At 59.4% G+C, this 57,671-nt stretch carries 50 protein-coding genes and 2 tRNA genes (1 of these 52 running past the window's edge); 33 read left to right on the top strand and 19 right to left on the bottom strand.

The window, feature by feature from the left end:
• The 3 genes in view from carB to HX855_RS23230 are tightly spaced (at most 28 nt apart) and all read left to right on the top strand, a layout consistent with a single transcriptional unit that may run on beyond the window.
• A protein-coding gene (carB, locus tag HX855_RS23240; RefSeq protein WP_177089471.1) for a carbamoyl-phosphate synthase large subunit crosses the window boundary here: on the top strand, positions 1 to 2,173 show its 3' portion. It extends 1,049 nt beyond the left edge of the window; the window shows 2,173 of its 3,222 coding nt (coding positions 1,050-3,222); its start codon lies off the left edge, out of view; the stop codon is at positions 2,171 to 2,173.
• Positions 2,170 to 2,646 (top strand): transcription elongation factor GreA, encoded by a 477-nt coding sequence (greA, locus tag HX855_RS23235; protein WP_010174313.1) that lies wholly within the window; start codon positions 2,170 to 2,172, stop codon positions 2,644 to 2,646. Before carB ends, greA begins: the two co-directional genes overlap by 4 nt.
• A 28-nt stretch (positions 2,647 to 2,674) precedes the next feature.
• Positions 2,675 to 3,079 carry an MFS transporter gene (locus tag HX855_RS23230; protein WP_177089470.1) on the top strand — a complete coding sequence of 135 codons (405 nt, stop codon included), beginning with the start codon at positions 2,675 to 2,677 and terminating at the stop codon, positions 3,077 to 3,079.
• Positions 3,080 to 3,087: 8 nt separating this feature from the next.
• Here HX855_RS23230 and yhbY read toward each other — a convergent pair whose 3' ends face one another.
• The gene (yhbY, locus tag HX855_RS23225; protein WP_177089469.1) at positions 3,088 to 3,396 is read right to left on the bottom strand and encodes a ribosome assembly RNA-binding protein YhbY; all 309 of its coding nucleotides are present in this window, start codon (positions 3,394 to 3,396) and stop codon (positions 3,088 to 3,090) included.
• 105 nt (positions 3,397 to 3,501) lie between these two features.
• Between yhbY and rlmE the strand changes: the two genes are divergently transcribed.
• The 16 genes from rlmE (at position 3,502) to HX855_RS23145 (ending at position 19,599) form a co-directional block, all read left to right on the top strand.
• A complete protein-coding gene (rlmE, locus tag HX855_RS23220) occupies positions 3,502 to 4,152 on the top strand; it encodes a 23S rRNA (uridine(2552)-2'-O)-methyltransferase RlmE (protein WP_003212203.1) in 651 nt (216 codons plus the stop codon).
• A 200-nt stretch (positions 4,153 to 4,352) separates the two neighbouring features.
• Positions 4,353 to 6,263 carry an ATP-dependent zinc metalloprotease FtsH gene (ftsH, locus tag HX855_RS23215; protein ID WP_008436840.1) on the top strand — a complete coding sequence of 637 codons (1,911 nt, stop codon included), beginning with the start codon at positions 4,353 to 4,355 and terminating at the stop codon, positions 6,261 to 6,263.
• 8 nt (positions 6,264 to 6,271) lie between these two features.
• The gene (folP, locus tag HX855_RS23210; protein ID WP_177089468.1) at positions 6,272 to 7,123 is read left to right on the top strand and encodes a dihydropteroate synthase; all 852 of its coding nucleotides are present in this window, start codon (positions 6,272 to 6,274) and stop codon (positions 7,121 to 7,123) included.
• Positions 7,124 to 7,139: 16 nt separating this feature from the next.
• Positions 7,140 to 8,477 carry a phosphoglucosamine mutase gene (gene glmM / locus HX855_RS23205; protein ID WP_177089467.1) on the top strand — a complete coding sequence of 446 codons (1,338 nt, stop codon included), beginning with the start codon at positions 7,140 to 7,142 and terminating at the stop codon, positions 8,475 to 8,477.
• Between the two features lie 66 nt (positions 8,478 to 8,543).
• On the top strand, positions 8,544 to 9,299 hold the full coding sequence (gene tpiA / locus HX855_RS23200) for a triose-phosphate isomerase (RefSeq protein WP_063033212.1): 756 nt from the start codon (positions 8,544 to 8,546) through the stop codon (positions 9,297 to 9,299).
• A gap of 4 nt (positions 9,300 to 9,303) precedes the next feature.
• Complete coding sequence (gene secG, locus HX855_RS23195) at positions 9,304 to 9,687, top strand: preprotein translocase subunit SecG (protein WP_177089532.1); 384 nt, start codon at positions 9,304 to 9,306, stop codon at positions 9,685 to 9,687.
• A 21-nt stretch (positions 9,688 to 9,708) separates the two neighbouring features.
• Positions 9,709 to 9,794 (top strand) — tRNA-Leu (locus tag HX855_RS23190).
• A 96-nt stretch (positions 9,795 to 9,890) separates the two neighbouring features.
• Positions 9,891 to 9,967 (top strand) — tRNA-Met (locus HX855_RS23185).
• 140 nt (positions 9,968 to 10,107) lie between these two features.
• Complete coding sequence (rimP, locus tag HX855_RS23180; protein ID WP_032865935.1) at positions 10,108 to 10,566, top strand: ribosome maturation factor RimP; 459 nt, start codon at positions 10,108 to 10,110, stop codon at positions 10,564 to 10,566.
• A gap of 47 nt (positions 10,567 to 10,613) precedes the next feature.
• Positions 10,614 to 12,095, top strand: a complete 1,482-nt coding sequence (gene nusA, locus HX855_RS23175) for a transcription termination factor NusA (protein WP_003212187.1) — start codon at positions 10,614 to 10,616, stop codon at positions 12,093 to 12,095.
• Positions 12,096 to 12,122: 27 nt separating this feature from the next.
• Complete coding sequence (gene infB, locus HX855_RS23170) at positions 12,123 to 14,645, top strand: translation initiation factor IF-2 (protein ID WP_003212186.1); 2,523 nt, start codon at positions 12,123 to 12,125, stop codon at positions 14,643 to 14,645.
• Between the two features lie 159 nt (positions 14,646 to 14,804).
• The gene (rbfA, locus tag HX855_RS23165; protein ID WP_088423539.1) at positions 14,805 to 15,206 is read left to right on the top strand and encodes a 30S ribosome-binding factor RbfA; all 402 of its coding nucleotides are present in this window, start codon (positions 14,805 to 14,807) and stop codon (positions 15,204 to 15,206) included.
• A gap of 3 nt (positions 15,207 to 15,209) precedes the next feature.
• A complete protein-coding gene (gene truB / locus HX855_RS23160; RefSeq protein ID WP_177089466.1) occupies positions 15,210 to 16,127 on the top strand; it encodes a tRNA pseudouridine(55) synthase TruB in 918 nt (305 codons plus the stop codon).
• Positions 16,128 to 16,387: 260 nt separating this feature from the next.
• Complete coding sequence (rpsO, locus tag HX855_RS23155; protein WP_003177875.1) at positions 16,388 to 16,657, top strand: 30S ribosomal protein S15; 270 nt, start codon at positions 16,388 to 16,390, stop codon at positions 16,655 to 16,657.
• 194 nt (positions 16,658 to 16,851) lie between these two features.
• Entirely contained in the window at positions 16,852 to 18,957 is a 2,106-nt protein-coding gene (gene pnp / locus HX855_RS23150) for a polyribonucleotide nucleotidyltransferase (RefSeq protein ID WP_177089465.1), read from the top strand.
• 294 nt (positions 18,958 to 19,251) lie between these two features.
• Entirely contained in the window at positions 19,252 to 19,599 is a 348-nt protein-coding gene (locus HX855_RS23145) for a BON domain-containing protein (protein ID WP_177089464.1), read from the top strand.
• A gap of 271 nt (positions 19,600 to 19,870) precedes the next feature.
• On the opposite strand, the gene HX855_RS23140 is transcribed toward HX855_RS23145, so the two are convergent.
• From HX855_RS23140 to dksA, 14 genes are all read right to left on the bottom strand, one after another.
• Positions 19,871 to 22,801 carry a DUF748 domain-containing protein gene (locus HX855_RS23140; RefSeq protein ID WP_177089463.1) on the bottom strand — a complete coding sequence of 977 codons (2,931 nt, stop codon included), beginning with the start codon at positions 22,799 to 22,801 and terminating at the stop codon, positions 19,871 to 19,873.
• 108 nt (positions 22,802 to 22,909) lie between these two features.
• Positions 22,910 to 23,926 (bottom strand): class I SAM-dependent rRNA methyltransferase, encoded by a 1,017-nt coding sequence (locus tag HX855_RS23135; RefSeq protein ID WP_177089462.1) that lies wholly within the window; start codon positions 23,924 to 23,926, stop codon positions 22,910 to 22,912.
• 43 nt (positions 23,927 to 23,969) lie between these two features.
• The gene (locus HX855_RS23130; RefSeq protein ID WP_177089461.1) at positions 23,970 to 24,845 is read right to left on the bottom strand and encodes an oxygenase MpaB family protein; all 876 of its coding nucleotides are present in this window, start codon (positions 24,843 to 24,845) and stop codon (positions 23,970 to 23,972) included.
• A 6-nt stretch (positions 24,846 to 24,851) separates the two neighbouring features.
• Positions 24,852 to 26,789, bottom strand: a complete 1,938-nt coding sequence (gene acs, locus HX855_RS23125) for an acetate--CoA ligase (RefSeq protein WP_177089460.1) — start codon at positions 26,787 to 26,789, stop codon at positions 24,852 to 24,854.
• A gap of 105 nt (positions 26,790 to 26,894) precedes the next feature.
• Positions 26,895 to 28,559 carry a glucose-6-phosphate isomerase gene (gene pgi / locus HX855_RS23120; protein ID WP_177089459.1) on the bottom strand — a complete coding sequence of 555 codons (1,665 nt, stop codon included), beginning with the start codon at positions 28,557 to 28,559 and terminating at the stop codon, positions 26,895 to 26,897.
• A gap of 228 nt (positions 28,560 to 28,787) precedes the next feature.
• The gene (gene panC, locus HX855_RS23115; RefSeq protein ID WP_177089458.1) at positions 28,788 to 29,639 is read right to left on the bottom strand and encodes a pantoate--beta-alanine ligase; all 852 of its coding nucleotides are present in this window, start codon (positions 29,637 to 29,639) and stop codon (positions 28,788 to 28,790) included.
• A complete protein-coding gene (gene panB / locus HX855_RS23110) occupies positions 29,636 to 30,436 on the bottom strand; it encodes a 3-methyl-2-oxobutanoate hydroxymethyltransferase (protein ID WP_177089457.1) in 801 nt (266 codons plus the stop codon). Before panB ends, panC begins: the two co-directional genes overlap by 4 nt.
• 349 nt (positions 30,437 to 30,785) lie before the next feature.
• Positions 30,786 to 31,274 (bottom strand): 2-amino-4-hydroxy-6-hydroxymethyldihydropteridine diphosphokinase, encoded by a 489-nt coding sequence (gene folK / locus HX855_RS23105; RefSeq protein ID WP_177089456.1) that lies wholly within the window; start codon positions 31,272 to 31,274, stop codon positions 30,786 to 30,788.
• A 4-nt stretch (positions 31,275 to 31,278) separates the two neighbouring features.
• Positions 31,279 to 32,685, bottom strand: a complete 1,407-nt coding sequence (locus HX855_RS23100; protein WP_010174368.1) for a polynucleotide adenylyltransferase PcnB — start codon at positions 32,683 to 32,685, stop codon at positions 31,279 to 31,281.
• A gap of 711 nt (positions 32,686 to 33,396) precedes the next feature.
• Positions 33,397 to 34,836 (bottom strand): sigma-54 dependent transcriptional regulator, encoded by a 1,440-nt coding sequence (locus HX855_RS23095; protein WP_177089455.1) that lies wholly within the window; start codon positions 34,834 to 34,836, stop codon positions 33,397 to 33,399.
• A 22-nt stretch (positions 34,837 to 34,858) separates the two neighbouring features.
• Complete coding sequence (locus HX855_RS23090; protein ID WP_177089454.1) at positions 34,859 to 37,813, bottom strand: sensor histidine kinase; 2,955 nt, start codon at positions 37,811 to 37,813, stop codon at positions 34,859 to 34,861.
• Complete coding sequence (locus HX855_RS23085; RefSeq protein ID WP_003176118.1) at positions 37,797 to 37,973, bottom strand: hypothetical protein; 177 nt, start codon at positions 37,971 to 37,973, stop codon at positions 37,797 to 37,799. The genes HX855_RS23090 and HX855_RS23085 overlap by 17 nt, the downstream gene beginning before the upstream one ends.
• Before the next feature lie 190 nt (positions 37,974 to 38,163).
• A complete protein-coding gene (gluQRS, locus tag HX855_RS23080) occupies positions 38,164 to 39,051 on the bottom strand; it encodes a tRNA glutamyl-Q(34) synthetase GluQRS (RefSeq protein WP_177089453.1) in 888 nt (295 codons plus the stop codon).
• Between the two features lie 84 nt (positions 39,052 to 39,135).
• The gene (gene dksA, locus HX855_RS23075) at positions 39,136 to 39,570 is read right to left on the bottom strand and encodes an RNA polymerase-binding protein DksA (RefSeq protein ID WP_088423525.1); all 435 of its coding nucleotides are present in this window, start codon (positions 39,568 to 39,570) and stop codon (positions 39,136 to 39,138) included.
• 321 nt (positions 39,571 to 39,891) lie between these two features.
• On the opposite strand from dksA, the gene HX855_RS23070 reads away from it, so the two are divergent.
• Both HX855_RS23070 and sfsA read left to right on the top strand, forming a co-directional pair.
• Positions 39,892 to 41,064, top strand: coding sequence for a pyridoxal phosphate-dependent aminotransferase (locus tag HX855_RS23070; protein WP_177089452.1), 1,173 nt, complete (start codon positions 39,892 to 39,894; stop codon positions 41,062 to 41,064).
• Positions 41,064 to 41,777: a DNA/RNA nuclease SfsA gene (sfsA, locus tag HX855_RS23065; protein WP_177089451.1), complete on the top strand. Its 714-nt coding sequence runs from the start codon at positions 41,064 to 41,066 to the stop codon at positions 41,775 to 41,777. The genes HX855_RS23070 and sfsA overlap by 1 nt, the downstream gene beginning before the upstream one ends.
• Here the strand turns inward: sfsA and HX855_RS23060 are convergent.
• Positions 41,774 to 42,091, bottom strand: coding sequence for a Rieske (2Fe-2S) protein (locus HX855_RS23060; RefSeq protein WP_177089450.1), 318 nt, complete (start codon positions 42,089 to 42,091; stop codon positions 41,774 to 41,776). The two genes, sfsA and HX855_RS23060, sit on opposite strands and share 4 nt — an antisense overlap.
• 206 nt (positions 42,092 to 42,297) lie before the next feature.
• On the opposite strand from HX855_RS23060, the gene HX855_RS23055 reads away from it, so the two are divergent.
• Genes HX855_RS23055 through HX855_RS23045 form a run of 3 tightly spaced genes read left to right on the top strand, consistent with a single transcriptional unit; the run spans position 42,298 to position 44,977 of the window.
• The gene (locus HX855_RS23055) at positions 42,298 to 43,176 is read left to right on the top strand and encodes a hemin ABC transporter substrate-binding protein (RefSeq protein WP_177089449.1); all 879 of its coding nucleotides are present in this window, start codon (positions 42,298 to 42,300) and stop codon (positions 43,174 to 43,176) included.
• Between the two features lie 50 nt (positions 43,177 to 43,226).
• Positions 43,227 to 44,210, top strand: coding sequence for an iron ABC transporter permease (locus HX855_RS23050; RefSeq protein WP_177089531.1), 984 nt, complete (start codon positions 43,227 to 43,229; stop codon positions 44,208 to 44,210).
• Complete coding sequence (locus tag HX855_RS23045; protein ID WP_177089448.1) at positions 44,210 to 44,977, top strand: heme ABC transporter ATP-binding protein; 768 nt, start codon at positions 44,210 to 44,212, stop codon at positions 44,975 to 44,977. The genes HX855_RS23050 and HX855_RS23045 overlap by 1 nt, the downstream gene beginning before the upstream one ends.
• Before the next feature lie 259 nt (positions 44,978 to 45,236).
• Here HX855_RS23045 and HX855_RS23040 read toward each other — a convergent pair whose 3' ends face one another.
• The 3 genes from HX855_RS23040 to HX855_RS23030 form a co-directional block, all read right to left on the bottom strand.
• Positions 45,237 to 45,509, bottom strand: coding sequence for a TfoX/Sxy family protein (locus tag HX855_RS23040; protein ID WP_010206563.1), 273 nt, complete (start codon positions 45,507 to 45,509; stop codon positions 45,237 to 45,239).
• Positions 45,510 to 45,709: 200 nt separating this feature from the next.
• Positions 45,710 to 46,054, bottom strand: a complete 345-nt coding sequence (locus HX855_RS23035; RefSeq protein WP_177089447.1) for a pentapeptide repeat-containing protein — start codon at positions 46,052 to 46,054, stop codon at positions 45,710 to 45,712.
• 94 nt (positions 46,055 to 46,148) lie between these two features.
• Positions 46,149 to 47,705, bottom strand: coding sequence for a bifunctional aminoglycoside phosphotransferase/ATP-binding protein (locus HX855_RS23030; protein ID WP_177089446.1), 1,557 nt, complete (start codon positions 47,703 to 47,705; stop codon positions 46,149 to 46,151).
• A gap of 118 nt (positions 47,706 to 47,823) precedes the next feature.
• Between HX855_RS23030 and mrcB the strand changes: the two genes are divergently transcribed.
• The 9 genes from mrcB (at position 47,824) to msrQ (ending at position 57,643) form a co-directional block, all read left to right on the top strand.
• Positions 47,824 to 50,148 (top strand): penicillin-binding protein 1B, encoded by a 2,325-nt coding sequence (mrcB, locus tag HX855_RS23025; RefSeq protein WP_177089445.1) that lies wholly within the window; start codon positions 47,824 to 47,826, stop codon positions 50,146 to 50,148.
• 16 nt (positions 50,149 to 50,164) lie between these two features.
• The gene (locus HX855_RS23020; protein ID WP_177089444.1) at positions 50,165 to 50,899 is read left to right on the top strand and encodes a M48 family metallopeptidase; all 735 of its coding nucleotides are present in this window, start codon (positions 50,165 to 50,167) and stop codon (positions 50,897 to 50,899) included.
• Positions 50,899 to 51,228, top strand: coding sequence for a YqcC family protein (locus tag HX855_RS23015; protein ID WP_177089443.1), 330 nt, complete (start codon positions 50,899 to 50,901; stop codon positions 51,226 to 51,228). Before HX855_RS23020 ends, HX855_RS23015 begins: the two co-directional genes overlap by 1 nt.
• 431 nt (positions 51,229 to 51,659) lie before the next feature.
• The gene (locus HX855_RS23010; protein WP_177089442.1) at positions 51,660 to 53,384 is read left to right on the top strand and encodes an acetolactate synthase 3 large subunit; all 1,725 of its coding nucleotides are present in this window, start codon (positions 51,660 to 51,662) and stop codon (positions 53,382 to 53,384) included.
• 2 nt (positions 53,385 to 53,386) lie between these two features.
• A complete protein-coding gene (gene ilvN / locus HX855_RS23005) occupies positions 53,387 to 53,878 on the top strand; it encodes an acetolactate synthase small subunit (protein ID WP_003176102.1) in 492 nt (163 codons plus the stop codon).
• Between the two features lie 47 nt (positions 53,879 to 53,925).
• Positions 53,926 to 54,942, top strand: coding sequence for a ketol-acid reductoisomerase (ilvC, locus tag HX855_RS23000; RefSeq protein WP_177089441.1), 1,017 nt, complete (start codon positions 53,926 to 53,928; stop codon positions 54,940 to 54,942).
• 145 nt (positions 54,943 to 55,087) lie between these two features.
• Positions 55,088 to 55,945: a CDP-diacylglycerol--serine O-phosphatidyltransferase gene (gene pssA / locus HX855_RS22995; protein WP_177042258.1), complete on the top strand. Its 858-nt coding sequence runs from the start codon at positions 55,088 to 55,090 to the stop codon at positions 55,943 to 55,945.
• Positions 55,946 to 56,009: 64 nt separating this feature from the next.
• Entirely contained in the window at positions 56,010 to 57,023 is a 1,014-nt protein-coding gene (gene msrP / locus HX855_RS22990; protein WP_177089440.1) for a protein-methionine-sulfoxide reductase catalytic subunit MsrP, read from the top strand.
• Positions 57,023 to 57,643 (top strand): protein-methionine-sulfoxide reductase heme-binding subunit MsrQ, encoded by a 621-nt coding sequence (gene msrQ / locus HX855_RS22985; protein ID WP_177089439.1) that lies wholly within the window; start codon positions 57,023 to 57,025, stop codon positions 57,641 to 57,643. The genes msrP and msrQ overlap by 1 nt, the downstream gene beginning before the upstream one ends.
• Positions 57,644 to 57,671: the final 28 nt, after the last annotated feature.

Genomic DNA, 57,671 nt, shown 5'->3' with positions numbered 1-57,671 from the left:
GTCGATCGACTACGTCGTCACCAAGCTGCCACGCTTCGCTTTCGAGAAATTCCCGAAAGCCGACGCCCGCCTGACCACGCAGATGAAGTCGGTCGGTGAAGTCATGGCCATCGGCCGGACCTTCCAGGAGTCCTTGCAGAAAGCCCTGCGCGGCCTGGAAGTGGGCGTTTGCGGTCTGGACGAGAAGCTCGACCTGAGCAACCCGGAAAGCATGAGCGTGCTCAAGCGCGAACTGACCGTGCCAGGTGCCGAGCGTATCTGGTACGTGGCTGACGCCTTCCGTGCCGGCATGACCGTCGAAGACATCTTCGGCATGAACATGATCGACCCGTGGTTCCTGGTACAGATCGAAGATCTGATCAAGGAAGAAGAGAAGGTCAAGACCCTCGGCCTGTCTTCTATCGACCGCGACCTGATGTTCCGCCTCAAGCGCAAAGGCTTCTCCGACATGCGCCTGGCCAAGCTGCTGGGTGTGACCGAGAAGAACCTGCGCACGCATCGCCACAAGCTGGATATCTTTCCGGTCTACAAGCGCGTTGATACTTGCGCGGCCGAGTTCGCCACTGACACCGCGTACATGTACTCCACCTACGAGGAAGAGTGCGAAGCCGCGCCGTCGGGCCGCGACAAAATCATGATCCTGGGTGGCGGTCCAAACCGTATCGGCCAAGGCATCGAATTCGATTATTGCTGCGTACACGCCGCCCTCGCCCTGCGCGAAGACGGGTACGAGACCATTATGGTCAACTGCAACCCGGAAACGGTTTCCACCGACTACGACACGTCCGACCGTCTGTACTTCGAGCCGGTAACGCTGGAAGACGTACTGGAAATCTGTCGCGTCGAGAAGCCAAAAGGCGTGATCGTCCAGTACGGCGGCCAAACCCCGTTGAAACTGGCTCGCGCACTCGAAGCTGCTGGCGTGCCGATCATCGGTACCAGCCCTGACGCGATCGACCGTGCCGAAGACCGTGAGCGCTTCCAGCAGATGGTTGAGCGCCTGAACCTGCGTCAGCCGCCAAACGCCACCGTGCGCAGCGAAGACGAAGCGATCCGCGCAGCCAGCAAGATCGGTTACCCGCTGGTGGTGCGTCCGTCCTACGTATTGGGCGGCCGGGCGATGGAAATCGTCTACGAGGAAGAAGAACTCAAGCGTTACCTGCGTGATGCGGTGAAAGTGTCCAACGACAGCCCGGTGCTGCTGGACCACTTCCTCAACTGCGCCATCGAAATGGACGTGGATGCGGTCTGCGACGGCACCGACGTCGTGATCGGCGCGATCATGCAGCACATCGAACAGGCTGGCGTTCACTCCGGTGACTCCGCGTGCTCGCTGCCGCCGTACTCGCTGCCTGCGCACATCCAGGACGAGATGCGTGAACAGGTCAAGAAAATGGCCCTGGAACTCGGCGTGGTTGGCCTGATGAACGTACAGTTGGCGCTGCAAGGCGAAGACATCTACGTCATCGAAGTCAACCCGCGCGCTTCGCGTACCGTGCCATTTGTTTCCAAGTGCATCGGTGTATCCCTGGCGATGATTGCCGCCCGCGTGATGGCCGGTAAGACCTTGAAGGAAATCGGCTTCACCAAGGAAATCATTCCGAACTTCTACAGCGTGAAAGAGGCGGTGTTCCCATTTGCCAAATTCCCTGGCGTGGACCCGATCCTGGGCCCAGAGATGAAGTCCACCGGTGAAGTGATGGGCGTGGGCGATACCTTCGGTGAAGCGTTCGCCAAGGCCCAGATGGGCGCCAGCGAAGTGCTGCCGACCGGCGGTACTGCCTTCATCAGCGTGCGCGATGACGACAAGCCACTGGTTGCGGGCGTGGCCCGTGATCTGATCAACTTGGGCTTCGAAGTCGTGGCTACCGCCGGGACCGCCAAGCTGATCGAGGCTGCCGGCCTGAAAGTGCGTCGCGTGAACAAGGTGACGGAAGGCCGTCCACACGTGGTCGACATGATCAAGAATGACGAAGTCACCCTGATCATCAACACCACCGAAGGTCGCCAGTCGATCGCGGACTCCTACTCCATTCGTCGTAACGCCTTGCAGCACAAGATCTACTGCACCACCACCATTGCTGCTGGCGAAGCTATCTGCGAAGCGCTCAAGTTCGGTCCTGAAAAAACCGTACGTCGCTTGCAGGATCTACACGCAGGATTGAAGGCATGATCAAATACCCAATGACCGTCCAGGGCGCAAAAGCCCTGGAAGAAGAGCACGCCCACCTGACCAAGGTCGTCCGTCCCAAGCTGAGCCAGGACATCGGTACGGCCCGGGAATTGGGTGACCTGAAGGAAAACGCTGAATACCATGCTGCCCGCGAGCAGCAAGGTATGGTCGAGGCGCGGATCCGTGACATCGAAGGCCGCCTGCAGAACTCGGTGGTGATCGACGTTACGACCATTCCGAAGACCGGCAAGGTGATTTTTGGCACCACCGTGGAAATCGCCAACGTCGAGACTGACGAAAGTGTGGTTTACCACATCGTGGGTGAAGACGAGGCCGACTTCAAACTCGGCAAGATCTCCGTCGGTTCGCCGCTGGCCCGCGCCTTGATTGCCAAGGAAGAGGGGGATGTGGTGGCCGTCAAGACGCCTGGTGGCGTGATCGAGTACGAGATTGTCGAAGTTCGTCACATCTGAAAGACGGCGCCCGCTTCATGCGGGCGCCATGCTTTGGCAGTTTGCCCAGATGCTTTGGGTTGGCGGCCTATGGCTGTTACATATTGGTGTACTGCCGGCGCTGGGCCTGATTGGCCTGGCACCGTTGCTGATCGATGAGGTCGGCGGATTATTAAGTGCGTTGCTGGTGGGTTTTGCAGCGGCGTGCGTGACGCTTCAGGCGCTGGTGCTGATCAAGGCCGAAGGCTTGGGGAGTTTGTGGAGGGATATTCGCGGGCAACTGCTGTTGATGGCGCTGTATGCGTGCGCAATGTTTTGCGTGGTGCGCATCTTTCTGCCGGAAGCGTTGCGCTGGCAGCTGGTCAGCTATCTTGTGCTAGGGTTTTCCGGGCTGGTGCTGGTTGTACAGCCGGCGCCAGGATGGAGTGGCAGGGCGCGCGAAGCACGCCCGTGACCCTTGTTTCACTTGAAGCGGTGTACGTTCGACAGTTGCTTGTTGGCGCTGAAGTTCTTGCGATACAGCAGCGCCATCTTGCCGATGACCTGAACCAGGTCCGCTTTGCCGGCTTTGCACAGTTCTGCAATGGCCGCCAAGCGCGCCTCGCGATCAAGGATGCTGACCTTGATCTTGATCAGCTCGTGATCGCCCAATGCGCGTTCAAGTTCGGCTAACACACCTTCAGTCAAACCGTTGTCAGCCACAGTCAAAACTGGTTTCAGATGGTGGCCAATGGATTTGTACTGTTTCTTCTGCTCTTGAGTGAGCGGCATAATCTGACCCCTGCGTCTGATCTTGTAAAAAGCGGCGGCCAGTTTACCCGAGCGAGTCCGGGACCGCCCAGTTAATCACGACCCGTTTTATTTTCGAGGTGGCCCGTGGCCCGTTCCAAAACTAGCCTTAAGTGGCTGCAAGAGCATTTCAACGATCCTTACGTCAAAATGGCGCAAAAGGATGGCTACCGCTCCCGGGCCAGCTACAAGCTGCTGGAGATCCAGGAAAAGGACAAGTTGATCCGTCCGGGCATGAGCGTTATCGACCTTGGTGCCGCCCCGGGTGGCTGGTCCCAGGTGACCAGTCGTCTGATTGGTGGGCAAGGTCGTTTGATCGCTTCCGATATCCTGGAAATGGACAGCATCCCGGACGTGACCTTTGTTCACGGCGATTTTACCCAGGATGAAGTGCTGGCACAGATCCTCGAGGCGGTCGGAAATTCGCAGGTAGACCTTGTGATTTCCGATATGGCCCCCAATATGAGTGGATTACCCGCTGTTGATATGCCGCGAGCCATGTTCCTTTGCGAATTGGCACTGGATCTGGCGGGACGGGTACTACGTCCGGGTGGTGATTTTCTGGTCAAGGTCTTCCAGGGTGAAGGCTTCGACGAGTATCACAAGAACATCCGCAAGCTGTTCGACAAGGTGCAGACACGCAAGCCTGACTCTTCCCGGGACAGGTCCCGTGAGCAGTATTTGCTGGGTCGTGGTTTCCGTGGCATTGAAGGCGCTGCCAGTGAAGAGCGTTTTTGAGGAATTTGACGGAGGCGATAGGTTTTTTTATATCGCTTTCGTCACGAAGCTTTACGAATATTGTGTGGTCAAAGTTTCACAAAGGGTTACAGACGGCGCCTGCCAGAGTTGTAGGTAATGTAGTAAGTTAGGCCGGTGAATATCATGCGAAGCACGCGCCAGTAGCGGAGCTTGCTTCAGAGGGTAGTTAATTGAACGATATGGCAAAGAATCTGATCCTGTGGTTGATCATCGCGGCTGTCCTCGTGACGGTGATGAACAACTTCTCCAGCCCTAACGAGCCGCAGACCCTCAACTATTCCGACTTCATCCAGCAAGTTAAGGATGGCAAGGTCGAGCGCGTAGCAGTTGACGGCTACGTGATTACCGGCAAGCGCAACGATGGCGACAGCTTCAAGACCATTCGTCCGGCAATCCAGGACAATGGCCTGATCGGCGACCTGGTGGATAACCATGTGGTCGTTGAAGGCAAACAGCCTGAGCAGCAGAGCATCTGGACCCAGCTCCTGGTAGCCAGCTTCCCGATATTGGTGATTATCGCCGTGTTCATGTTCTTCATGCGCCAGATGCAAGGTGGTGCGGGAGGCAAGGGCGGGCCGATGAGCTTCGGCAAGAGCAAGGCGCGCCTGCTCTCCGAAGATCAGGTGAAAACGACCTTGGCTGACGTTGCCGGTTGCGACGAAGCCAAGGAAGAAGTGGGCGAACTGGTGGAGTTCCTGCGTGATCCGGGCAAGTTCCAGCGCCTGGGTGGTCGTATTCCTCGTGGCGTGCTGATGGTTGGTCCGCCAGGTACCGGTAAAACCCTGTTGGCCAAGGCCATCGCTGGCGAGGCCAAAGTACCCTTCTTCACCATTTCCGGTTCCGACTTCGTTGAAATGTTCGTGGGTGTAGGTGCCAGCCGTGTTCGCGATATGTTCGAGCAGGCCAAGAAGCACGCGCCATGCATCATCTTTATCGATGAAATCGACGCCGTTGGTCGCCATCGTGGCGCCGGCATGGGCGGCGGTCATGATGAGCGTGAGCAGACCCTTAACCAGTTGCTGGTTGAGATGGACGGCTTCGAAATGAACGACGGCATCATCGTGATCGCTGCAACCAACCGTCCCGACGTACTCGACCCTGCGCTGCTGCGTCCGGGCCGTTTTGACCGTCAGGTTGTGGTGGGTCTTCCGGACATTCGCGGTCGTGAACAGATTCTGAAAGTGCACATGCGCAAAGTGCCAATGGGCGACGACGTGGCTCCGGCCGTGATTGCCCGTGGTACTCCAGGCTTCTCCGGTGCTGACCTTGCGAACCTAGTGAACGAAGCTTCGCTGTTCGCTGCCCGTACCGGCAAGCGCATCGTTGAAATGAAAGAGTTCGAGCTGGCGAAAGACAAGATCATGATGGGCGCCGAGCGCAAATCCATGGTCATGTCCGAGAAAGAGAAGCAGAACACCGCTTATCACGAAGCCGGTCACGCTATCGTTGGTCGTGTTGTGCCTGAGCATGACCCGGTCTACAAAGTGTCGATCATTCCCCGTGGTCGGGCGCTGGGTGTCACCATGTTCCTGCCGGAAGAGGATCGCTACAGCCTCTCCAAGCGCGCCTTGATCAGCCAGATCTGCTCGCTGTATGGCGGCCGTATCGCTGAAGAGATGACCCTGGGCTTCGACGGTGTGACTACCGGTGCCTCCAACGACATCATGCGTGCCAGCCAGATCGCACGGAACATGGTGACCAAATGGGGCCTGTCGGAAAAACTCGGTCCTTTGATGTACGCCGAGGAAGAGGGCGAGGTGTTCCTGGGTCGCGGCGGTGGCGGTCAAGCTGCCAGTTTCTCCGGTGAGACAGCCAAGCTGATTGACTCGGAAGTGCGCAGCATCATTGATCAGTGCTACGGCACGGCCAAGCAGATCCTGACCGACAACCGTGACAAGCTCGACGCCATGGCGGATGCCTTGATGAAGTACGAAACCATTGATGCCGAGCAGATCGACGACATCATGGCCGGTCGTACGCCGCGCGAGCCTCGCGATTGGGAAGGTGGTTCAGGCACTTCGGGCACGCCGCCGGTGGTGCAGAACGAACGCCCTGAAGCCCCGATCGGCGGCCCGGCTGCTGACCATTAAGGTTTGAAATGACTTCTGCGTTGTCCTCTACCCGGTTGCCTTGCGGCAGCCGGGTTCTTGATTTGGCCCGTACGCACGTTATGGGCATTCTTAACGTAACCCCTGATTCCTTTTCCGATGGTGGCCGCTTCAGCCAGCTTGATGCTGCGTTGCGCCATGCGGAAGCGATGGTGGCTGCCGGGGCGACCCTGATTGACGTCGGTGGTGAGTCGACCCGTCCGGGTGCGCGTGCAGTTTCTCCCCTGGAGGAGCTGGAGCGGGTTGCGCCGATTGTCGAGCGCATCCACCGAGAGCTGGATGTGATCATCTCTGTCGATACCTCTACTCCCGCCGTGATGCGCGAAACTGCGCGGCTGGGTGCAGGACTGATCAACGATGTGCGTTCCCTGCAGCGGGATGGCGCGCTGGATGCTGCGGCTGCCACGGGCCTGCCGGTCTGCCTGATGCATATGCTCGGGGAGCCGGGCACGATGCAGGATGATCCGCATTACGACAACCTGGTCGGTGAAGTGAAAGACTTTCTTGCCGGGCGCATGGCCCAGTGCGCCGCAGCGGGGATTGCTCCCGAGAGGATCATCCTCGATCCGGGTTTTGGCTTTGCCAAGACCCTGCAGCACAATTTAAGCCTGTTCAAGCATATGGAATCCCTGCATGCCCTTGGTCGCCCTCTGTTGGTTGGGGTTTCGCGCAAGAGCATGATAGGTCTGGCGTTGAATCGTCCGGTGGGTGAACGGCTGCATGGCGGCCTGGCGCTCGCGGCACTTGCCGTGGTCAAAGGCGCGCGTATCTTGCGTGTGCACGACGTGGCCGAGACGGTCGATGTCGCGCGAATGATCGCAGCGGTTGAATCAGCCGAATAAGAATGATGGAGCACTTATGACTAAAAAATATTTTGGCACCGATGGCATCCGCGGTCGGGTCGGCGAATTTCCGATTACTCCAGATTTCATGCTCAAGCTGGGCTGGGCTGCCGGTATGGCGTTCCGCAGCATGGGCGCCTGCCGCATCCTGGTGGGCAAGGACACGCGTATTTCGGGTTACATGTTTGAGTCTGCACTGGAGGCGGGTCTGTCTGCTGCCGGTGCTGATGTGATGCTGCTGGGGCCGATGCCTACGCCGGCGATCGCTTACCTGACGCGTACCTTTCACGCTGAGGCCGGTATTGTGATCAGCGCTTCGCACAATCCTCATGATGACAACGGCATCAAGTTTTTCTCGGGCCAGGGCACCAAGCTGCCGGACGAGATCGAGCACATGATCGAAGAGTTGCTGGATGCGCCGATGACCGTCGTCGAATCGAGCAAGCTGGGTAAGGTTTCGCGGATCAACGACGCTTCTGGTCGTTACATCGAGTTCTGCAAAAGCAGCGTGCCGAGCAGCACCAATTTTGCCGGGCTGAAAGTCGTCATCGACTGCGCCCACGGTGCGACCTATAAGGTGGCGCCGAGTGTGTTCAAGGAGCTTGGCGCAGACGTCACCGTCCTGTCTGCCCAGCCCAACGGCTTGAACATCAACGATAACTGCGGCTCGACCCATATGGGGCAGTTGCAGGCGGCTGTCCTGGCTGAACATGCTGATCTGGGGATCGCGTTTGATGGTGATGGTGATCGGGTATTGATGGTCGACCACACCGGCGCAATTGTTGATGGCGACGATCTGCTGTTCATCATTGCCCGCGACTTGCACGAGCGCAACAAGCTGCAGGGCGGCGTCGTCGGCACCTTGATGAGCAATCTCGGCTTGGAGCTCGCCCTGGCAGATTTGGGTATTCCGTTTGTGCGTGCCAATGTCGGTGACCGCTACGTGATCGCTGAACTGCTGGAGCGTAACTGGCAGGTGGGTGGCGAAAACTCCGGGCATGTCGTCTGCTTCCAGCATACGACTACCGGCGACGCGATCATTGCGGCGCTGCAGGTGCTGTTGGCGCTGCGTCGTCGCGAAGAAAGCCTGGCCCAGGCGCGTCAGGCACTGCGCAAGTGCCCGCAAGTACTGCTTAACGTGCGCTTTGCGGGCGGTGACAACCCTATCGAGCACCCTGCCGTCAAAGAGGCCAGCGAGCGCGTCACTGCGGCCATGGCGGGCCGTGGCCGGGTCTTGCTGCGCAAGTCAGGCACCGAGCCTTTGGTGCGCGTAATGGTCGAAGGCGAGGACGAAAAACAGGTTCGCGGCTATGCCGAAGAGCTGGCAAAACTGGTAACTGAAGTTTGCGCCTGAATTCGGCTTGCCAGTGATGATGTGGTTGGGTAACATCTGCGCCCACTTTGACCGACGAGGTACAGCATGCGTCGCACTATGGTAGCTGGTAACTGGAAGATGCACGGTACCCGCGCCAGTGTCGCTGAGCTGATCAACGGCCTTCGTCATTTGGCCTTGCCTAGCGGTGTTGATGTCGCGGTATTCCCGCCTTGCTTGTATATCAATCAAGTGATTGATGGCTTGAAAGGCAAGTCGATTCAGGTCGGCGCGCAGAACTCTGCGGTGGAATCGATGCAAGGTGCGTTGACCGGTGAGATTGCACCGAGTCAGCTGGTTGATGCGGGTTGTTCCCTGGTGCTTGTTGGGCACTCCGAGCGTCGCCAGATCATGGGCGAGCGTGATGGGACACTCAATCGCAAATTCGCGGCGGCACAGGCTTGTGGCTTGATTCCGGTGTTGTGCATAGGGGAGACCCTTGAGCAGCGTGAGTCCGGAAAAACTCTTGAAGTTGTCGGGCGTCAGCTGGGCAGCATCATCGAGGAGCTGGGAGTCGGTGCCTTTGCAAATGCAGTAATTGCTTACGAGCCGGTCTGGGCCATTGGTACCGGGCTGACTGCTTCGCCGCAACAAGCGCAGGATGTGCATGCAGCCATTCGCGCGCAGTTGGCGGCAGAGAATTCTGAGGTCGCACGAGGTGTGCGGCTTCTATACGGCGGCAGCGTGAAGGCGGCCAATGCGGTCGAACTGTTCGGCATGCCGGATATCGATGGGGGGCTCATTGGTGGAGCTTCCCTGAATGCAGATGAGTTCGGTGCGATTTGTCGCGCCGCGGGAAACTGAAAAAATGCTGGAAACAGTCATCGTTGTTTTTCATCTGCTGGGTGCACTGGGCGTAGTTGCTCTGGTTTTGCTGCAGCAGGGTAAAGGTGCGGACGCTGGTGCGTCTTTCGGGGCAGGTGCTTCAAATACTGTGTTCGGAAGCCAAGGTTCCTCTACCTTTCTTAGTAAGTTTACTGCTATACTTGCCGCCGGTTTCTTCATAACCAGCTTGGGGTTAGGTTACTTTGCTAAAGAGAAAGCTCATGCGCTGACTCAAGTAGGTCTCCCAAATCCAGCAGTGTTGGAAGTACCAAAAGCAAAACCGGCTTCTGATGATGTCCCGGTGCTTCAAGAGCAAAAGTCGGCTACTCCAGCGACTGACGTGCCTCCAGCTCAAGAGCAGAAGTAAGAAGGTTGTAAACGCTGTATTGCCGAGGTGGTGGAATTGGTAGACACGCAACCTTGAGGTGGTTGTGCCCATAGGGTGTAGGGGTTCGAGTCCCCTTCTCGGTACCAATTATCAGGAGAGCCCGCTGTTGCGGGCTTTCTTGTAGGTGGAAGGTTACATTGACCCTGTAAGGGATCGGTCGTATACTTCCGCCCCAGCTTTGTCGCGGGGTGGAGCAGTCTGGTAGCTCGTCGGGCTCATAACCCGAAGGTCGTCGGTTCAAATCCGGCCCCCGCAACCAGTTTTAGCGGAGCCCCTTTTAAGGGGCTTTTTGTTAGCTGGACACTTTCAACGCCGCTGTTCGACGGCGTTTCAAGGATGGGCGTTTCGCCCATTTTTTTATTTTGCACAGCATGCACATACATGCACGAGGGGGTTCAGGTGTCGAGCAAGCTAGAAGAGTTGCAGGCCTTGTTGGCCCCGGTGGTCGTGGCCCTAGGCTATGAATGCTGGGGTATTGAGTTTTCGGCTCAAGGTCGCCACTCAATGTTGCGCGTTTATATCGATAAAGAGGGCGGCGTGCTGGTGGACGATTGTGCCATTGTCAGCCGTCAGATCAGCGGTGTCCTGGATGTTGAAGATCCGATCGCTGTTGAATATACCCTCGAAGTTTCCTCGCCTGGCATGGAACGCCCACTGTTCACTATTGATCAGTTTGCAAAATTTGCCGGTGAACAAGTGAAGATCAAGCTGCGTTCTCCCTTTGAAGGGCGACGCAACTTTCAGGGCCTTCTGCGCGGTGTAGAAGAGCAGGACGTCGTGGTGCAGGTAGAAGACCATGAGTTCCTGTTGCCGATCGATATGATCGACAAGGCCAACATTATTCCCAGTTTTGACTGAGACGCGGATCCCGCGGATCCAATGGCTTGCGAAAGGCGAGGCGTACGATGAGCAAAGAAGTACTGCTGGTTGTTGAGTCGGTATCCAATGAAAAGGGCGTACCGGCAAACGTGATTTTTGAAGCGCTGGAGCTGGCTTTGGCCACTGCTACCAAGAAGCGTTTTGAAGACGAAGTTGATCTGCGTGTGGAAATCAACCGCCACACCGGTGCCTACGAGACTTTCCGTCGCTGGACGGTCGTCGAAGAAGCCGATCTTGATGATCCGGCCATCGAAACCTGGCCAAGCAAGGTTGCTGAAACGCACCCGGGCGCCCAGGTCGGTGATGTCGTAGAAGAAAAGATCGAATCCATCGAGTTCGGCCGCATCGCTGCACAGACTGCCAAGCAAGTCATCGTGCAGAAGGTCCGCGAAGCCGAGCGCGCTCAAGTCGTTGACGCCTATCGCGAGCGCCTGGGGGAAATCATCTCCGGCACCGTGAAAAAAGTCACCCGCGACAACGTGATCGTCGACCTGGGTAACAACGCTGAGGCGTTGCTGGCCCGTGAAGACATCATTTCCCGCGAAACTTTCCGGGTCGGCGTGCGTTTGCGTGCGCTGCTCAAGGAAATCCGCACCGAGAACCGCGGCCCTCAGTTGATCCTGTCGCGTACCGCGCCGGAAATGCTGATCGAGCTGTTCCGTATTGAGGTGCCGGAAATTGCCGAAGGCCTGATCGAAGTCATGGCTGCGTCCCGCGACCCGGGTTCGCGCGCCAAGATCGCGGTCCGCTCCAAGGACAAACGTATTGACCCGCAAGGTGCTTGCATTGGTATGCGCGGTTCGCGTGTCCAGGCCGTATCGGGCGAATTGGGCGGTGAGCGTGTGGACATCGTCCTGTGGGACGATAACCCTGCGCAGTTTGTGATCAACGCCATGTCGCCTGCTGAAGTGGCGGCAATTATCGTTGACGAGGATGCCCATGCAATGGACATCGCCGTTGGCGCAGACAATCTGGCTCAGGCCATCGGTCGCGGTGGTCAGAACGTACGTTTGGCCAGCCAGTTGACCGGCTGGACCCTGAACGTGATGACCGAATCGGACATCCAGGCTAAGCAGCAAGCAGAAACCGGTGACATCCTGCGCAACTTCATCGACGAGCTGGAAGTCGACGAAGACCTGGCGCAGGTGCTGGTAGATGAAGGCTTCACCAGCCTGGAAGAGATTGCCTACGTACCGTTGGAAGAAATGCTCAACATCGACGGCTTTGACGAAGACACCGTCAACGAGCTTCGCGCTCGGGCCAAGGATCGTTTGTTGACTAAAGCCATCGCTACTGAGGAAAAGCTGGCAGACGCCCATCCGGCCGAAGACCTGCTCTCGCTTGAGGGTATGGACAAGGATTTGGCGATGGAACTGGCGGTGCGCGGCGTAATTACCCGCGAAGACCTGGCCGAGCAGTCTATTGACGACCTGCTCGACATCGACGGCATTGACGATGATCGTGCCGGCAAGTTGATCATGGCCGCCCGAGCCCATTGGTTCGAGTAATTAGGCGCGGCCTGAGGAGAGAAGTGCATGACGCAAGTCACGGTGAAACAACTGGCCGATGAGGTCAAAACACCGGTAGAGCGCCTGTTGCAGCAGATGCGTGAGGCAGGTCTGCCGCACACCGCCGCCGATGAAGGTGTGAGCGATAGTGAGAAGCAGTCTTTGCTGACTCACTTGAAGAGCAGCCACAAGGCGAAAGTGGAAGAACCGCGCAAGATTACATTGCAGCGCAAAACCACCAGCACCCTGCGTGTTGCTGGTAGCAAGAGCATCAGCGTTGAAGTACGCAAGAAGAAAGTCTTCGTACAGCGCAGCCCGGAAGAAATCGAAGCCGAGCGCAAACGCGAACTGGAAGAACGTCGCGCAGTAGAAAATGCTGCTCGTCAGAAGGCTGAAGAAGAAGCCAAGCGTCGCGCCGAAGAAGAAGCGCGTCGCCAGCCTGCTGCTGCGCAACCTGCTAACACTGAGGCAGTTGCTGCGCCTAGCGCGCCTGTAGAAGCTGTTCGTGAGGCCGCTCCGGTTGCCGCCGCGCCTGCTCCTGCAGCCGACGCTCGCAAACGCGAAGAGCCTCGTCGCCCGGACAAACCGCGTGCCGACGATAACAATCGTCGTGGCAGTGGCGATGGCGAGCGCAAAAACGCTCCACATCGTGCGTCGGTCAAAGAGAAGGCGCCAGCGCCACGCGTTGCTCCACGTACTACCGACGAAGAAAGCGACAGCTTCCGTCGCGGTGGTCGCGGCAAGGCCAAGCTGAAGAAGCGCAACGCTCACGGTTTCCAGAGCCCAACCGGCCCTGTCGTGCGTGATGTGCAGATTGGCGAGACCATCACTGTTGGCGATCTCGCCAATCAGATGTCGGTCAAGGCTGCTGAAATCATCAAGTTCATGTTCAAACTGGGTACTCCAGCCACCATCAACCAGGTACTGGATCAGGAAACTGCCCAACTGGTTGCTGAAGAGCTGGGCCACAAAGTGACCCTGGTCAGCGACACCGCCCTGGAAGATTCCCTGGCCGAGTCCCTGAAGTTTGAAGGCGAGACCTTCTCCCGTGCGCCAGTCGTGACCGTAATGGGCCACGTTGACCATGGTAAGACCTCGCTGCTCGACTATATCCGTCGTGCCAAGGTAGCTGCAGGCGAAGCCGGCGGCATCACCCAGCACATCGGTGCATACCACGTTGAAACCGAACGCGGCATGGTCACCTTCCTCGATACCCCTGGTCACGCCGCGTTTACCGCGATGCGTGCCCGTGGTGCCAAGGCGACCGACATCGTGATCCTGGTAGTTGCAGCGGACGACGGCGTCATGCCGCAGACCATTGAAGCTGTCCAGCACGCTAAAGCCGCTGGTGTTCCACTGGTAGTAGCCGTGAACAAAATCGACAAGCCGGGCGCCGATCTCGATCGCATCCGTAGCGAACTGTCGGTTCACGGCGTGACTTCCGAAGAGTGGGGCGGTGATACGCCGTTCGTTTCGGTCTCGGCGAAAGTCGGTACCGGCGTAGACGAACTGCTCGAAGCCGTTCTGCTGCAAGCCGAAGTTCTGGAACTGAAAGCAACCCCATCGGCCCCGGGTCGTGGTGTTGTGGTTGAATCGCGTCTCGACAAAGGTCGTGGCCCGGTTGCAACCGTTCTGGTTCAAGACGGTACCCTGCGCCAAGGCGACATGGTGCTGGTCGGTTCGAACTACGGCCGTGTACGTGCCATGCTCGACGAGAACGGCAAGCCAATCAAGGAAGCCGGTCCTTCCATCCCTGTCGAGATCCTCGGCCTGGACGGTACCCCGGACGCTGGCGACGAGATGAGCGTGCTGTCGGACGAGAAGAAAGCCCGTGAAGTGGCTCTGTTCCGTCAAGGCAAGTTCCGTGAAGTCAAGCTGGCCCGTGCTCACGCCGGCAAGCTGGAAAACATCTTCGAGAACATGGGCCAGGCAGAGAAGAAGACGCTCAACATCGTCCTCAAATCTGACGTTCGTGGTTCCCTCGAAGCGTTGAACGGCGCCTTGAACGGCCTGGGTAACGACGAAGTGCAAGTGCGTGTTGTCGGTGGCGGTGTGGGTGGTATCACCGAATCCGACGCCAACCTGGCACTGGCTTCCAACGCTGTACTGTTCGGCTTCAACGTGCGTGCCGATGCTGGCGCACGGAAGATCGTCGAGCAGGAAGGCCTGGACATGCGTTACTACAACGTCATCTACGACATCATCGAAGACGTCAAGAAAGCCCTCACCGGCATGCTTGGCAGCGACGTCCGGGAGAACATCCTGGGTGTGGCCGAGGTGCGTGACGTGTTCCGCTCGCCGAAATTCGGCGCGATCGCCGGTTGCATGGTTATCGAAGGTGTTGTGCACCGTAACCGTCCAATCCGTGTACTGCGTGAAGACATCGTTATCTTCGAAGGCGAGCTGGAATCCCTGCGCCGCTTCAAGGATGACGCTTCCGAAGTACGTGCCGGCATGGAATGCGGTATTGGCGTCAAGAGCTACAACGACGTCAAGGCTGGCGACAAGATCGAAGTCTACGAGAAGGTCCAGGTTGCTCGCAGCCTCTAACTCGCGCACTTCAAGGGCCACGCGGCGCCCAGGCATGCAAATGCCGGGCGCAGCGTCCGGACTCTAAACGCAACGCCCGGTCTGGCTTTTGTCAGGCCGGGCGTTTGCCGCTTTCAGACCCCACGGGTTTCACCGTGTGGCAGTAACAGGTAACAAGACATGGCAAAAGAATACAGCCGTACCCAACGTATCGGCGATCAGATGCAGCGTGAGCTGGCACAGCTGATCCGTCGTGAAGTAAAAGATCCACGTGTTGGCCTGGTCACCATCACCGCCGTTGAAGTCAGCCGTGACGTTGGTCACGCCAAGATCTTCATCACCGTGATGGGGCAGGACAGCAGCGAAGAAATCGCGCAAAGCATCAAGGTGCTCAACTCGGCTGCAGGCTTCCTGCGCATGCAGTTGGCCCGTGAAATGAAGCTGCGCAGCGTTCCTCAGTTGCACTTCCACTACGACGAAAGCGTCGTGCGTGGCGCGCATCTGTCGGCACTGATCGAGCGGGCCGTGGCTGAAGACAATCAGCACCCGGAATCCGCCACGCCTGAAGACGCCAAGGAGTAATCGGTGGCTCAGGTCAAACGTATCCGTCGTAACGTCAGCGGCATCATTCTGCTCGACAAACCCATTGGCTTTACCTCCAATGCGGCGTTGCAGAAGGTCCGCTGGCTGCTCAATGCCGAGAAGGCAGGGCACACCGGCAGCCTTGATCCCTTGGCCACCGGCGTGTTGCCGCTGTGCTTCGGTGAGGCCACCAAGTTTTCGCAATACCTGCTCGATTCCGACAAGGGTTACGAAACCCTGATGCAACTGGGCAAGACCACCACCACGGCCGACGCCGAAGGTGATGTGTTGCAGGTTCGCGATGTGACCGTTGGTCGTGCTGATATCGAAGCTGCTTTACCTGCTTTTCGTGGGCAAATCAGTCAGATACCGCCGATGTACTCGGCTCTCAAGCGTGATGGCCAGCCTCTTTACAAGCTGGCACGTGCAGGTGAAGTGGTGGAGCGCGAACCGCGTTCTGTTACTATTGCCCGCCTGGAATTGCTCGCCGCCGAAGGCGACACTGCCCGGTTGGCGGTGGACTGCAGCAAAGGCACTTATATCCGTACCCTCGTGGAAGATATCGGTGAGCAACTAGGCTGTGGCGCATACGTTGCAGAACTGCGACGCACCCAGGCCGGCCCTTTCACCCTGGCCCAGACGGTCACGCTGGAAGAGCTGGAAGCGGTACATGCCGAAGGCGGCAACGAAGCGGTTGATCGCTTCCTGATGCCATCGGACAGCGGTTTGCTGGATTGGCCATTGCTGCACTTCTCGGAGCACAGCGCGTTCTACTGGCTTAACGGCCAGCCGGTACGTGCACCGGATGCCCCGAAGTTCGGCATGGTGCGGGTACAAGATCACAACGGTCGCTTTATCGGTATCGGTGAAGTGAGCGAAGACGGGCGCATCGCGCCGCGTCGACTGATTCGGTCAGAATGACCGGAACCAGTTTGTGGTAAAAGCGTAGCGAGCGAAGGTAAGACAAGGAAAAAACAGGCGAGGAAGCGGAGTTAACTGCTGTTAATGAGCATTCCGAGCCTGTTTTTGACGCAGGATTACCGAGCGCAGTCGCTTTTACGCAAACTGGAACGAGGGTGGCTGTTAGCAGGCATGGTCACTACTCATTTTTAGATACAGGGATTTGTCCCTGGCCTGTTGAAACCGTCCTTTGGATGGTTTCCTGAAAAAAGGATTGCCTCATGGCTCTCGACGTTCAAGAAAAAGCTCAAATCGTAGCTGACTACCAGCAAGCTGTTGGTGACACTGGTTCGCCAGAAGTGCAAGTTGCACTGCTGACCCACAACATCAACAAGCTGCAAGGTCACTTCAAGGCCAACGGTAAAGATCACCACTCCCGTCGTGGTCTGATCCGCATGGTAAACCAGCGTCGTAAGCTGCTGGACTACCTGAAAGGCAAGGATCTGGGTCGTTATCAGACTCTGATCGGTCGCCTGGGTCTGCGTCGCTAATAAGCGATTGCGCTAGAGGTTGGTTGGCTGTCGTGTGTCAGTGGGTTTCCCGCTGGCCCATGGCAGGCTTCCAGCCTCAAGTTTTATCTGGATACACGTTTTACCCTGGACAGGCGTTGGGCCGATTCCCGACATTGCCCAAGAATTTCGCAAGAAGACAAGTTCCCCAAGAGCCACAAAGAAGGTAGGACACCGTGAACCCGGTTATCAAAAAATTTCAGTTCGGTCAGTCGACCGTTACCCTCGAGACAGGCCGTATCGCCCGTCAAGCCTCCGGCGCAGTGCTGGTCACCGTTGACGACGACGTCACCGTACTGGTGACCGTTGTTGGCGCCAAGACCGCTGACCCAAGCAAAGGCTTCTTCCCTCTTTCCGTTCACTACCAGGAAAAGACTTACGCTGCCGGTAAGATCCCTGGCGGTTTCTTCAAGCGCGAAGGCCGTCCTTCCGAGAAAGAAACCCTGACTTCCCGACTGATCGACCGTCCGATCCGTCCGCTGTTCCCAGAAGGCTTCATGAACGAAGTGCAGGTTGTCTGCACCGTCGTTTCCACCAGCAAGAAGACCGATCCGGACATCGCTGCGATGATCGGCACCTCGGCTGCCCTGGCCATCTCCGGTATTCCTTTCGATGGCCCGATCGGCGCTGCCCGTGTTGCGTTCCACGAAAGCACCGGCTACCTGCTGAACCCGACTTACGAACAACAGAAAGCATCGAGCCTGGACATGGTCGTTGCCGGTACTTCGGAAGCCGTGTTGATGGTTGAATCGGAAGCCAAAGAGCTGACCGAAGACCAGATGCTGGGCGCTGTACTGTTTGCTCACGACGAGTTCCAGGTTGTGATCAACGCGGTTAAAGAACTGGCCGCTGAAGCTGCCAAGCCAACCTGGACCTGGGCTCCTGCGCCTGAAGCGACCGCACTGCTGGGCGCTATCCGCTCCGAGTTCGGTGCAGCTATCTCCGACGCCTACACCATCACCATCAAGGCCGACCGTTACGCTCGCCTGGGTGAGTTGAAGGACCAGGTTGTTGCCAAGCTGTCCGGTGAAGAAGGCCAGCCTTCTTCCAGTGAAGTCAAAGCAGCCTTCGGCGAAATCGAATACCGCACCGTTCGCGAAAACATCGTTAACGGCAAGCCGCGTATCGACGGTCGCGACACTCGCACCGTACGTCCGCTGAACATCGAAGTTGGCGTTCTGCCGAAGACCCACGGTTCGGCCCTGTTCACCCGTGGTGAAACCCAGGCCCTGGTGGTTGCAACACTGGGCACCGCCCGTGACGCGCAGCTGCTGGACACCCTGGAAGGCGAGAAAAAAGACCCGTTCATGCTGCACTACAACTTCCCTCCGTTCTCGGTAGGTGAGTGTGGTCGCATGGGTGGCGCTGGTCGTCGCGAAATCGGTCACGGCCGTCTGGCCCGTCGTTCGATTGCAGCCATGCTGCCTGCCGCCGACGTGTTCCCGTACACCATTCGTGTTGTGTCGGAAATCACCGAGTCCAACGGTTCCAGCTCCATGGCTTCGGTCTGTGGTGCTTCCCTGGCTCTGATGGACGCCGGTGTTCCGATGAAGGCACCGGTTGCCGGTATCGCCATGGGTCTGGTTAAAGAAGGCGAGAAGTTCGCCATCCTGACCGACATCCTGGGTGACGAAGACCACCTGGGCGACATGGACTTCAAAGTAGCCGGTACCGCCAAAGGTGTTACCGCGCTGCAGATGGACATCAAGATCAAGGGCATCACCGAAGAAATCATGGAAATCGCTCTGGGCCAAGCCCTGGAAGCGCGCCTGAACATCCTCGGTCAGATGAACCAGATCATTGGTCAGTCCCGCACCGAACTGTCGGAAAATGCTCCGACCATGATCGCGATGAAAATCGACACCGACAAAATCCGTGATGTTATCGGTAAAGGCGGCGCGACCATTCGTGCGATCTGTGAAGAGACCAAGGCTTCGATCGATATCGAAGACGACGGCTCGATCAAGATCTTCGGCGAAACCAAGGAAGCGGCTGAGGCTGCACGTCAGCGCGTTCTGGGCATCACCGCTGAAGCCGAGATCGGCAAGATCTACGTCGGTAAGGTTGAGCGCATCGTCGACTTCGGCGCATTCGTCAACATCCTGCCAGGCAAGGACGGTCTGGTTCACATCTCTATGCTGAGCGACGCTCGCGTTGAGAAAGTGACCGACATCCTGAAAGAAGGCCAGGAAGTGGAAGTGCTGGTACTGGACGTGGACAACCGCGGCCGTATCAAGCTGTCCATCAAGGACGTAGCAGCAGCCAAGGCTTCGGGCGTTTAATCACCCCGTCGCTGTAAGCTGAAAAAGGACTCTTCGGAGTCCTTTTTTTATGCCTGCAGGAAAGTGTCGCGAAATCAGGCGTTTAGCCATACCTAAAAACCGCAACTTGCATGCAGGCACGATCGCCTTCATGCAAGTTGCACGATTTCGAAAATTGGGTATTTTTGTAAGTTTCTGTTTTATAAGGTTTTTATCTGATGTAAAAACTTGGCACAGCGCCTGCAATAGTACTGGTAGCCCTGCAGCTTTAACGTTTACACGCTGCAGACTTTTGATAAAACAGGAGTTACTCGTATGAAAAAGTTCGCTATCGCTGCTGCAACTGCCACCGCTCTGACCCTGACCATGGCCAACGTGGCCTTCGCTCAAACTTCCCAGGCGCCTATGGTTGTAGCGGCCGGTGAAGTGACTAAAGCCAAGGAAGCGACCTCCGATACCTGGATCACCACCAAAGTGAAAAGTGACCTGGTGACCGAGAAAGGCATTCCTGGCACCGACATCAAAGTCGAAACCAACAAAGGTGTAGTGTCCCTGTCGTCGACCGTAGCTGTGACTGACGCTCAGAAAGCGACTGCTGTTGCCATCACCAAGAAAATCAAAGGCGTTAAAGCTGTATCGGCCGACGGCCTGAAAGCAGAGTAACGCTTAACGAATCGCCTGAACTAGGCGGAGGCGGCCACGAGCGAGTTAGATATCCGCTCATTGCACCTCACAGGTTCATGCGACCGGCCACACGGATGTGGTCATTACAGGCCCCGGCACTTGTGCCGGGGCCTGTTCTATTGCGCAAGGGAACTGTAGGAGCGAGCTTGCTCGCGAAAAACCTCAGAACACCGCGTCAATTCAGAAAGTCCGCGTTATCGTTGACGTTCTTCGCGAGCAAGCTCGCTCCTACAGGGGGCCAGCGTTTGGGTTACTCGGCATCCAGATGCATCGGCGTTACCACTCGACCATCTTTCTCGGCTTCACCCAGGTTTGCATCGATAAAGTAAACCCGGTCGTCTTCCAGCTGCCCCTTGTCCACCAGGTAGTCCTTGATCGCGCTGGCGCGGTCCTGGCCCAGTTGGCGTAGCAACACGTCGCTACCGCTCCAGAACTTGATCACCCCGTCCCGCAGCTTGGCAGTGCGCTCATCGCTGCTCAGGTCTTTCCATTCGGGCGGCGGCTGCAGTTTCAGACGAGTACGGTAGATACCTTCCAGCAGCGGTGCCTTTTCCTTTTCCGGAACTTGAAGCAGTGATGCCTGAGCCGGGACTTTGTCGCCTCGGCGTTGGAGGATCTTGTAGTAGTTGTACTGGTATTCCCGTTCCAGCCGCTGTGCGGCCAACAGCGGACCGTCGCTGCTGGCGGCAGCGGTCCCTTCGATTTCCAGGCGCAGGGCAGGGCGTTCCTTGAGCGCCTTTGCCAGGCTGTCCAGCGCCGATTCAGCCTCTTTGCTCAGGTCGCTGGAGCCTGCGGCAAAAGACACATTGCCGAGGTCTTGCGCACCGCCACCGCTAATCAGCCCGCCAATAAACTTGAACGGCGCCGTGGCTGCGCGCACCACCAGGTTGCGCAGGGTCTGCCAGACAATCGGCATCACGCTGAACTGGGGGTTGTTCAAGTCGCCGGTGACCGGCAATTCGATGGAGATCTTGCCGTCGGAGTCTTTCAGCAGGGCAATCGCGAGACGAATCGGCAGGTCCACGGCATCGGCACTGTCGACTTTCTCACCCAGTTGCAGTTGCTCGACCACCACCTTGTTCTCGGCCTTCAACTGGCCCTTGGTGATGACGTAATGCAGGTCCAGGTTTAGCCGGCCCTTGCGGATGCGGAACCCGGCGAATTTGCCTGAGTAGGGCGTCAGGGTGGTCAGTTCGACACGTTTGAAGCTGGTGGCGATATCCAGCGCAGCCATCGGGTCAAACGGGTTCACGCTGCCCTTGATGGTGACCGGTGCATAACGGTCAACCTTGCCCTTGACGTCAACGCTCGCCGGTTTGGCCTGGCGACTGTCGATGGTGCCGATCTGCCCGTTGAGCTGTTGAATCGCTGTAGCGAAGTTCGGGGTCAGGCTGAAGTCGGCGAAGTTGGCCGAGCCGTCGTTGATCGCAATTTGACCAATACGAATGCCCAGAGGCTTCTCTTTGCTGGCCGATTTCGCTGCGGACTGACGGGCGCTGGTGGCTGGCTGGGGAATCAGCAGGTCATCGATGTTGGTGGTGCGGTCATCGTTGATCATGAAGCGCGCATAGGGTTGCAGCAGGTCGACTTTGTCGATCGACAAGCTGTCGCCATGTTGATAATTCACGCCTTCGAGTACCAGGCGCTGCCACTTGAGGAAGTCGCGATTCTTCATGGTATCGAGGGTATGCAACTGGTCGACCTGCGCCCGGCCAGTCACCTGGAATGCCAGCGGTTCGGTACTTTTCAGGTTCACGTCGAGGTTGCTGCCGAGCATGCCGCTACGCAGTTCCAGGCGGATAAACGGGCTGATGTAGGACTGGGCGACACGCAGGTCGATGTCCTTGGTATCCACTTTCAGCTTGGCGCTGACCGGGCTCAGGTTGACCTGGCCGGTGGCCTGGAGCTTGCCTTGTTTACCTACGCCGGTATCGAGCTTGAGGGTAAACGGGCTCTGGTTGAGGCTGTCGAAATCCTGCAGGTCCAGGTTCAGCGGGCCGACTTCCAGGGCGACTGTGGGTTTAGCCGAGCGGTCAGCCAGGTGCACTTGATAGTCGCGCAGTTGCACGTCTTTGAGCAGCACTTGCCAAGGCTTGCTCGGCGCTGCCGGCGCAGGTTTTGGTGAGTCGGCAGTGGCAGGGGCGGCAGCCGGTTCGGGCGCCGGTGCAGGCTTGCTCGGCTGGCTGGCGAACAGCTTCTGCCAATCCAGCTGGCCGTCGGCTTCAAGGGCTGCCCAGGTTTCGAGCTTGTTGCTGCGGATTTTTCCGACAATTACCTGCTGCTTGGCCAGGTCGACCGAAGTGTCGCTGACGTCCAGGCGCTCCAGGCGGGCCAAGGGCCGGCCATCCGGCGCTTTGATCGCAAACGGCGCGACACTCAGGGCGACGTTGGTCAGGTTCAGCTCGGTCTCTTTGGCCAGGCTCAGCTTGTAGTCGGTGCTGAAGTTGAGGACGCCGTCTTCCAGCACCAGCGGTAACGCGTCACGCACATACGGCCACCAGACTTTCATCTTGCCGTCGGTAACCTTGAGTTTGCCCTCGGAGGCGATCGGGATGAGGCTGAAGTTGCCGGTCCAGTCGATCTGCCCGCCTTCCGGGCCAGCCGCTACCAGCGTCATATCAGCATTGTCATCGGGCAATGTGCTGAGGTTTTTCAGCTCGAAATCCAGTTTGTCGTAGAGAAACTCGATCGGTTCGCTTGGGCGCAAATCCTGGAAGTGCACATAGCCGCCCGCCAGCTTGATGCTATCGATGCGCAGCGGGAAGGGTTTGGCGTTCGGATCGGTTGGCGTCGGTTCGCTGGCCGGCACTTTGAACAATTGCGCCAGGTTGAGCTGGCCGGACTTGTCGAACAGCAGTTCGGTTTTCGGCTTGTCGAGTTGGACGTCAGCCAGGTGCAGGGCACGTGTCCACAGGCTGTCGATTTGCAGGTTGGCATAGAGGCGTTCAAAGCCCACTTGCTCCTTGCCGGGCTCTCCGATATTCAGGCCCCACACTGTCAGTTCGAGGCTGAACGGGTTGAGCTCGATACGCTCGATGCGTGCCGGCACGGTGGCGTAATTGGCCAACTGTTGGTTGGCCACGCGAAGGGCAATGCCGGGGAGAATAAGGAAACCCAGCAAGCTATACAGGGCAAGGGCGGTCAGCAAGGCGCCAGCGGCGCGAATCAATCCTTTGGGCATATGTGACGCCATCTATGTCAATCAAGAGTGCCTTGGAGTATGGCACGGGTTTGCGGTTCCGAAGCAACGGGCCTTTATTACTGCGTTCCGGCCTCTTTGAGACAAGTCTTACAGCTGCAGGATCAGGGTCTTCAGCGGTGGTTGCTGGTCTTGCGACGGGAAGTCTGCGCCGGGTGTCATGATTTGCCAGTCGCGCACCGGCCGCCCGGCCTTTTCGGCGCAGCGCAGGACCTGGTCGCGCCAGTCGTCCATGCTGACTTTTGCGAGGTTGTTGCAGCAGATCAGCACGCCGTTATCGGCAGTGGCCAGCAGTGCCGGTTTGAGCAGGCTTTGATAGTCGCGCAGCAGGTCGACCGTGCCGAAGGCGCTCTTGGCCCAGGCGGGCGGGTCGAGCAACACCAGGTCGTATTGGCGTTGGTCCAGGCGTGGATAACTCGGCAGCTTGTGACCGCGCCGCTGGCTGATGGGCAGTCCGGCCAGTTGGCGGATGGCCGGGAAATAGTCGGACTGCACGAATTCCATCGTCGGCAATTGCGGGTTGAGCTGACCGTTTTCGCGACCGACCGCCAGGTTGCCCTCGGCAAAGTCCAGGTTGCACACCTCGCGGGCGCCACCGGCCGCGGCGCTCAGGCCTACGCCGCAGGTGTAGGCAAACAGGTTGAGCACGCTTTTGCCGGCACTGTGGGCCTTGACCCAGCCGCGGGTGTTGCGCAGGTCCAGGAACAGCAGCGGGTCCTGGCCGGCGTGGCGGCCGCGTACGCGGTAGTTGAGGCCCCATTCATGGCCGATCAAGTCGCCCAGAGCCGCCGGTTCGGCGCGGTACACCGTGTCTTCACGGTCGATGCGCGAGTTGCCCCGGGAGCGGTCGTTGTAGACCAGCAGCAGCTCAAGCCCCAGGTGCTGGTTGATCGCCTGATGCAGTTGCAGCAGGTCGTCACTGGCCAGCGATTGGTGAAAGCTTTGCACCAGCAGTTGCGGGCCGTAGCGGTCGATAGTCAGGCCGCCGGCGCCTTCCTGGCTGCCGTGGAACAGGCGATAGCAGTCGGTGCCTTGGGCATGCAGCTCGGCAAGCAAATCCTGGCGATGATCGAGGGCGGCGCGCAGCGCCTGATTCAAGGGGGACATAGTGCGCGCCTTGCAGGGTCATTGGGGCGCGGGAGTTTAACAGTTATGGCTCCAGCAGGCCCATCCGCCTGTGGGCCCGCTGCACCGAGCCATTGCGCATGGCCCAGCGCAGCAAGGGCGCGCTGCGCTTGACCCCGGCGCGGATCAGTTGGCGCTGGATCGGGCTTTGTTGCTGCCCGAGCATATCGCTGGCCCAGTCCGGCAGCAGGTCGATACCGGCCTGCATCATCAGCGCGCCAAACGGCTTGGCCAAGGTGCTGGGGGACGGCGCATTGAGCAGCAGGCGCAGTACTTCATGGCTGCGTTGGTCACACAGCAGTTGTGGGCGAATACGCTCAAGGTAATCGGAAATTTCCTGGCGTGAACGCGGCACATGGCGCGCGCCCAACTGCTCGGCCACCAGGGCTATTTCGCTGTAGTAACGGTCCTGATCCCTGGGTGATAAATCCGGGTTGCGATAACGCAGGTGGGCGGCGAGAAAGTTGCTGACCTCCGCCACATGCACCCAGGTCAGCAGTTCCGGGTCACTGGCTGCATACGGTCGACCATCCGGCGCATGCCCCACCACTTGCAGGTGGATGGTGCGCACTTTTTCGATCAGCCATTCGGCGTCCCGCCGCGAACCAAAGGTGGTCCCGGAAATAAACTGCGAGGTGCGCCGTAAACGCCCCAGCATGTCCTGCCGAAAATTCGAGTGGTCCCACACGCCGGCCAGCGCCAGCGGGTGCAACGCCTGCAACATCAGCGCGCTGATGCCGCCAATCAACATGCTGCTGAAGTCGCCATGGACCTTCCAGCTCATCGAGTTCGGCCCAAAGAGACCTGGATCGCCCTTGGGGTTTTCCAGGTCGAGTTGACCCAGCGACAAACCGGTCAGGCTCATCAGCTGGTGTTCGATGCGGCTGCGAATGAATTCCATGGGTTCCTATCGGTTGAGGCGCTTGTCGATCAGGCCATCCACCACGCTCGGGTCGGCGAGGGTGGACGTGTCCCCCAGGCTGTCCAGCTCGTTGCAGGCAATCTTGCGCAAAATCCGCCGCATGATCTTGCCTGAGCGGGTTTTCGGCAAGGCCGGCGCCCATTGAATCAGTTCCGGCTTGGCGAAGCTGCCTATTTCCTTGCTTACCAGGTCCAGCAGGTGCTTTTTCAGCACATCGTCGGGCTCTACGCCGTTCATGGGCGTGACGAAGGCATAGATGCCCTGGCCTTTGACGTCATGGGGGTAGCCCACCACCGCGGCCTCGGCGACCTGATCATGCAGCACCAGGGCGCTTTCCACCTCGGCGGTGCCGATGCGGTGCCCGGACACGTTGATCACATCGTCGATGCGCCCGGTGATCCAGTAATCACCGTCCTCATCCCGCCGTGCGCCATCGCCGGTGAAGTAGTAGCCGGGATAAGGTTTGAAGTACGTGTCGATCATCCGCTGCGGGTCGCCGTATACACTGCGGATCTGCCCCGGCCAGCTGGATTTGATCGCCAGCACGCCGCTGCCGGCGCCGCTGATTTCCTTGCCTTGCTCATCAAGCAGCACCGGCACCACGCCAAACATCGGTTGGGTGGCGCAGCCGGGTTTGATGCGCTGGGCGCTGACCAGCGGGCTGAGCATGATGCCGCCGGTTTCGGTCTGCCACCAGGTGTCGACAATCGGGCAGCGTTGTTCGCCGACCGCGTTGAAGTACCAATCCCAGGCTTCCGGGTTGATCGGCTCGCCGACGCTGCCCAGCAGCCGCAGGCTGGCGCGTGAGGTGTTTTCCAGGGGGCCATGGCCTTCACGCATCAGGGCGCGCAAGGCCGTGGGCGCGGTGTAGAAGATGTTGACCTGGTGTTTGTCGATCACCTGCCAGAACCGCGAGCTATCCGGGTAACTCGGCACGCCTTCGAACATCAGCGAGGTGGCGCCATTGGCCAGCGGGCCGTAGACGATATAGCTGTGGCCGGTCACCCAGCCCACATCGGCGGTGCACCAAAACACTTCGCCGTCGCGGTAGTCGAGCACGTACTTGAACGTCATCGCGGCTTGCAGCAGGTAGCCGCCGGTGGTGTGCAACACGCCTTTGGGTTTGCCGGTGCTGCCGGAGGTGTAGAGGATAAACAGCGGGTCTTCCGCGTCCATCGGCTCGGGCGGGCAGTCGTCGCTGACGGCCTCCAGGGCCTGTTGATACTTGAGGTCGCGCCCTTCAGTCCAATTGACTGCCGCGCCAGTGCGCTGCACCACCAGTACCGTGCTGACACCCGGGCAACTGGCCAGGGCCTTGTCGACATTCTGTTTCAGCGCCACCGGCTTGCCGCCGCGCACGCCTTCATCGGCGGTGATCACCGTGCGGCAGTCGGCGTCGAGAATCCGGTCGCGAAGAGCATCCGGAGAGAAACCACCAAACACCACCGAATGCACCGCGCCGATCCGCGTGCAGGCCAGCATCGCGTAGGCCGCTTCGGGGATCATCGGCATGTAGATGCACACCCGGTCGCCTTTCTTCACGCCACGGCTTTTCAGCACGTTGGCCAGGCGGCTGACGTTTTGGTGGAGTTGGCGGTAGGTGATTTTGGAAGACGTTGCAGGATCGTCGCCTTCCCAGATGAAGGCCGGCTGATCGGCGCGTTGCGCCAGGTGACGGTCGATGCAGTTGTAGCTGACGTTCAGTTGGCCGCCGGCAAACCATTGGGCGGCGCCGGTAGTCATGTCGGATTTCTGGACGGTCTGCCAGGGCGTGCTCCAGTCGAGAAAGCGTTTGGCTTGCTCGGCCCAGAACGTATCAGGTTGTTCGACGGATTGGCGGTAGAGGCGCTGGTAGTCCTCTTGGCTGAGTTGCGCAGCCCGGCGGACGGCATCGGCGGTGGGGAACGTGCTGATATCGAACATGAGGGATCCTTATTCTTGTTTTTGCGACAAGCAATAAAGATGCACCCTGTGGCAGGTGGGTTCAAGGCCAACGTCCAAACAGACGTTGGCCTTGCGGGCATTACATCAACCGCGGTGACGGCCGCGGAAGTAGTTGATCAACCCTTGGGTGGACGCGTCGTCTGCAGGCTGCTCTTCAGTGCCGGTCAGGCGGTTGTAGACGCCTTTACCCAGCTCTTTACCCAGCTCGACGCCCCATTGGTCGAAGGCGTTGATACCCCAGATGACGCTCTGCACGAACACTTTGTGCTCATACATGGCCACCAGTGCGCCAAGGCGGCGAGGGCTGATGCGCTCAACCACAAGGGTGTTGCTCGGACGGTTGCCCGGGATCACCTTGTGCGGTGCCAGCTTCTGCACTTCGGCTTCGTCCATGCCTTTGTCGCGCAGCTCGGCTTCGGCTTCGCTGCGGGTCTTGCCGAGCATCAGTGCCTGGCTCTGGGACAGGCAGTTGGCGTACAGCCACTGATGGTGGTCGGAGACCGGGTTGAAGCTGACGATCGGCACGATAAAGTCGGCCGGGATCAGTTGGGTACCCTGGTGCAGCAACTGGTGGTAAGCGTGTTGACCGTTGCAGCCTACGCCGCCCCAGATAACCGGGCCGGTGTCGGTGGACACCGGCGTACCGTCCTGGCGTACGCTCTTGCCGTTGGATTCCATGTCCAACTGCTGCAAGTGCTTGGTGATGTTACGCAGGTAGTGGTCGTACGGCAGGATCGCGTGGCTCTGTGCGCCCCAGAAGTTGCCGTACCACACGCCGAGCAGGCCCAGCAGCACCGGCATGTTCGCCTCGAAGGGCGCGGTCTGGAAGTGCTGGTCCATGGTGTAGGCACCGGACAGCAGTTCCTTGAAGTTGGACATGCCGATAGCCAGCGCGATCGGCAGACCGATGGCCGACCACAGCGAGTAACGACCGCCTACCCAGTCCCACATCGGGAAGATGTTCTCTTCGCGGATGCCGAAGGCCACGGCTGCCGCGTTGTTGCTCGATACGGCGATGAAGTGGCGATACAGTTCGGCTTCCGAGCCACCCTGGGCCAGGTACCAGGCACGGGCGGCCTGGGCGTTTTTCAGGGTTTCGAGGGTGTTGAAGGATTTTGACGAGACGATGAACAGCGTGGTCTCGGCGCGCAACTTCATGGTCAGCTCGTGGAACTCGCTGCCGTCGATGTTCGCCAGGTAATGGCAGCGCACGCCTTTGTGGGCGTAGGACAACAGTGCTTCAGACACCAGCTCCGGGCCGAGGAACGAGCCACCGATACCGATGTTCACCACGTCGGTGATCGGCTTCTCGGTGTAGCCACGCCACAGGCCGTCGTGGATGCGGCCGACCAGGTCAGTGATCTGGTTCAGCACTTTGTGCACGTCCGGCATGATGTTCACGCCGTTGACCGACAGCTTGTCGCCAACCGGGCGGCGCAGCGCAGTGTGCAGCGCCGGGCGGCCTTCGGAAGAGTTGACCGGCTCGCCGTTGAACAGCGACTTGATCGCGCCCTGAAGGTCGACTTCCTTGGCCAGGCCTACCAGCAGGTCGCGGGTTTCGCTGGTGATCAGGTTTTTTGAGTAATCGAGGAAAAGTCCGCAGCTGCTCAAGGTGAACTGGGTAAAGCGCTGGGGATCGGCATTAAAGGCTTCGCGCATGCTGAAATCCTGCATGGCTTGGCGATGTTGATTGAGCGCTTGCCAGGCGGGCAGAGCGGTAACGTCATGAGGAGTGCGGTAGTACGCCATCGCTGCGGGTTTCCTTTTTATTGCTGGGACTGCTCTTAGGACACTTTAAAGCCGGGAATGTCCTGTCGTTATGAAGAAGATGACAGGCTCCGGTCGACGCCAACGAATAGCGTAGGGCGAATACATTAAACCTAGCGTGTCGATCTGTCTTGGCTTTGTCTGCGCTGTGGCCGGTACTTTTTTATACCGGCCGATCAGGCAGTGCAACAGGCGGGGGGTGTTGCGGGGTCAGTTCAGGTGCAAATGCAGGTTGTCGATCAACCGTGTGGCGCCCAGGTAGGCGGCGACCAGAATCACCACGTCCTTGTCGTCCGCGGTGGCCGGGCGCAGGTGCACACCCTGGCGGACCTCCAGGTAATCCATGCGAAAGCCCGCCGCTTCAATCTGCTGGACCTGTGCCGCACGCAGTTTGGCGAAATCGCGCTCGCCCCCTTCAATCGCGGTGGCAATCTGGCTGAGGCTGCGGTACAGCACCGGGGCGATGGCGCGCTGCTCCTCGGTGAGGTAACCGTTGCGCGACGACAGCGCCAGGCCATCGTCGGCCCGTACGGTCGGCTCGCCGATAATCTGGATGGGCATGTTCAGGTCGTGGACCATGGCGCGAATGACCGCCAGTTGCTGGTAGTCCTTCTGGCCAAAGATCGCCAGGTCCGGCTGGACCATGTTGAACAGCTTGCTGACCACCGTGGCCACACCTTCAAAGTGCCCCGGACGGCTGGCGCCGCAGAGCCCTTCGGACAGTTGCGGTACGCTCACGCGAGTCTGGCCGGCCATGCCGTCGGGGTACATCTCGTCGACGGTGGGGGCGAACAGCAGGTTGCAGCCGGCTTGCAGCAATTTCTCCTGGTCAGCCGCGAGGGTGCGCGGGTATTTGTCCAGGTCTTCGCCGGCGCCGAATTGCAGCGGGTTGACGAAAATGCTCGCCACCACGAAGTCCGCTTGTTGCGCCGCTTTGGTGACGAGAGTGGAATGGCCGCTGTGCAGGTTGCCCATGGTGGGCACAAAGCCGATGCGCTTACCCGCATTGCGGGCATGGGCGACGGCGGCGCGCAGTTCGCGCACGGTCTTGACGGTGTTCATGCAGAGAACCCGTGTTCGGCGCCTGGGAAGGTGACGGCTTTGACTTCGCTGACATAGGCGGCGATTGCGGATTGAATGCTGTCCTGGCCGGTCATGAAGTTTTTCACGAACTTGGGGACGCGCCCGGAGAGGGACAGGCCCAGCATGTCATGCACGACCAATACCTGGCCGTCGGTGGCGGAACCTGCGCCAATGCCGATCACTGGTACTTTAACGGCCTGGGTGATTTCTGCTGCCAGTTCGCTTGGCACGCACTCCAGCAAAATCATGCATGCACCGGCCTGTTCGAGGGCGATGGCATCGGCCCGCATCTGGCGTGCCTGGGCTTCGCCGCGGCCTTGTACCTTGTAGCCACCGAGGATATTCACCGACTGCGGTGTCAGGCCCATGTGCGCGCAAACCGGCACGCCGCGTTCGGCCAACAAGCGGATCGACTCGGCAAGCCACGCGGCACCTTCAACCTTGACCATGTGCGCACCGGCCCGCATCAGCTTGGCGCTGTTGGTCAGGGTCTGTTCAACGGTGGCATCGGCCATGAACGGCAGGTCGGCGATGATGAACGCGCCTTCGTTACCGCGTTTGACGCAAGCAGTGTGGTAAGCGATGTCATCGGTGGTGACCGGCAGGGTGCTGTCATTCCCTTGCAGGACCATGCCCAGGGAGTCCCCCACCAGCAGCACTTCAACGCCGGCCTGGCAACTGGCCTGGGCAAAAGTGGCGTCGTAGCTGGTCAGCATGGTGATTTTTTCACCTTTGAGCTTGAGGCTCTGCAAGGTGCTCAGGGTAACGTTTGGCATGAAAAGGGTCCTCATTCAGGCGCTTGGAAACAGCGAGTAACGCGCGTGAGTCTTCGTTTATACAGGCGCACTTTCTTAAGGATCAGTGCTTATAAGGCCTGGATTGCGCCCTTTAGCGCCGGGTAGGCGGCAGCGGGACGCCTATAGTCGTGAGGAGGACTCTGGAAGTCAATTGGATGTGTTACCGCATTGTTACGGCGGGGGTGTTACCGCTGTTACTGATGCGTTTCAGCAGTAAAGGCTGACGTGGTACCTGTAGGCGCGAGCTTGCTCGCGAAGGTCGTTAACGATGACGCGGGAAGCCTGGCACCCAGCGGTGCTCTCAGGTTTTTCGCGAGCAAGCTCGCTCCTACAGGTCTGGAGGCAGGCGTTCCAGGCCGACAAACGGGCAGGCGTCCAGCAGGTCACTAAGCAAGCGGCCGTCTGCCAGTTGCAGGCCGGCGGGGGCCAGTTCAGCCAGTGGGTAAAGCGCAAACGCCCGCAGGTGCATTTGATAGTGCGGCACCTTCAGGCGGGGCTCATCGATCAGCCGTTCGCCAAATGCCAGGATGTCCAGGTCCAGGGTGCGCGGGCCCCAGCGCTCCAGGCGTTCGCGACCCTGATCGTTCTCGATGGCTTGCAGCGCATCGAGCAGTTCCAGCGGCGCAAGGGTGCTGTCCAGGGCGGCGACCGCATTGGTGTAGCGCGGTTGCCCCGGGAGCAGGGAATCACTTTGATAGAAGCCGGAGACGCCCGCCAGCGTGGTGTTCGGCAACTGCGCCAAGGCCTCGACGGCATGGCGCAACTGTTGTTCAGGGGCGGCCAGATTGCTGCCCATGCCGATGTAGATACGTTCCACGTGCTTACTCGCCCGATGCGCTCGAGGCGTCGCCAGCGCTGCGTTTGCGCTTGCTGCCACTGCTGCGGCGGCGCTTTTTCGGGCCATCGCCGGTGGCTTCGCCTTTGCTGCTGAGCTCTTTGATCATCTCGCGGCGCTGGCTGTCATTGGCGTCCTGGTAGTCGGTCCACCATTCGCCCAGGCCGTCGGTCTGTTCGCCGGCGCTTTCGCGCAGCAGCAGGAAGTCGTAGCCCGCACGGAAGCGCGGGTTGTCCAGCAGCAGGTCGGCGCGTTTGCCGCTGCGACGTGGCAGGCGCTCTTGCATGTCCCAGATCTCGCGGATCGGCATGGTGAAGCGTTTCGGGATGGCGATGCGCTGGCATTGCTCGGCGATCAACTCGTGAGCGGCTTCTTGCATGGCCGGGATCGCCGGCATGCCACGGTCCTGCAGGCGCATGACGCGTTTTGGAAGCGCTGGCCACAATAGGGCGGCAAACAGGAACGCCGGCGTGACCGGTTTGTTCTGCTTGATGCGCAGGTCGGTGTTGATCAAGGCTTCGCTGATCAGTGTGTGGGTGTAGGTCGGGTTGTACTCCAGTGCTTCGGCGCTGGCCGGGAACAAAGGGTCGAACAACTGCAGGTCTACCAGCATTTCGAAGGTGTCGGCGGCATAGCCGGAGAGGAACAGCTTGAGCACTTCTTCGAACAGCCGTGCCGACGGAATTTCCCGCAGCATCGGTGCCAGATCGCGAATCGGCGCCGCCGTGTGCTTCTCGATACCGAAGTTCAGCTTGGCGGCGAATCGCACGGCCCGCAGCATGCGCACCGGGTCTTCCTGGTAGCGTTGCGTCGGGTCGCCGATCAGGCGCAGCAGGTTGTTGCGGATGTCGTGTACGCCATTGGCGTAATCGAGGATGCGTTCGCTGACCGGATCGTAATACAGGGCATTGATGGTGAAATCGCGGCGTTGCGCGTCTTCTTCCAGGGTGCCGTAAACGTTGTCCCGCAGGATGCGTCCGCTTTCATTGCGGGAAGACTGGTTAGTGTCTTCTTCTTCATCGTTTTGCGGGTGGTTGGCGCGGAAGGTCGCGACCTCGATGATCTCGCGACCAAAGTGGATATGCACCAATTTGAAACGCCGGCCGATGATCCGCGCATTGCGGAATTCGGCACGCACTTGTTCCGGCGTGGCGCTGGTGGCGACGTCGAAATCCTTGGGAGTGATATTGAGCAACATGTCGCGCACGCAACCGCCAACCAGGTAAGCCTGGTAGCCGGCGTTCTGCAAACGTTCGACGATGTTCACCGCATAACGGCTGAACTGGGCGCGCTGCAGCGAATGCTGGCTGCTGTTAAGCACTTCAGGCGTGCTGCGTTTGTGTTGCGTACGACGCAAGGGAGAACGGAATGACTGGAACAACTTCTTCAGCATGGGATGCACTGTTTGAAGGAATGTTCGGCCATAACGAAGAATGACCGCATGATGGGCGGGGATTCTAGCATTTAGTCAGGTGATGGTGTAGGAACTAGCTGCAAGGCTTGAGCCAGAAGCTTAAAAGAGGTGTGGCAAGTGCCAAATCGCGGAAACTACAAGGGGAGCCGAAGCTCCCCCAGAAGTAGTTGCGTGCTCTATTTTTATTATTGGTTTCGGGCTTCTTGTTTTTGTTGATCGCCCTCGCCATGAAGCTTCACCTTCATGACACTCCCAATCGGGAGCCAAGAGCAAACGGATTGCTTTGGTCGCTGTGTTGCTGATCTACGATCCAACCAGTTCAGGCTCTGCCTTAGGGCAGTTTTTGTTGTTCTCGGCCTGGTTGCGGGGCAAGCCCCAAATGCAACGCCTCTCCAAAAGAATCAGTTAGCTGCGCCTCCGCCGTGTTGTTTTTGTTATGCGTGAGTCGATTCGTCTTATTTTTATTGTCTTGTACATTTGCTTGTTATTGTTTTTGTACTAAGCATATAGCAGGGTGCGTGCCAACTTTTGCGAGGCCCAGCAAAACAAGGGGTTTGAGGCGGTTTCTGGTTTTTTGAGGGCCAAAAAAAGCCGGGGCTTCGTTACCGTAAGCCCCGGCTTTTGTTACGCGAAAAATCAGCGGTAACAGTTTTTTCACATCTGAGGGTGTTACCTGTGGGGGCGACCCACTCAGCTTTCGCTGGCAACCCCGGTCTTGCGCCGCGGGATACCCAGGCGCTGGCGCCGTTCCCACAGGCATTTACGGCTGACGCCCAGCTTGCGCGCCAGTTCGGTCTCGGTCATATGGTCCTGGTGCTCAAGGACGAAATGCTGGAAGTAATCTTCCAGTGACAAATCTTCCGTCGGCTCGTGGCTGTTGTTACTGCCGCCGCCCTGCTGAGGGGGCAGGCCGATGAAGTCGTCATCGTCCAGGTCGCTGAGCTCGATATCGATCCCCAGCAGCTCGGCGGAAATTTCCGGGCTCTCCGACAGAATCACCGCACGTTCTACCGCGTTCTCCAGTTCCCGCACGTTACCCGGCCAAGAGTAGTGGCGGATGGCCTGTTCGGCATCGGCGGCAAACTTGAGGTCGGTACGGTTGATGCGCGCACTCTGGCGCGCCAGGAAGGCTGTGGCGATCTCGTTGACGTCGGCACCGCGCTCGCGCAGGGCTGGCAGTTTGAGCGCGATCACGTGCAGGCGGTAATAAAGGTCTTCACGGAACTGGCCGATCTTCGCCAGGCTTTTAAGGTCACGGTGAGTGGCCGCAATCAGCCGTACGTCAACCTTCTGCGACTGCACCGAGCCGACGCGGCGGATTTCGCCTTCTTGCAGAACCCGCAGCAGGCGGGCCTGAGCCTCCAGCGGCAGTTCGCCAATCTCGTCAAGGAACAGCGTGCCACCGTCGGCGGCTTCCACCAAACCCGCACGGCCAGCACTGGCGCCAGTAAAGGCGCCTTTTTCATGGCCGAACAATTCGGATTCGATCAGGGATTCGGGAATGGCTGCGCAGTTCACCGAGATCATCGGCGCCTTGGCGCGCTTGGACAGGTTGTGCAGGGCGCGGGCCACCAGTTCTTTACCGGTGCCGGACTCGCCCTGGATCAAGACATTGGAATCGGTTGGCGCGACTTTGCGGATCTTGCTGTACAGGTCCTGCATCGGCGGGCAGGAGCCGATGATGCCAATTTCGCCATTGCTGTTATCCACGCCGGGCTTTTCAGTGCCGTTGACGGCCTTGCCCGCTGCCGGGCGTTCAGCCGGCGTGCTGCTGGCGGATTGGCGGTCGCGCAGGATGCGGGCCACGGCCTGGAGCATTTCGTCGTGGTCGAAAGGCTTGGCGATGTAGTCCACCGCGCCCATCTTCATCGAGTCCACGGCAGAGCGCAGGCTGGCGTAGCTGGTCATGATCAGCACCGGGGTGCCTTGGCCGAGTTTGATCAACTCGGTGCCAGGGGCGCCCGGCAAACGTAGGTCACTGACGATCAGGTCGAACGTGGGAATGCTGAAACGCTCTTGGGCTTCCTGCACCGAGCCGGCTTCGCTGACCTGGTACTGATTACGTTCAAGCAGGCGACGCAAGGCAGAGCGGATAATGGTTTCGTCTTCGACGATCAAAATGTGCGGCATTGATTCAACTCTCTCGACGGTCTCAGTTCACAGCGGACGTCGCTTCGACATGACGCGGCAAGGTCACCCGAATACGGGTGCCGCGTTGGCTTTCGGTGTCAGCCGGGCTGTCGATGGTGATTTGTCCATAATGCTCTTCAACGATGGAATAGACCAGTGCAAGGCCCAGACCGGTACCTTCACCCGGATCCTTGGTGGTGAAGAAGGGTTCGAACAATCGGTCCATGATGTTCTGTGGAATGCCGCTGCCTTCGTCCTCGACGATCAGGTCGACCGTGTGCTCGAAAGCCTCGCTCTTGACCCGTACTGCGCTGCCGGCCGGCGATGCGTCGCGGGCGTTGGACAGCAGGTTGATCAGCACTTGGGCCAGGCGTTGTGAATCACCGTCGACCCAGTGTTCCGGGTCGCACAGGTTGAAGAACTGTACTTCGAAATTGCGCCGGTTCAAGGCCAACAGCCCAATGGCATCCTGGGCGACTTCGGCCAGGCACACGGCCTCGTCGTGATTCTGATGGGCGCCCGCGTGGGCAAAGCTCATCAGCGACTGCACGATGCGCGAAACACGCTTGGTCTGCTCAAGAATCTGCCCGCTGATCTCGATGATTTCGCCATCCTCTTCGCGCTCCTCCCGCAGGTTTTGTGCGAGGCAGGCGATACCGGTGATCGGATTGCCGATTTCGTGGGCCACGCCGGCCGCCAGGCGACCGATGCTGGCCAGGCGCTCGGAGTGCACCAGCTTGTCTTCGAGCATCTGTGTTTCGGTCAGGTCTTCCACCAGCAGCACCAGGCCGCTGTTGCCGGGCGCCAGGGGCTCGTCGATCGCTGCTTTGTGCAGGTTGAGCCAGCGGGTCTGGCCGTCCAGCGCCAGGTGCTGTTTGTGCAAGTGTTCGTCGGGCAGGTTGATAAAGCCCTGGAGCAATTCTTTCCACGGGTCGCCGATGGTGTTCAGGCGCGAGCCCACTACGCGCTGGGCGGCGATGCCGGTGAGCTCTTCCATGGCCTTGTTCCACATCAGGATCTCTTGATCCTTGGCCAGGGAGCAGACACCCATCGGCAGTTCCTGCAACGTCTGGCGGTGATAGCGGCGCAAGGCGTCGAGTTCGGCGGCAAGGCCGGTGAGGCGTGAGTGGTAATCCTCCAGCCGGCTCTCGATAAAGTGGATGTCTTCGGTCACGTAGTTTTCGCCGCCGGCCTTGTAGGGCAGGAAGGTCTCGACCATGTCCTGGGACACACTCGGGCCCATCAGGCCGGAAAGGTTGGCTTCGATGCGGTCCCGCAGGCGGCGCAACGCATAAGGCCGGCGCTCGTCAAAGGGCAGATAGAGATCGCGCAGGGCCTGCTCGACTTCCTTTTGTGCGGCCTTGGCGCCCAGGGGCTTGGCCAGTTGCGTGGCGAATTCCTGGGGCGAGGCGGCGTGCAGTTCACGGCGTTGCGGGCGGCGCACGTTATCCACCGCGCACGCTTCGGCCGCGCTGGTTTCTTCCGGGCTGGCGTTGGTGAACAGCGAGATCAGGGTGAACATCAGCACGTTGGCCGCCAGCGAAGCGATCGCCGCCATGTGCCAACTGGTGTCATCCAGCACGTAGATCATGTTCAACAGCGGGATGTAGAAGCCCTGCAGATTGCCCACCAGCGGCAGCAGCATGGTCACGATCCACACCAGGATCCCCGCCAGCAGCCCGGCGATGAAGCCGCGACGGTTGGCGGTCGGCCAGTACAGCACCGACAACACGCCCGGCAGAAACTGCAACGTGGCGACGAAGGCGACGATGCCCAGGTTGGCCAGGTCTTGCTCGGCACCCAGTAACAGGTAGAAGCCATAGCCGGCCATGATGATCGCGACGATCAGCGCCCGGCGGGTCCATTTCAGCCAGCGGTAGATATTGCCTTCGGCCGGCGGCTGGTAGAGCGGCAGCACCAGGTGATTGAGCGCCATCCCCGACAGCGCCAGGGTGCTGACGATGATCAGTCCGCTGGAGGCCGATAGCCCCCCGACATAGGCCAGCAGTGCCAGTGACTTGCTGTTGGCGGCAATGCCGACGCCCAGCGTGAAGTATTCCGGATTGGTGGTGGCGCCAAGCTTCAGGCCGGCCCACAGGATCAGCGGCACCGCCAGGCTCATCAGCAGTAAAAACAGCGGCAAGCCCCAGCTGGCGCTGACCAGCGAGCGCGGGTTGAGGTTTTCGGTGAAGGTCATGTGATACATGTGCGGCATCACGATGGCCGAGGCGAAGAACACCAACAGCAGCGTGCGCCATGGGCCTTCCTGCAACGGGGTGTGCAGCGCGGCCAGGGCGGTCTGGTTTTGCAGCAGCCACAGTTCCAGCTGTTGCGGGCCGTCGAATACGCCGTAGAGCGCATACAGGCCGACGCCGCCGATGGCGATCAGCTTGATCACCGATTCAAACGCGATCGCGAACACCAGGCCTTCATGTTTTTCACGGGTAGCAATATGCCGCGAGCCGAAGAAAATCGTGAACAGGGTGATCAGGGCGCAGAAGCTCAAGGCAACCCGGTGTTGCACCGGTTCGCGGGTGAGGATGCTGATGGAGTCGGCCACCGCCTGGATCTGCAACGCCAGCAACGGCAGCACGCCGATCAACATGAAGATCGTGGTCAGCGCACCGGCCCAGGTACTGCGAAAACGAAAGGCAAACAGGTCGGCCAGGGACGACAGCTGATAGGTGCGGGTAATTTTCAGAATCGGGTACAACAGCACCGGCGCCAGCAAGAACGCGCCAGACACCCCGAGATAACTGGAAAGAAAGCCGTAACCGTACTGATAGGCCAGGCCCACCGTGCCATAAAACGCCCAGGCGCTGGCGTACACGCCCAACGACAAGGTGTAGGTCAACGGATGGCGAATGATCGCCCGCGGAATCATTCCACGTTCACTGATCCAGGCTACCCCGAACAGCGCGGCCAGGTAGGCGGCGCTGATCAGCAGCATCTCGGTCAGGCTAAAGCTCATCGGCATCTTTTTGGCTCTGGAGGATGAAAGTCACGACGATCAGAATCAGCCAAAGCAGATAGGGCCGGTACCAGGCGCCTGTGGCGTCGATCCACCAATCCATGATGGCGGGAGAAAACAGGTAGATCCCGACGACCAGCAGCAGGACCAATCGATAGATGTACATGTTGGCCCTTGATTGAAATTGCGGAAATATAACGATTTTTTGTAGGAACGAGGGGGACGCCCAGTTCTTGCTCGCGAAGGACGTTAACGTTAACGCGTGCATCCTGGATAAACGTGTTGCCTGTGAGTTCTTCGCGAGCAAGCTCGCTCCTACGCGATGGTAACGGATGGCTCGCAAGCTGCAAGCGCCTTCAGTGCAATTGCGCTTCGGCCAGCGTGAGTGTGCGCGGGATCCGCGTGGCGTCCCAGTGTTGAATGCCCCAATCCAGCAGCTCCCGTGGGCTGGCGTGGCTCAGTTCGTCGCCCGGTTGCTGGCCCAGGGCGCGCAGCGCTCTTAACAGCAAAGGCGTGGCCTGGTCGCTGGTCAAGGGCGGTGAGCGGTAGGATTTTCCCAGTTTGTTACCGTCCGGCTGGATGATCAGCGGTACATGCAGGTAGCGCGGTTGGCGCAGGCCCAGCAGTTCCTGCAGGTACAGTTGGCGCGGTGTGGAGTCGAGCAGATCAGCGCCGCGCACGATGTCGGTCACACCTTGCCAGGCATCATCGAGGACGACCGCCAGTTGGTAGGCATACAGGCCGTCGCGACGGCGGATGATGAAGTCGCCGACGTCGCGGCCCAGATGCTGTCGGAATTCGCCTTGTACGCGGTCGGTAAAATGGTATTCCAGCTCCGGTACCCGTAGGCGGATGGCGGCATCTTGCTGGTCATGGCCGGCATTGCGGCACAGTCCTGGGTAAATCCCGTTGTAGGGTTCCAGTTGCTTGCGTGAACAGGTGCAGGCGTAGGCCAAGCCGTGATTGAACAGGCGGTTAAGCACTTCGGCGTAGGCATCGTGCCGTTCGCTTTGTCGGACCAGTTCCCCGTCCCATTCAAAACCGTAGCGTTCCAGGGCATTGAGGATCGCTGCCTGGGCGCCGGGCTCTTCCCGTGGCGGGTCGAGGTCTTCCATGCGCATCAGCCAGCGGCCTTGATTGGCGCGGGCGTCGAGGTAGGAGGCGAGGGCGGCAACCAGGGAACCGAAATGCAGGTGTCCGCTGGGCGTGGGGGCGAAACGCCCGATATAGGAGGAGGCAGTCATGGGCCGGATATTACTGGAAAACCTCCCAACGCCAGAAACAAAAATGGGGCGTTCGCACGCCCCATTTGTCCAGCCCGGCAGTGATTACTTGCCGACCTGTTTTTCCTTGATTTCAGCCAAGGTCTTGCAGTCCACGCACAAGTCGGCGGTAGGACGTGCTTCCAGACGGCGAATACCAATCTCGACGCCGCAGGACTCGCACCAGCCGTACTCTTCGTCTTCGATGAGTTGCAGGGTCTTGTCGATTTTCTTGATCAGCTTGCGCTCGCGATCGCGGGCGCGCAGTTCAAGGGCGAACTCTTCTTCCTGGCTGGCACGGTCTGCCGGGTCCGGGAAGTTGGCTGCTTCGTCCTTCATATGGTCAACGGTACGGTCAACCTCTTGCATCAAGTCCTGTTTCCACTGCTTCAGGATCTTGGAGAAGTGATCGCGCATGGGCTTGCCCATGTATTCCTCGCCCTTCGATTCGACGTAGGGTTGGAAGCCGCTAATGCTCTGTTGCTTTGCTTGGGTGGGCATGAATGGACCGCCTCTCACTCTTCTAATCCATTGCGCAGGATTGCAACATCACCGACACCTGCCGGCCCTGCGGCTGCAAGCGGGCGAACTTACCAGATAGATTCGGGGTGCGCCACTCCCGGTTGTCGAGGTGCCGTCTCCTGAGGGCTGTAAACCGCCGCAGGCCCCAGCAGGGCGGGCTTGTACGGTCTCGAATGTTGATTTTAGCTGTTTTACCGGTAGTTGCCCGTGGTGCTTGCTACATGCCTTAGGGCAATAGAGCAGGTTTTGCGCGGCGGGTTGGGTAGAATCGGGGTTTGTCCTCACAGTTAAGGAAGGCTAATGGCTCAGCCCTACAGTGCGCGCAGTCGCGCTATCGAACCTTTCCATGTCATGGCGTTGCTGGCGCGGGCCAATGAACTGCAGGCCGCCGGCCACGACGTGATTCACCTGGAAATCGGCGAGCCCGACTTCACCACCGCCGAGCCCATCATCAAGGCCGGGCAGGCGGCGCTGGCGAATGGCAAGACCCGCTACACCGCGGCCCGCGGGCTGCCGGAGTTGCGTGACGCCATCAGCGGTTTCTACCAGCAGCGCTATGGGTTGGGCATCGATCCTGAGCGAATTCTGATCACGCCCGGCGGCTCTGGCGCCTTGCTGCTGGCGAGCAGTTTGCTGGTGGACCCGGGCAAGCACTGGCTGCTGGCAGACCCTGGCTACCCCTGCAACCGCCACTTCCTGCGACTGGTGGAGGGCGCGGCCCAACTGGTTCCGGTCGGCCCGGACGTGCGTTATCAACTGACCGCCGATCTGGTCGCTCGTCACTGGGACCAGGACAGTGTGGGCGCGTTGGTTGCTTCGCCCGCCAACCCGACCGGCACCATCCTTACGCGGGACGAGTTGGCCGGGCTGTCGAGCGCCATTAAAGCGCGCAACGGGCACTTGGTGGTGGATGAGATCTATCACGGCCTGACCTATGGCACCGACGCCGCCAGCGTGCTGGAAGTCGACGATGAAGCCTTCGTGCTAAATAGTTTTTCGAAGTATTTCGGAATGACCGGCTGGCGCCTGGGCTGGCTGGTGGCGCCGCCGGCTGCGGTCGGGGAATTGGAGAAGTTGGCGCAGAATCTCTACATCAGCGCACCCAGCATGGCCCAACACGCGGCCCTGGCGTGTTTCACCCCGGAAACGTTGAGCATTCTTGAGGATCGCCGGGCCGAGTTCGGTCGGCGCCGCGACTTCCTGTTGCCAGCCCTGCGTGAACTGGGCTTCGGTATCGCCGTTGAGCCGGAGGGCGCGTTCTACCTGTATGCCGATATCAGCGCATTCGGCGGTGATGCCTTCGCTTTCTGTCGACACTTCCTCGAAACCGAGCATGTGGCCTTCACCCCGGGCCTGGATTTCGGCCGTTATCAAGCCGGGCACCATGTGCGGTTTGCCTACACACAAAACCTTGAACGCCTACAGGAAGCCGTTGAACGGATTGCCGGTGGCCTGCGGAGCTGGCAAGGCTGATGCGCTTTAATCCTCCCCTCGAAGAAGCCCGGCTGATCCGCCGCTACAAGCGTTTTCTCGCCGATATCGAAACCGTTACCGGCGAGTTGCTGACCATTCACTGCCCGAACACCGGCTCGATGTTCAACTGCATGGTGGAAGGCGGCCAGGTCTGGTTCAGTCGCTCCAATGACCCCAAGCGCAAGCTGCCCGGCACCTGGGAAATCAGCGAAACCCCTCAAGGGCGCCTGGCGTGTGTGAACACGGCGCGGGCCAATCAGTTGGTGGAAGAAGCACTGCGAGCCGGGGTGATCACCGAGCTCAACGGCTTTACGGCACTGAAGCGCGAAGTGCCTTACGGTCAGGAAAACAGCCGGATCGATTTTCGCCTGGACTACCCGGCGGGCGCGGCGTATGTCGAAGTCAAAAGCGTCACCCTCGGGTTTGACGGGACGTCGACCGCAGCGTTTCCCGATGCTGTGACTCAGCGCGGGGCCAAGCATTTGCGCGAGTTGGCGCACCTGGCGCGCGAAGGTGTGCGCGCGGTGCAGCTTTACTGCGTCAACCTTTCGGGGATCGACGGGGTGCGTCCTGCCGAGGAAATTGATGCGGGTTATGCGGCTGCGTTGCGTGAGGCCAAGGCGGCCGGTGTGGAGGTGTTGGCGTATGGCGTACGGGTGACGTCAGAGGAGGTCTGCGTCGACCGTCGCCTGGAAGTCGTGCTCGGCGATTAGATGTTTACCCACAGGCCCTGTTCGTCCTCTCGGCCGGGCAGGGCTGTCAGGCTCTGGCCGGCGCAAGGCCCGGCGACGCATTCACCGCTCTCGATCAAAAACAGCGCGCCATGGGTGGCGCATTGGATCAGGCTGGCGCTCGGGTCGAGAAACTGGTGCGGCTTCCATTCCAGCGGCACCCCGCGATGTGGGCAACGGTTGATATAGAAGTAGGCAATGCCTTCGCGGCGCACGGCCAACAGCTTGCGGCCGTCGATATCGAAACCGCGGCTGGTATTGGGTGCGAGTTCGCTGGAGGCGCAGAGAAACTTCATATCGATCCTTAAGTGCCGCCGTGTGCGGGCTGCAAGGCTATCCTGATTTTGCCGGAGAGCCCGGTGCTTGACGCGCAAATGCAAACAATTATCAAATGCCGGCTTCGCCCGTAAGCTGACTGGGCGCTCTGTACGATGTCGGGCAGCGTTGATCTGTCACATTGCGAGTGTTTCAGTGGGCCCACCCCTTGGAAGGAAACCCTTTTATGCGCCTGAGTGCCAGTGCTATTGCGCTCGTTGTCGGACTGCTGGTCAATGCGGGGGCCCAGGCCTCTGAACTGCCACAACGTTGGGTCAGCGCCGGTGGTGCGTTGTCGGAATGGGTGACGGCCCTGGGCGGTGAGTCAAAGTTGGTGGGCGTGGATACCACCAGTCAGCATCCGGAATCCCTCAAGGCGTTGCCGAGCATTGGTTATCAGCGTCAGTTGTCGGCGGAGGGCATTCTCAGTTTGCGTCCGCAGATCCTGGTGGGTACCGAGGAAATGGGCCCGCCGCCGGTACTGGCGCAAATCCGCAATGCGGGTGTGAAAGTGGAGCTGTTTTCCGCCGAGCCGGACCTGCCGACTCTGCAAGGCAACCTTCAGCATTTGGGCAAGTTGCTGGGCAGTGAAGCCAAGGCGGCGGAGCTGTTCAGCAACTATCAGCAACAACTGGATCAACAAAAGATCTGGGTGACCAAGGCCCAGGCGACGCAAAAAGCGCCTGGGGTGTTGTTGTTGCTGGGGCATGCCGGTGGCAAACCGCTGATCGCGGGCAAAGACACGGCGGCTGACTGGATGTTGCAGCAGGCCGGCGGCCATAACCTGGCGACCCACAGTGGTTACAAACCGTTTTCCGTGGAGTCGCTGGCGGGGCTCAATCCGGACGTTCTGGTGTTTGCCGATCGGGCCCTGACAGGCGATGCCGCCCGCGCAGCGCTGTTCAAAGAGAACCCTATCCTGGCTTCGACGCCGGCGGCCAAGAACGGGCGCGTGTATGAACTGGACCCGACCCTGCTGGTGGGCGGGCTTGGACCGCGCCTGCCGCACAGCCTGGTGAAGCTCTCCGCCGGCTTCTATCCATCCCAGGCCCAAACTGCCCCATGACCACTCTGGTTAAACCGCGAACGTTATTTATCGGGCTGAGCCTGCTGTGTGTGCTGGCGATTTGGCTGTCGTTGGCTTTGGGGCCGGTCAGCTTGCCGCTGATGGACACCCTGCGGGCAGCCTTGCGCTTGCTGGGTGTGCCGATCGAGGCTCAGGGCCTGGAGCAGGCGGAATTGATTCTCGGGCAGATTCGTCTGCCCCGTACGCTGCTGGGCCTGGCCGTTGGCGGCGTGTTGGCACTCTCGGGCGTTGCCATGCAGGGGCTGTTTCGTAACCCTTTGGCTGACCCTGGCCTGGTCGGGGTTTCCAGCGGTGCGGCATTGGGCGCGGCGATTGCGATTGTGGGGGGAGCGTTTTTTGGCGGCCTACCGGATGCGCTGGGGCCGTACCTGTTGTCGCTGTGTGCGTTTCTCGGCGGCTTGGGCGTGACGGCGCTGGTCTATCGCCTGGGGCGGCGTAACGGCCAAACCAATGTCGCGACCATGTTGCTGGCGGGCATCGCCCTGACGGCTCTCGCCAGTTCGGCGGTGGGTCTGTTTACCTACCTGGCGGACGACGCCACCTTGCGCACCCTCACGTTCTGGAACTTGGGCAGCCTCAATGGCGCTAGTTATTCGCGGTTGTGGCCGCTGCTACTGGTGAGCGCAGGCGTTGCGCTCTGGCTGCCACGCCGGGCCAAGGCGCTGAATGCGTTGTTGCTGGGGGAGTCGGAAGCCAGTCACTTGGGCATCGATGTTGAAGGCCTCAAGCGCGAACTGGTGTTCTGCACCGCGCTGGGCGTGGGCGCGGCAGTGGCGGCGGCGGGGATGATCGGTTTTGTGGGGCTGGTGGTGCCGCATCTGGTTCGTCTGCTGGCGGGGCCCGATCATCGGGTGTTGCTGCCGGCCTCGGTGCTGGCGGGGGCGAGTTTGCTGTTATTTGCCGATCTTGTGGCGCGCCTGGCCCTGGCGCCCGCGGAATTGCCCATCGGCATTGTTACTGCGTTTATCGGTGCGCCGTTTTTTCTCTACCTGTTGTTACGGGGACGTGCCTGATGCTGCGAGTAGAAGACCTGCAGATTCGTCGTGGGCGCAAAACGGTGTTGGCAGACGTCACCCTGGACCTGCTGCCAGGTGAGGTCCTCGGTGTATTGGGGCCCAACGGCGCGGGGAAGAGTACCTTGCTCGGTGCGTTATGCGGCGAGCTTCAGGCTGATCAGGGCCGCGTATGGCTGGATCAGCGTGAGTTGAAAGACTGGGGCGCGACCCTGCGTGCCCAGCGCCTGGCGGTACTGCCGCAGGCCTCGACCCTGGATTTTGCCTTTCGTGTCGAAGAGGTCGTCGGTATGGGGCGCCTGCCTCATCAGACCGGCCGGGCGCGTGACGATGAAATCATCAACGCCGCCCTGCAAGCGGCCGACGTCGCGCATTTGAGCGGTCGCAGCTATTTGGCATTGTCGGGCGGCGAAAGGCAGCGTGTGCACTTGGCGCGGGTGCTGGCGCAACTATGGCCGGGGGAGGCGGGGCAGACGCTGCTTTTGGATGAGCCGACGTCAATGCTCGATCCGCTGCACCAGCACACCACCTTGCAGGCGATCCGTACGTTTGCCGACCGCGGTGCGGCGGTGCTGGTGATCCTTCACGACCTCAACCTGGCGGCGCGCTACTGTGATCGGATCCTGTTGCTGGAAGATGGGCGGCCGCATGCGCTGGACACACCTGAGCAGGTCTTGCGTCCCGAGCCGCTCAAGGCCGTATTCGGGTTGGATGTTCTGGTGCAGCCGCATCCTGAGCGTGGGCATCCACTCATCATTGCGCGCTGAGAATCGCTGTTGTTTAAGGCAGTTTTCCACAGGCAAAAAAAGACCCGGCAAGCGCCGGGTCAAATAACCGTGATTAGCCTGATGAGGAGATAATCTGAGAGTCCGAACCAATGGTCTTTCAGCTATCGGCTGATCTCGCGACCAGTTGTGATAATCATAACGATTCTCATTTGAGAGTCAACATTTGTTTTTGCGGCCTCTTCGACTTTCCTCAAGTATGGGTTTGAAGTCCCCGGAAACATGGGTGCAAGGTGCCGTCTTAATTCTTCTGGCGTGCCGAAAGGGCGTCCAGTTGACGGTTTAAAGCCTCCTTGCGCTCAGCGGGAATGTCATTCCAGTGCACATCCATCAGCGCGCCTTCAATGGCGTACAACAAGACTTTGGACGCCCTGAAACCACGGGTGCGTACGGCGCGGTAAGCGTCTACCGCCCCCAGGCGACGTAGATCGGACGCGCTGTGGATGCCCACCGCATGCAGCCATTGCGCCGATGTCTTGCCAAGGTTTTTCAGGTGTTGCAGCTCATCGTTCATCAAGCCTCCTTGCGACGGCCGAATGGTTCGGTGGGTATCGTGACCAGGCAAGCCTGAAAGGAGTGTAGCGCTCAGTAGGAAAAGCGTAGTTCTTTGGTCGGCAACGACCTAAAAGCTTCTAAGGCAGGGTGGAATTTTGGTGTAGGAAAAGGTAAAGGCCCCGGTACGCCTTGCGCGTAGCCGGGTGCCGATGCAGCGGTTTATCGTGTGCGGTAGCGCAAGCGTGTGCCGAAATTGACGGACATCAGAATCTCGTCAGCACTCAACTCGGGAGGGAAGTAAGCACCGGAGATCTGTGCGTGCGCCAGGCTCGCACCTTCCAATGGGCACCCACGCAAATCCAGGCCGCGCAAATCGGCGGAGCGGAAATAAGCGTCGGTGAAGTCCACGCCCTCGGCGTTCAGGTCGCGTAAATCCAGGCCGCGAAAGTCGCCGCCACGCATATCGATGGCGCCGTCTTTCGGGCGCTCCTGGTTGAAGCCTCGGATGTCATCTTTATGCAGAAGCGCGTAAAGCGGGGTATCAAGTAGCTTCGGCTGGCTCACAATGGCGACTCCCGTGTTGGAATTATGACGCCATTATAGTGCCACTATTGCTCGGCCGTGAGCCCCGGAAGGCTGCACGACCAAGAAATATTTCTTACAGCCCCGGCAGGCGTTGGCGAATATGGGCCACCAAGGCGTCCAGGGTCCCGCTTTCATTGGTCTCTACACGTTTGCTGAGCAGCAATTCCTCCGCGCTGAGGGGGTCACGCTTGGTCTGCTGCTCGTCGATGACGGTCAGGGTGGCGTCGGAAGGATCGTTCTTGTCCGCCTGACGTTGTGCCAGCCAGGCAGCGATAACGGCCTGAGGCGCATTGCAGTCGAGGATCAGGAACGGTGCACCCGTGGCCTCGGCGATTTTGGCCGCAGCGTCACGTTGTTCACGCTTGAGGAAGGTCGCGTCCAGCACCACCGGGAAACCGGCGCGCAGCACGGTGTCGGCGATCTCGTTCAAGCGCGCGTAGGTGGCGGCGCTGGCGTCTGCGGCGTATATCCCGGCCTGCGGCGTGTTCTCGACCTGCTGTTCGCCGAACAGACGCTTGCGCTCTACGTCCGAACGCAGGCGAATGGCACCCAGTGCTTCTACCAGGCGCATCGCCACGTGGCTTTTACCCACGGCCGATACGCCGTGGGTGATGGCCAGGAAGCGCGACGGGATGGTGCTATAGCTTTCCGCCAGGTTGGCGTAGTTGCGGTATTGCCGCAGGGTGGTCGCGCGCTGCACCGCGTCCGCCTCGGAAGGCATGCTGAACAGCGCGACCTTGGCGCGTACCAGGGCGCGGTAGGCCTTGTAGAAGTTCAGCAGTTCCAGGCCTTGATAGTCGCCGGTCAGCTCCAGGTACTGGCTGATAAAACGTCGCGCCAGGCTCTTGAGGCCACGGTCTTCCAGGTCCATCGCCAGGAAACCGGTGTCGGCATACACGTCGGTGAAGCGGAACGGCTCGTTGAACTCGATGCAGTCGAAGATCACTACGTGGCCATCAATCATTGTGGCGTTGCCGAGGTGGATATCACCGTGGCACTCGCGAATGAAGCCATTGAGTTTGCGTTGCTCGAACAGCGGCTTGAGGCGCTCGAAGCTGCTTTCTGCCCAGGCCTGCAAGGCTTCCAGTTGTGCCAGGTCGGCCTTGTCGCTGAGGAACGGGCGGATCTGCTCGAAGTTCTGCAGCACCGGCGCCATGACATCGTGCGGCGTGCCGGCGGAGTGGGTGGCCGGCACTTTGGGGGCATTCAGGTGAAAGTGCGCAATCTGCCTGGCCATTTCGTCGATGTGCGCGTTGGTCAGCTCGCCGTTGGCTTGCAAGGTGCTGAGCAACTGGCTTTGCGGGAACTGGCGCATTTTCAATACGTAGTCGAGTACTGGGCCGTCGCCGCCTAACTGCGGTGCTTCAGCGCTGCCGGTGATTGGCAACACTTCGAGATACAAATCGTCGGTCAGGCGCTGGTTGAGGCGCAGTTCTTCATTGCAGAAGTGGCTGCGGGCGTCCAGGGAGGTGAAATCGAGGAAGCCGAAATTGACCGGCTTCTTCATCTTATAGGCGTAGTCACCCGTGAGCAGGACCCAGGAAATATGGGTTTCGATGACTTGGAACTTATCCACTGGATGGGGAAACAGGGCCGGGTTTTGTAGGGCTGCAATCAGGGACTGGCTCACGGGCGATCCTTCAGAGTCTGGGAAAATTCATGGCGGGCATTATGGCTCCTACAAGCGGTCGTGCAAACCGCTGTCCGGCTCATGTTGGTCATCAATAAAGTGCGTATAATCCGCCGCCATGACTCGTACCCGATCTCCCCGTTCCCGTAAAAAACCTCCTTCCCGCGGCCTGCGCCCATGGCTGGGCTGGGCGCTTAAGCTCAGCCTGGTAGGGCTTGTAGTGATCGCCGGCTTCGCGGTTTACCTCGATGCCGTGGTCCAGGAGAAGTTCTCCGGCAAGCGTTGGACCATTCCGGCCAAGGTTTACGCGCGCCCGCTGGAGCTGTTCACCGGCCAGAAGCTGAGCAAGGATGACTTCCTCACCGAGCTCGACGCCCTGGGCTATCGCCGCGAAGCCGTGAGCAATGGCCCCGGCGCCGCAGCCGTTAGCGGCAACACCGTCGACTTGAACACCCGCGGCTTCCAGTTCTATGAAGGCCTGGAAAAACCCCAGCCGGTGCGCGTGCGTTTCTCTGGCGATTATGTGGCCGAACTGTCCTCGCTCAATGGCTCGAAGCTGCCGGTGGTGCGCCTGGAGCCCTTATTGATCGGTGGGATTTATCCTAAAAACCTGGAAGACCGCATCCTGATCAAGATTGATCAGGTGCCGCCTTACTTGCTCGATACCCTGATTGCCGTGGAAGACCGGGATTTCTACAGCCACTGGGGCGTGTCGCCCAAGTCCATTGCTCGTGCCCTTTGGGTCAATACCTCCGGCGGCAAGATGACCCAGGGCGGCAGTACGCTGACGCAACAATTGGTCAAGAACTTCTACCTGACCAACGAGCGCAGCCTGACCCGCAAACTCACCGAAGCCATGATGGCGATGCTGCTGGAGTTGCATTACAGCAAGCAGGAAATTCTTGAGGCGTACCTCAATGAAGTGTTCGTCGGCCAGGACGGCCAGCGTGCGGTGCACGGTTTCGGCCTGGCCAGCCAGTTCTTCTTTGGCCAGCCGTTGTCCGAGCTGAAGTTGCATCAAGTGGCGTTGCTGGTGGGCATGGTCAAGGGGCCGTCCTACTACAACCCGCGTCGCAACCCCGAGCGTGCGCTGGAACGGCGTAACCTGGTGCTCGATGTACTGGAGCAACAAGGTGTCGCAACGCCGGAGCAAGTTGCTGCCGCGAAGAAAATGCCACTGGGTGTGACCACCCGCGGCAAGCTCGCCGACAGCTCATTCCCGGGCTTCATCGACCTGGTCAAGCGCCAGTTGCGTGAAGACTACCGCGACGAAGACCTGACCGAAGAGGGCCTGCGGATCTTCACCAGTTTCGACCCGATCCTGCAGATGAAGGCCGAGGCGTCGGTCAACGACACCTTCAAGCGTCTGGCGGGCCGTAAAGGTTCCGACGACGTCGAGGCAGCGATGGTGGTGACCAACCCGGAAACCGGTGAGGTCCAGGCCATGATCGGCAGCCGCCAGGCCAGCTTTGCCGGATTCAACCGGGCGCTGGACGCGGTGCGGCCGATTGGCTCGCTGGTCAAGCCGGCGGTATACCTGACCGCGCTGGAAAAACCGAGCAAGTACACGCTGACCAGTTGGCTGTCCGATGACCCGTTGTCGGTCAAAGGGGCTGATGGCCAGATGTGGACGCCGCATAACTTTGACCGTCGCTCCCACGGTACGATTTTCCTGTACCAGGGCTTGGCGCATTCCTACAACATCTCGACTTCCCGCCTCGGCCTTGAGCTGGGCGTGCCGAATGTTCTCAAGACGCTCGCCCGGTTGGGCATCACCCGCGAGTTCCCGGCGTTCCCATCGATGCTGTTGGGCGCTGGCGCGATGAGCCCGATGGAAGTGGCGACCATGTACCAGACCCTGGCCAACGGTGGTTTCAATACGCCGATGCGCGGGATCCGTAGCGTGTTGACGGCTGAAGGTGAGCCGCTCAAGCGTTATCCGTTCCAGATTCAGCAGCGCTTTGACCCGGCCTCGATCTACCTGATCCAGAACGCCATGCAGCGCGTGATGCGTGAAGGGACCGGGCGCTCGGCCTACAACGTGCTGCCGGCCAACCTGACGCTGGCCGGCAAGAGCGGCACCAGTAACGACTCCCGGGACAGCTGGTTCGCCGGCTTCAGCCAGGACCTGCTGGCGGTGGTGTGGTTGGGCCGCGATGACAACGGCAAGACACCGTTCACCGGTGCTACCGGCGCACTGCAGGTATGGACCAGTTTCATGAAGAAGGCCGATCCTCTGCCGCTGAACATGCCGCAGCCAGACAATATCGTTCAGGCCTGGATCGATCCGCATACGGGCCAGGGCTCCGATGCCAACTGTCCGGGCGCGGTGCAGATGCCGTATATTCGCGGCAGCGAACCACCTCCCGGTGCAGCGTGCGGCGCCAGTGCGCCCGCCAGCGCTGAATCGGTGATGGATTGGGTCAAAGGCTGGATGAATTAAGCAAAGAGGGCTTCACGTGAACAAGTTGTTGATTCCAGCTATTACAGTTTTGGCATTGCTCGGTGGTTGCGCCAGTGTGGAGCGGGGTTCTATCCCGGTGGTGGACTCCAGTACCACGGTGTCCAACAACGACCGGATTTCCGCCAACGGCGGCTTCCGTCAAACCGTCACCAAGCGTCCAGTCCAGGCTCAGGCGCAAGCCGTGCCTCAGGATTCGGGTGTCGTGGTGATGATCCCGGGCGGTGGCGCAGCGACCTCGGCACCGATCAGTACTCAGCCGTGGACCCCAGGCCCAAGTACCTCGGGTCCGATTGACTCCACGCCGATCCAAACGGCACCGGTCAACCAGGGCACGTACAACATGCCGTCGACGCCGAGCGGGATTCCGTCTGCCAGCAGCGCTGGCGGCTTGTCTGCCGATGAGCAGTTGGATGGCCCGGTGTTGGCCTTGCTGACGACCGCTCAGCAGCAGCAGTCTGGCGGCGACTTGAACGGCGCATCGTCGAGCCTCGAGCGCGCCCAGCGCGTGGCGCCGCGCGAGCCGCAAGTGCTTTACCGGTTGGCTCAGGTTCGCATGGCCCAGGGTGATGCTCCGCAAGCGGAACAATTTGCCCGTCGCGGCCTGACCCTGGCCAATGGCCGTCCTGATCTGCAGGCCAGCCTGTGGGGGTTGATCGGCGATGCCCGCGAGAAGCAGGGCGATGCCGCCGGTGCTGCCCAGGCGCGGCAAAAAGCCAAGGTTAGCCTCTGATGGATGCACGCTTTCCGGCAATTGCCGAACAGTTGCTGTTGATCGAGCGCGAACTGCGGCTGCAGGGCTGGTGGGACGAAGTGTCCCCCGGTGCCGAAGCCCTGAGCAGTGTTGAACCCTTTTCCGTCGATACCCTGGACTTTCACCAGTGGCTGCAATGGATCTTCCTGGCACGGATGAAGCAAATCCTTGAGCAGGACCTGCCATTGCCCAATGCGTCGGGGATTCTGGAGATGGCCGAGATGGTTTACGCCGATCGGCCGCTTGAGAGCCTTGGCCTGCGGACTGCGCTGAAAAAGTTCGATCAACTGATCGTCGACGCTCGTTAATTGCCTGGCTGCCGGTTTTTCCGGCAGTCGTGCGCATATTTCTACCGCTTTGCGCCATTCAGGCGAGTTTTATCCCTCCTCAAGCCCCTTTCTTCTGCGTTCTCATGCGCTTAGTTGGAAAAAAGCGCAATTATTGCTTGACTTGGAGAGGCTGAAACAGAAGAATCCAAAGTCCGCTGTAGAGGGACTGCCAGAAGCAGACCCACTCAGCAGATCATGAGGCGCATACCCGCGCCGACCTGTTACACCCGCAACGCGTTACCTCGCGCTGGGTGGGAAAATCCCGCAACACTTGGGACGCTCCCAATACTTGCTCAGTCAGTGCTGACGTAGTCGGCGACCACCGTCGCTCATGCTCTGCTGAGAAGTAAACCTATTAAGACCCGTCGGTTTTTAACGGACGGTATTCTGGCGTTTTAGAGGTGAACAACGTGGAGCTTTTATCTGGCGGTGAGATGCTCGTCCGCTTTTTGCGTGACGAAGGCGTCGACTATATCTACGGGTACCCAGGCGGTGCTCTGCTGCATGTCTACGACGCACTGTTCAAGGAACCGGCTGTTACCCACATCCTGGTTCGCCACGAACAAGCTGCTACCCATATGGCTGACGGTTATGCCCGTGCCACCGGTAAAGCCGGTGTGGTACTGGTGACTTCCGGCCCTGGCGCGACCAATGCCATCACCGGCATCGCGACGGCTTATATGGACTCCATCCCGATGGTGATCATTTCCGGCCAGGTGGCGAGCACCATGGTCGGTACCGATGCATTCCAGGAAACCGACATGATCGGTATTTCCCGGCCGATCGTGAAACACAGCTTCATGATCAAGCATGCCTCGGAAATCCCGGAAGTCATGAAGAAGGCCTTTTACCTCGCACAGTCCGGTCGCCCGGGTCCTGTGGTGGTCGATATCCCGAAAGACATGACCAACCCGGCTGAGAAATTCGAATACATCTTCCCGAAGAAAGCCAAGCTGCGCTCTTACAGCCCAGCCGTTCGCGGGCACTCGGGGCAAATCCGCAAGGCGGCAGAAATGCTCCTGGCGGCCAAGCGTCCAGTGCTTTACTCGGGTGGTGGCGTGATTCTGGGCGGCGGTTCTGCCCCGTTGACCGAACTGGCCAAGATGCTCAACCTGCCGGTGACCAACACGTTGATGGGCCTCGGCGCGTTCCCGGGTTCAGACCGTCAGTTCGTCGGCATGCTCGGCATGCACGGCAGCTACACCGCCAACCTGGCCATGCACCACGCTGACGTGATCCTCGCCGTCGGTGCGCGATTCGATGACCGGGTGATCAACGGCGCGAGCAAATTCTGTCCGAATGCCAAGATCATCCACATCGATATCGACCCGGCATCCATTTCCAAGACCATCAAGGCCGACGTGCCTATCGTAGGTCCTGTGGAAAGCGTCTTGACCGAAATGGTCGCTGCGCTCAAGGAAATCGGCGAAGCCCCGAACAAGGATTCGGTTGCCAGCTGGTGGAAGCAGATCGATGAATGGCGCGGTGACCGCGGCCTGTTCCCTTACGACAAGGGCGATGGCAGCATCATCAAGCCGCAAACCGTGATCGAAACCTTGTGCGAAGTGACCAAGGGCGATGCCTTTGTGACCTCCGACGTGGGTCAGCACCAAATGTTCGCGGCGCAGTACTACAAGTTCGACAAGCCTAACCGCTGGATCAACTCCGGCGGCCTGGGCACGATGGGCTTTGGTTTCCCTGCGGCCATGGGGGTAAAGCTGAGCTTCCCGGATAGCGACGTTGCGTGCGTCACCGGTGAAGGCAGCATCCAGATGAACATCCAGGAGCTGTCGACCTGCCTGCAATATGGTCTGCCAGTGAAGATCGTCTGCCTGAACAACGGTGTACTGGGCATGGTTCGTCAGTGGCAGGACATGAGCTACGGTAGCCGTCACTCCCACTCCTACATGGAATCTCTGCCAGATTTCGTCAAGCTGGTTGAAGCCTATGGCCACGTCGGCATGCGCATCACCGATTTGAAGGATTTGAAGCCGATGATGGAAGAGGCGTTCGCCATGAAGGACCGCCTGGTGTTCCTCGATATTCAGGTCGACACCAGCGAGCACGTCTACCCGATGCAGATCAAAGACGGCTCCATGCGCGATATGTGGCTGAACAAGACGGAGCGTACCTAATCATGCGGCACATCATCTCCCTGCTTCTGGAGAACGAACCGGGCGCTCTGTCACGTGTGGTCGGCCTGTTTTCGCAACGCAACTACAACATCGAAAGCCTGACCGTGGCGCCGACCGAAGACCCGACCCTGTCGCGCCTGACGTTGACCACCGTTGGCCATGATGAGGTGATCGAGCAGATCACCAAAAACCTCAACAAGCTGATCGAAGTGGTCAAGCTGGTCGACTTGTCGGAAAGTGCCCACATCGAGCGTGAGCTGATGCTGGTTAAAGTTAAGGCCACGGGTGCACAACGGGCCGAGATCAAGCGCACTACCGACATTTATCGCGGGCAGATCGTCGATGTGAGCGCCAGCGTTTATACCGTTCAACTGACCGGTACGAGCGACAAACTGGACAGCTTCATCCAGTCGATCGGGACGGCCTCGATTCTGGAAACTGTACGCAGTGGCGTCACCGGGATTGCTCGTGGCGACAAAGTACTCAGCATTTAACTCAAATTAGTGAATGGCCTAACGGCCTGGATATATAGAGGAACCTCATGAAAGTTTATTACGAAAAAGATTGTGACCTGTCGATCATCCAGGGCAAAAAAGTCGCCATCATCGGCTACGGTTCCCAGGGCCACGCTCAAGCGTGCAACCTGAAAGATTCCGGCGTTGACGTGATTGTTGGCCTGCGTAAAGGTTCGGCCACTGTTGCCAAGGCTGAAGCTCACGGCCTGAAAGTGACTGACGTTGCTTCCGCTGTTGCTGCTGCCGACCTGGTCATGATCCTGACCCCGGACGAGTTCCAGTCCGCGCTGTACAAGAACGAAATCGAGCCGAACATCAAGAAAGGCGCCACCCTGGCCTTCTCCCACGGCTTCGCGATCCACTACAACCAAGTTGTGCCACGCGCTGACCTCGACGTGATCATGATCGCGCCGAAAGCACCGGGCCACACCGTGCGTTCCGAATTCGTCAAAGGCGGCGGTATCCCTGACCTGATCGCGATCTACCAGGACGCCTCGGGCAACGCCAAGAATGTTGCTCTGTCCTACGCTGCTGGCGTTGGTGGCGGTCGTACCGGCATCATCGAAACCACCTTCAAGGACGAGACTGAAACCGACCTGTTCGGCGAACAAGCCGTACTGTGCGGCGGTACCGTTGAACTGGTTAAAGCCGGTTTCGAAACCCTGGTTGAAGCTGGCTACGCGCCAGAAATGGCCTACTTCGAATGCCTGCACGAACTGAAGCTGATCGTTGACCTCATGTACGAAGGCGGTATCGCCAACATGAACTACTCGATCTCCAACAACGCCGAATACGGTGAGTACGTGACTGGCCCGGAAGTGATCAACGCCGAGTCCCGTCAGGCCATGCGCAACGCCCTGAAACGTATTCAGGACGGCGAATACGCCAAAATGTTCATCACCGAAGGCGCAACCGGCTACCCTTCGATGACCGCCAAGCGTCGTAACAACGCCGCTCACGGTATCGAAATCATCGGCGAGCAACTGCGCTCCATGATGCCGTGGATCGGTGCCAACAAGATCGTCGACAAAGCCAAAAACTAAGTCGTACGCATCAACGGAAAACGCGGCTTAGGCCGCGTTTTTTCGTTTGAGGGGGCAGGTTCTGGTATAAAGCTGCATCGTTTGCGGGCGAACACTCGCCGCAAGTTTCTGTCGAAATTTTTCACACCGTTGCAAGGTAAAGTCCATGAGCGAACGTCCCGAAGAGCCAAACCAGGCCTCTGACGCCGAAAGCCTGCTACCGATCGATGAACATGTCGAAGAAGGGCACGATGCTGAAGGTCGTAAAGTCCGGCATCGTGGCATCTATCTTCTGCCCAATCTGTTCACCACTGCGAACCTGTTCGCAGGGTTCTATTCCATCATCAATTCCATGAGTGCCCAGAGCGCCCTGGCGGCCGGCGATGCAGCCAGTGCCAGCAAGTACTTTGGTTTTGCTGCGATTGCGATCTTCGTCGCCATGGTCCTTGATGGCCTGGACGGACGGGTGGCACGTATGACCAACACCCAGAGCGCTTTCGGCGCCGAGTACGACTCGCTGTCGGACATGGTTGCCTTTGGTGTCGCGCCGGCATTATTGGCATTTGCCTGGGCATTGGGCGACATGGGCAAGGTGGGCTGGATGGTTGCCTTCATCTATGTGGCGGGCGCAGCATTGCGTCTGGCGCGATTCAATACCCAGGTGGGGACCGCTGACAAGCGCTACTTCATTGGTCTGGCCAGCCCGGCGGCGGCGGGTGTGGTAGCCGGTATTGTCTGGGCATTCAGTGACTACGGGATTCAGGGTTCCAAGATGTCGTTCCTGGTGGCCTTGATGGTTGCGGCGGCCGGCATGCTGATGGTCAGCAACATCAAGTACAACAGCTTCAAGGAGCTGGACCTCAAGGGGCGTGTGCCGTTTGTCGCGATCCTGGCAGTGGTGCTGGTGTTCGCCGTGGTCTTCAGTGATCCACCGCGAATCCTGCTGTTGGCGTTCCTTGTGTATGCCGCGTCCGGGCCGGTGCAGTACTTGCTGCATCTTCGTCAGCGCAAAACGTTGCCTTAATGTAATTTCCCCCATACTCCGCAGTCTATTGGTGCATCTGTTCTCCAAAAGCTGCGGAGTTGCCATGTTAATCAAGTTCCCCAAAGCGTCTGATTGCAAAGAATCGGACGTTACGCCTGAATCCCTCTATTTCTCTCGACGCAGCTTGCTCGGTGGTGCGCTTGCCGGCATAGCTGCCAGCAGTCTGCCGCGTTGGGCCAGTGCGGATGATGCTGCGCGTTATGCGGATGTCGAGCCGGGCAAGGCGCCCGGATGGTTTGCCGAAAAGTTGCCGGGTACCAAATGGCAGTCGGTAACCGTCAAGAATGAGGCGATCACTCCATTCAAGGACGCGACTCACTACAACAACTTCTACGAGTTTGGTACGGACAAGGGCGACCCGGCGGCCAATGCCGGGTCTCTGAAGACCGAGCCGTGGAGCGTGGTGATTGATGGTGAGGTCGCCAAGCCAGGGCGCTATGCGCTTGAAGACTTCATGAAGCCCTATCAACTGGAGGAGCGAATCTATCGACTGCGCTGTGTAGAGGCGTGGTCGATGGTCATTCCCTGGATAGGTTTCCCTATTTCTGAATTGCTCAAGCACGTTGAGCCTACATCCAATGCCAAGTACATCCGTTTTGAAACCCTGCAAGATCCCAAGAGCATGCCGGGGCAGCGCTCCAACTTCGCCTTGATCGACTGGCCTTATGTGGAGGGGCTGCGACTGGATGAGGCGATGAATCCCTTGGCGATCCTGGCTGTGGGGATGTATGGCCGGGAGCTGCCAAACCAGAATGGCGCTCCGCTGCGGTTGGTGGTGCCGTGGAAGTATGGGTTCAAGAGCGTCAAGTCGATCGTGCGCATCAGTCTTGTCAGTGAGCAGCCTAAAACCACCTGGCAAAGCATTGCCGCGAGTGAGTATGGGTTTTATGCGAATGTGAATCCTACCGTCGACCATCCACGCTGGACCCAAGCTCGCGAGCGGCGCCTGCCGAGCGGGCTGTTCAGTCCCAATGTGCGCGAGACGCAAATGTTCAACGGCTACTCTGATGAAGTCGCCTCTCTTTATACCGGCCTCGATCTGCGGAAGAACTATTGATGCGCTACCCGATCTGGCGCATCGGCGTCTTTATAGTGATAGCGGTGTGGCCGCTGTTCTGGCTGTACGAGGCCTGGAGCTTTGCGCTGGGGCCAGATCCAGGGAAGGTGCTGATGGATAGGCTCGGGCTCGGGACGTTGATCCTGCTGTTGATCACTCTGGGCATGACGCCGCTGCAGAAGCTCAGTGGTTGGGCGGGGTGGATTGCTGTGCGACGGCAGTTGGGGTTGTGGTGCTTTGCGTATGTGGCTTTGCATCTTGCGGCTTACTGCGTGTTTATCCTTGGGTTGGACTGGTCGCAGTTGGGTGTTGAGTTGAGTAAGCGGCCTTACATTATAGTGGGGGCCCTGGGGTTCCTTTCTTTATTGGTACTGGCGGTAACGTCTAACCGCTACAGTCAGCGTCGACTGGGGGCGCGCTGGAAGAAGTTGCATCGACTGGTTTACGTGATTCTCGGGCTTGGTTTGCTGCATATGTTGTGGATCGTGCGGGCGGATCTGAAGGAGTGGGCCATCTATGCATCTATAGGGGCGCTGCTTCTAGTGCTGCGTGTGCCGCCAGTGATGCGCCGAATTCCCCGTCTTATTGCCAAAAAACCAGCTTCTGCAACAAAAGCGTAATTAACCCTTGACGGCAGATTCTGGAAGT

This window comes from Pseudomonas sp. IPO3778 (genome assembly GCF_013386825.1).
Taxonomy (GTDB): Bacteria; Pseudomonadota; Gammaproteobacteria; order Pseudomonadales; family Pseudomonadaceae; genus Aquipseudomonas.
The sequence above is the reverse complement of the archived record's forward strand: the minus strand, read 5'-3'. Positions and strand labels throughout refer to the sequence as shown.

Coding starts and splice junctions, on each gene's coding strand:
- greA (WP_010174313.1), top strand. CDS start 2,170: ATGATCAAATACCCAATGACCGTCCAGGGCGCAAAAGCCCTGGAAGAA.
- HX855_RS23230 (WP_177089470.1), top strand. CDS start 2,675: ATGCTTTGGCAGTTTGCCCAGATGCTTTGGGTTGGCGGCCTATGGCTG.
- yhbY (WP_177089469.1), bottom strand. CDS start 3,396: ATGCCGCTCACTCAAGAGCAGAAGAAACAGTACAAATCCATTGGCCAC.
- ftsH (WP_008436840.1), top strand. CDS start 4,353: ATGGCAAAGAATCTGATCCTGTGGTTGATCATCGCGGCTGTCCTCGTG.
- folP (WP_177089468.1), top strand. CDS start 6,272: ATGACTTCTGCGTTGTCCTCTACCCGGTTGCCTTGCGGCAGCCGGGTT.
- glmM (WP_177089467.1), top strand. CDS start 7,140: ATGACTAAAAAATATTTTGGCACCGATGGCATCCGCGGTCGGGTCGGC.
- tpiA (WP_063033212.1), top strand. CDS start 8,544: ATGCGTCGCACTATGGTAGCTGGTAACTGGAAGATGCACGGTACCCGC.
- secG (WP_177089532.1), top strand. CDS start 9,304: ATGCTGGAAACAGTCATCGTTGTTTTTCATCTGCTGGGTGCACTGGGC.
- nusA (WP_003212187.1), top strand. CDS start 10,614: ATGAGCAAAGAAGTACTGCTGGTTGTTGAGTCGGTATCCAATGAAAAG.
- infB (WP_003212186.1), top strand. CDS start 12,123: ATGACGCAAGTCACGGTGAAACAACTGGCCGATGAGGTCAAAACACCG.
- rbfA (WP_088423539.1), top strand. CDS start 14,805: ATGGCAAAAGAATACAGCCGTACCCAACGTATCGGCGATCAGATGCAG.
- rpsO (WP_003177875.1), top strand. CDS start 16,388: ATGGCTCTCGACGTTCAAGAAAAAGCTCAAATCGTAGCTGACTACCAG.
- HX855_RS23145 (WP_177089464.1), top strand. CDS start 19,252: ATGAAAAAGTTCGCTATCGCTGCTGCAACTGCCACCGCTCTGACCCTG.
- HX855_RS23140 (WP_177089463.1), bottom strand. CDS start 22,801: ATGCCCAAAGGATTGATTCGCGCCGCTGGCGCCTTGCTGACCGCCCTT.
- HX855_RS23135 (WP_177089462.1), bottom strand. CDS start 23,926: ATGTCCCCCTTGAATCAGGCGCTGCGCGCCGCCCTCGATCATCGCCAG.
- HX855_RS23130 (WP_177089461.1), bottom strand. CDS start 24,845: ATGGAATTCATTCGCAGCCGCATCGAACACCAGCTGATGAGCCTGACC.
- acs (WP_177089460.1), bottom strand. CDS start 26,789: ATGTTCGATATCAGCACGTTCCCCACCGCCGATGCCGTCCGCCGGGCT.
- pgi (WP_177089459.1), bottom strand. CDS start 28,559: ATGGCGTACTACCGCACTCCTCATGACGTTACCGCTCTGCCCGCCTGG.
- panC (WP_177089458.1), bottom strand. CDS start 29,639: ATGAACACCGTCAAGACCGTGCGCGAACTGCGCGCCGCCGTCGCCCAT.
- panB (WP_177089457.1), bottom strand. CDS start 30,436: ATGCCAAACGTTACCCTGAGCACCTTGCAGAGCCTCAAGCTCAAAGGT.
- HX855_RS23100 (WP_010174368.1), bottom strand. CDS start 32,685: ATGCTGAAGAAGTTGTTCCAGTCATTCCGTTCTCCCTTGCGTCGTACG.
- HX855_RS23095 (WP_177089455.1), bottom strand. CDS start 34,836: ATGCCGCACATTTTGATCGTCGAAGACGAAACCATTATCCGCTCTGCC.
- HX855_RS23090 (WP_177089454.1), bottom strand. CDS start 37,813: ATGCCGATGAGCTTTAGCCTGACCGAGATGCTGCTGATCAGCGCCGCC.
- HX855_RS23085 (WP_003176118.1), bottom strand. CDS start 37,973: ATGTACATCTATCGATTGGTCCTGCTGCTGGTCGTCGGGATCTACCTG.
- gluQRS (WP_177089453.1), bottom strand. CDS start 39,051: ATGACTGCCTCCTCCTATATCGGGCGTTTCGCCCCCACGCCCAGCGGA.
- dksA (WP_088423525.1), bottom strand. CDS start 39,570: ATGCCCACCCAAGCAAAGCAACAGAGCATTAGCGGCTTCCAACCCTAC.
- HX855_RS23070 (WP_177089452.1), top strand. CDS start 39,892: ATGGCTCAGCCCTACAGTGCGCGCAGTCGCGCTATCGAACCTTTCCAT.
- sfsA (WP_177089451.1), top strand. CDS start 41,064: ATGCGCTTTAATCCTCCCCTCGAAGAAGCCCGGCTGATCCGCCGCTAC.
- HX855_RS23060 (WP_177089450.1), bottom strand. CDS start 42,091: ATGAAGTTTCTCTGCGCCTCCAGCGAACTCGCACCCAATACCAGCCGC.
- HX855_RS23055 (WP_177089449.1), top strand. CDS start 42,298: ATGCGCCTGAGTGCCAGTGCTATTGCGCTCGTTGTCGGACTGCTGGTC.
- HX855_RS23045 (WP_177089448.1), top strand. CDS start 44,210: ATGCTGCGAGTAGAAGACCTGCAGATTCGTCGTGGGCGCAAAACGGTG.
- HX855_RS23040 (WP_010206563.1), bottom strand. CDS start 45,509: ATGAACGATGAGCTGCAACACCTGAAAAACCTTGGCAAGACATCGGCG.
- mrcB (WP_177089445.1), top strand. CDS start 47,824: ATGACTCGTACCCGATCTCCCCGTTCCCGTAAAAAACCTCCTTCCCGC.
- HX855_RS23015 (WP_177089443.1), top strand. CDS start 50,899: ATGGATGCACGCTTTCCGGCAATTGCCGAACAGTTGCTGTTGATCGAG.
- ilvN (WP_003176102.1), top strand. CDS start 53,387: ATGCGGCACATCATCTCCCTGCTTCTGGAGAACGAACCGGGCGCTCTG.
- ilvC (WP_177089441.1), top strand. CDS start 53,926: ATGAAAGTTTATTACGAAAAAGATTGTGACCTGTCGATCATCCAGGGC.
- pssA (WP_177042258.1), top strand. CDS start 55,088: ATGAGCGAACGTCCCGAAGAGCCAAACCAGGCCTCTGACGCCGAAAGC.
- msrP (WP_177089440.1), top strand. CDS start 56,010: ATGTTAATCAAGTTCCCCAAAGCGTCTGATTGCAAAGAATCGGACGTT.
- msrQ (WP_177089439.1), top strand. CDS start 57,023: ATGCGCTACCCGATCTGGCGCATCGGCGTCTTTATAGTGATAGCGGTG.